This window comes from Clostridium puniceum, from assembly GCF_002006345.1.
In the GTDB taxonomy this organism is placed as follows: Bacteria; Bacillota; Clostridia; order Clostridiales; family Clostridiaceae; genus Clostridium; species Clostridium puniceum.
Genome location: NZ_LZZM01000173.1, coordinates 1 through 57671, shown reverse-complemented (window position 1 = coordinate 57671; position 57671 = coordinate 1). Strand labels below are relative to the sequence as shown.

Below are 57671 nucleotides of genomic sequence, written 5' to 3'. Positions count from 1 at the left end.
AATATATTTGTATTAGTTTTTAACTCATCTTCTATTTCAATTTTGAAAATAGGTAGATTAAATTTACTAAGGTAGTAATTTAAATTTCTAAATGTTAAACACTCTATATCTTCTAGTAATTTATAATAAAATAATATCTTATCTGTGAAATATCGAGTTTTTTCCTTTAAATCACCAGTTTCAACAAATATATTCTTAACATATTTTTTATTTATAATGTTCTTATTAATTTCATTTTGGGTATGCTTATATGATAACTCTTTCAATTTTTTTATATATATATTTTCAGTGATATATTTTAATGGAATCACTTCTTTTAATTCAGTTATGCTGATTGCACCTATTGATATAATTTTTCCAGCAGCTTCAGATTGCTCAATTATAACACCCAATAACATGTCGTTTATAACAAATGGAGCTCCAGACAACCCTGACAAATCATTTATATTTGAGGAGCTTATTTCTAAATCAATATTAGTATTTTCAGAATTTAATTTACTTAATAATCTAGACACTAAACCTTTTTCTATGTGCCCTTTTCTTCTTTTCACTTTTGGATATCCAAATGTTCTCCATTGATCTTTTTGAGGATTTATATTGTAATCTATAGTAAATTTTAATTCATTAATATCAAATTTTTCATTCAATTCCAAAATAGCTATTTGTGATTTTTCTTTCATATCTACGATTTTTGCCTCATAGAACTTATCATCACCTAAATTTATTGGATTGACAAATATCTTATCTCCTAAATCATCATAATTACTAACAACGTGATATGCAGTGATTACTATACTTCTATCAATGAAAAAACCTGTCCCTAATATTCCATTTTTATCTTTCTCATTATCTCCACATATAATTCTTACCACAAACTTTTCTAATTCCACTTATATCTCCCCCTAGATACAAATACTTATTTTTTCCTGCGCATCACTACAAACAATGTCATAGTTATATATTTCCTTCAACTCTTCAGACTCAAAATAAACTATACACTCTACTTTATAATTAAATACTAGATATACTTTTTCTTTATTTCCTTTATTCTTAGTAATAATTTTAGATATTACTTCAACACTTGGATGTCCCTCATGAGATTTACCATCTGTTGAAAAAATATAATACTTTGCTCTTACGAAATTAATCCAATTACTATTATTTCTTAGACTTCCATGATGCGGAAGTTTAATCACATCATAATATTTCTCTTGACCATCTTTGCATTCATTCAATAATCTATTAATTACTATATCTTCATGACAATCCCCTAAAAATAACATTTTCTTTTCTTTATAAGAAATCTCTACACCTATAGATGCTCCATTTGATTTAGAATTATCTTTTTCTTTTGCCTCAACTAATTTTAATTTTTCTATTTCAAATTTAATTGGGGCATATGAGATGTTATCACTTTCTTCCACTTCAAACTCATTTATATTTTTAATATAAAATTCATAAGCGTCATCAAAAATTACATCGTTTGTAATTTTGAAATCATATTTTTTACTTCTTAAAAATGATAGCCATATTCTTGATAAATTCTTCATTTTTTTAAAATTTGGTGAAATTATATTAATATTAATTTCATCAAGATTACAATTTGATTCTATTTCACTGCATATTGGTCCTCCACAAAATGATTCATTCCAATTGTAATTGTAAGCATAAAGATAACTTGCAAGGGTTGATCCTTGAAGCGCACTAATCCCTTTGTTTTCATTAAATTCATCTGTTTTTTCAATTGAATTAGAGTTTTTAATTTCATCTAAAATATCAAGTTCTTTATCATTTCCAATTAAATTATCATTTTTTTTTATTTGTAGATGCTTATAACTATTATGCCAAACTTCTTCTACTTCAATTATCTTTGTGTTCCTTGAATTCTCTTTAAAAAACTGAATTGCCCCTTCAATATGATCTTTATCAATATGAGATATTATCATTAAATTAATCTTTCCTCCAATAGCATTTAATTCTAGAAAATCCTTCTTCATATAAAGCTCATATGTTTCTTTGAATCCCATATCAATAACAATATTTTTTCCATTAGAAAATTTGATTAAAAATGCATCTCCACTTTTAGCTGGATATATATCAATTTGTATATATTTCAAACCATCACGCCCTCTATTCATTGAAATTTCACATACATTTTATATGTCATTATAAATAATATAAAATAGACACTTCATACTAATTAGTGAAGTGTAAAAAAATATGTCAATTATCTTTATTATACTTCAATTTTTACAAACTTTTCTATATTATCTATAATAATTTTTATTTTCCATATATTTAGTTTCTAAAGAGCTCAACTTTCTCTATCAATATATCATTTAACCTTGAAAATTTTATACTTCAAATATAAAAATACACTTATCTCCATATCTTTTTCTAAATTGACATTACAATCTTCTAATTCTTTATTATCTAACTTTAATTTTCATCTACAATTTTTAATTCAATGATTTATTTTACGTACAGTTGTGACATTTATGTCTGAATTATATTAATTACTCTTAGCTTACTAGCATATCAATATTAATTCATTAATCTTTTAAGACTTTATATGCATATTATGCTATAATTGAAAATATCCTAATACTAATGTAACACTTTATATAAAGTTTTTAGTTTAGGCTATTAGATTTTACTTGGAAAGAAAATGAACGCTATTTTTGCGATTAGATGGGGCGTTCTTTTCTTTTACACAAAAATTCATTCTTATATAATTTAAATCAATTTTATATAGTACATTGTTTTTATATAAAGAAAATACCTAACAAAGTTATTTTTTCTGGTGTAATACTAAAGGTAGAACAATCATTGTATTGTTCTACCTTTAGTATTTGTTATTTATTAAAATCTTTTAAAAGATCGGCAAATGGATTATTTAAGTCAGCTTCTGCCTCTTTTCTCATTTTCTTCATTATATTGTTAACTTCTTTTTTATTAGTTTTGGCAGATTTATCAAATCTCTTTTCAAAGACAGATGCTTTTTCTCTAAAATTACAATTACTCCCTGGACAAATATAGATTTTCCCTTCGCCTTGACCTCTAATTTCTAGTCGCTTTTTGCACTCTGGACATCTTGCATTTGTCACTCTTGAGATATTTTCTCTATAACCACATTCTCTATCCTGGCATACATTCATTATACCATTCTTTCCTTTTACTTCTAATAAATATTTTCCACAATTTGGACACTTCTTTCCAGTTTTATTATCATGAACAAATTTACTATTATCATCTTTAACATCTTCAATAAGAGCAACAGTATAATTTTTCATTTCTCTTATAAATTCATGTGCATTAGATTTTCCTTTTGAAATTTCGTCTAATCTTTTTTCCCATTTAGCCGTTAAAAGTGGAGATTTTAATTCATTTGGTACTAATTCAATCAATTGTTTTCCTTTTGATGTAGGTATAATTTCTTTTCCTCTCTTTTCTATAACAAAAGAATTAAAAAGTTTTTCAATAATATCAGCTCTCGTAGCCACGGTCCCAAGGCCTCCAGTTTCTCCTAACGTTTTAGCCGCCTCTGTTCCAACTTTCATATATTTATGTGGATTTTCCATAGCAGATAATAATGATGCTTCATTAAATCTTGCTGGTGGAGTAGTTTGTCTTTTTATTAGATTTATAGAATCAACTCTAATTATATCTCCTTCTTTAATCTCTGGTAACTCTTGAGTATTTTCTTCTTCATCGAATGAATCTTTTTCATAGAGCTTTTTCCATCCCTTAATCCTTGTAACATTGCCTCTAGCCACAAAAGTTTCCTCATCTATCTTGACTTTAACTGTGGTTTGCTCGTATTCATATGCTGGTAATAATACACTTAAAAATCTTTTTATTACTAAGTGATAAATATGACTTTCTTCAACACTTAAATTCGCCAAATTACCTTTCTCTTCTGTGGGAATTATAGCGTGGTGATCAGTAACTTTTGAATTATCAACATATCTATTATTTCCCCTGATTCCTTCTTTAACTAACTTTTCACAATAAGCTCTATATTCTCCAAATGTAATAGCTTTCAATCTCTCAGGTATCGTCGAAACTATATCTGTAGTTACATATCTTGAATCTGTTCTAGGATAAGTTAGTACCTTATGATTTTCATATAATCTTTGCATAATATTTAGAGTTTGTTTTGCTGAATATCCCCAAATCTTATTTGCATCTCTTTGAAGTTCAGTTAAATCATAAAGCGCAGGAGAATATTTCTTTTTATCAGATTTTATTACTTCAATCACTTCTCCATTTTTTCCTCTGCATTTAGCTTCAATCATTTTAGCAATATTTTCATCAAATATAGAGTTATTCCCATTCTTTACCCAATTCAACGTAAATTTATTATTTTTTATTTCTATATTATAATAGTCTGTTGGTTTAAAATTTTTAATTTCATCTTCTTTATTTACTATCATGGCTAAAGTTGGAGACTGTACTCTACCAGCTGATAGTTGGGCATTATATTTACAAGTTAAGGCTCTTGTTACATTTAATCCTACTATCCAATCTGCTTCTGCTCTACATTGCGCTGCTTTATACAAGTTATCATATTTTTCACCTGGTTGAAGATTATTAAATCCATTTACTATTGCTTTTTGTGTTTGAGATGATATCCATAATCTTTTTATAGGTTTTCTTACCCCTGACTTTTCCAAAATCCATCGTGCAACCAACTCACCTTCTCGACCACTATCAGTTGCAATCACAATCATCTCAACATCTTGCCGAAGCAACTGCTTTTTAACTTCAAAAAATTGTTTAGAAGATTTCTTAATAACGGCTAATTTCATGTGCTTAGGTAACATAGGCAAACTTCCCATATCCCATTTTTTATATTTTTCATCATAAGACTCTGGTGATTGAAGTTCAACTAAATGTCCTAGAGCCCATGTTACTATGTATTTTTCCCCTTCTATATAACTCCCCTTATTATTACACTTACCTTTAATTATTACTTTTGCTATTTCTCTCGCTACGCTTGGCTTTTCTGCCAGTACTAATATTTTATTCATTTATTATTCCTTTCTTTAATCATTACCAATCATATAACTGTGTAACATTATTTTTTTCTTCATTATCTTTATTAACTTCTTTAAGAATATTTTCATATTCTTTATAGAATTCAATCGGATTTGAAAAAGTATCATATATTGCTGATGCTAAAACATCATTTCTTTTATTTCCAAACTTCATCAAATCTTGCAATTTGCTTTCTGAACTAATATGTAAATAAAATAATGTATTAATCAAATCCAATTTTTTTGAATTTTCATCTTTTAAATTAATAATTGTCTCATCCTTTTGTAAAATTCTATCATTATCTTTTTCAATTTTCTCTTCCAACTTATTAATTCTTTCTACCAGTCTCTCAATAATCATATTATAATGTTTAAGATTTCCTATTAATTTTTCTTTATTATCATAATTCTTTTCCACTATTTCAATGATATCAATAACGTCCAATTGATCTTTTTCTGATATTTTTACAGTTTTAATCTTTAATAAGTTATAATTATCTACCAAATACTTTCCTGTTGTCTTCCACCATGTATAGGAAAGACAAAATTCCACTGCACCTTCTTCATATTTTCTTTTTACATAAGAATATATGTTTTTATATGATACTCTTAAATCAATATTTTCACTTTTGTCATACTCTAGAATTAATTTTTTTAGTTTTTGTTCATTACTTAATTCTTCTAAAATTCCTTTCCTTCCTCTTTTTGACTCCATTCACTCCATACCCCCTTTCGTAACTTTGCGATACATTTTAAGTTAGAATTAATTTCATTTCTAGTCGATGTTATTGTTTCTTGATACTCTTGATTTTTATCTTTTTTTCTAATTGCGTATAAAGACTTCAAAAATATCAATTTATCAACAGTTTCATTATAAAGATCATTTAAATCATTTTCTATTATTATTCGTTTCTCTAATAATTCCTCTGGGGAAATGCCCCAATATTCACAAAAATAATCACCTTTATGCTTCCAGTTATATGTAGGACATGGCATATCTTTATTTTTACAATATCCAATATCTAACTTAATATATTTTTCACTACTACCTTTCCCTATAAATGTATTCTCCATTAATTTTTCAATCATCTCTTGTGTTTCAAAAGTATTCATATGGCTAACGCATTCATTATCAGAAAGATCCCTAATACTTTTTTCAAGTTTTAGAACCTCAATATTCATCCATGTTTCTGCATGATTTATATAACTATATTGAGTTTCAGTATTATAATGTCCTGCTAAATACTCAATTTCTACTCTATTATAACCTTGCATCATCATATTAATTATAGCAATATGCCTCAAGTCTCCACTATAAATGTAATTTCTTCGTGATTCGTTTGTATTATGAATATTTTCCGTTTTATTTTTTTTAATTTCCAAGGTAAACTCTTTAATTATCTCATTGATAGTGTCATTAATTATATGAATTTCATTCTTTTCTATATCAATTTTATTCTGTACACTAATAGAAAATTCTTCTGATATTTGAATTAAATATTCTCTCGTTTCTGGCACTACATTACTTTTATAAAATTGTATAGCATCATATAATGTTGACGATATAGCGAATTTTTCTTCATAAATATTCTTTCGGAAGGCACCTTTTCTTTGATGTTTTAATCTAGGAAATTTAATATAATATTTACCATTTTCAAATCCAATACAATCATATTTAATTAAGCAAAACTCAGATGGACGCATCGGAATAATACAACCTAAATTAAACCATAAATATAAAATATAGAATTTATTATGTTTAGATTCATCAAAATTTTCGATGATTTCATTATACCAATTGATTAAATACATATTAAACTCAACAAACACACTAAATTTGGGTAACAACCTTGAACTACTCCTAACTTTGTCAGGAAATAATTCTATTATTTTCATTAATATATGACCATATTCTTCTTCATAAAGTTTTAAAAAAGATTTAATGCTTGTGATACATTTAAATAATGAATCATCACTTACATAATTAAGGCAATTAAATCTTATTATTAGATTTGCATTTAAGTCATCATAAAATTTATTAAGATTTTCATTTTTAAATCCATTAGTGTGCTTAACTGCAGATATAAAATATCTAAAATCAGTATGGCTCGTTATTATTGCTTTCCTTGTTATTATGTTAACAACCCAAAGCTTAGTTTTTAATATAAAATCTTCTATATCAATATCATTATTAAATTTTAAACATTCTCTTATCTCTTGAAAATCAAAAGTTTGAATTGAATAATCTATTTCATAAAGAAAAACCCATTTATCTTTTAAAAAATCAACATCAATTTTTTTCCCATACTTATCATCATAATTATTCAACATCTTAATTGCGTTATTAATCAAATATTTAATATCATATTTTCTTTCTTGAATCATATTTTCACTAATATCATTAACCGATGAGTTTAATATTATTTTTTTAGCCAAATTAGTCATCGCTCCTTAATAATACTCCACTTGTTCTATACTCAATTAAACCAAAAGAGTTTATTTCAGAACCAAGTTCCTTTATTCTATTAGTTCCTCCATTTACAAATCCATCTACAACGTTTCTTCCAAATATCTCTCTTGCTTCCATTACTTTATTATTTAATAAATATAAGTGATTTGCAATTTTTTTCTTTTCTCCATCATTTATTGAAAAATAATTATCTTTTATGAATTCTAGTAAATATATATAATTATCCATTATGTTAGATAATGCATATATATTTATAATTGCATAACTGCAAGCTTTACATCTATCATTAGTTTGCATCTCATCGATGTACTTGCATCGCTTAAGAATACATTGGTAATTCTTAAGATTTGAATTTAACAATCCAGCTATCGCTCTGCTATATAATTCTCTCAACTCATTTAATTCTAACTTTTTTATATATTCACGTGCTTCTTGCTGATCAAAAGATAATCTATTTATCACACCACAAGTTGCTTCCAATTTATCAATATCTCCAAACGTCTCTTTTATTTCTACTATTTTGTTAGTAAGTTTTTTATCACAATCAAAATCGCCATACAATGTCTCTGCAATAATTTTATATGCAAATCCAAAATTTCCTCTTTCAAACAATGTCAATATTAACTCATCAATTTCTTCATCAGTTAATATCACATAATGTTCTATTGTAGTTTCAATTCTTTTATGACCTCGCGCATATTTTGCTGTCTTTAAACCTTCTCCATTATCGGAATATATAGAATTATAAAATGACTCTAATGTCCGGTTCATTTTTCTATTTTCTAAAATAATATCTGAATTAAACATCTCAAAAAAAATCTTATAAGATTTTGATTCATGTGAAAAATCATTAGATAAGTTTAATAAAAAAGGTTCATCATTAACCAATCTTTGTTTGGTCAATTCACAAATACTTGCTGCAATTGCAAAAGGAATTTTTAATGGTTCTCCTATAACAAATATACTTTCTTGATTAACTTTATTTTTATTTATATAAGTTATATACCTTCCAATTTCATATATTATACTATTGGCTTCTTCTAAACTTGGTGTATTATTTTCAAGCCATTCCAAATTACATATTCTAGTTCCACTTAAGTCAATTCGTGGTATTTGTGTTAGAATAGTATTTCTTCTCCATGCATTTGTTAATAACACTATACAATATGCCCATGCACTCGCATATCTATAATACTTTGTATTATTTTTGTTAGTCAAAAGAGCTCCAATATCATTTAACGACTTACTTTTATGTAATTCTATATTAGCGCAATATTTATAAATTTCTTTATATTCATAATATGAATATATGTCTTTATTTTTTTCTTTTTTACATTTCTTACTTTCTGGATTTATCAATTTTAAACACCGGATATTTTTTCTTTAATAAAAAGCTTCTATATAGTGATTTTAAAAAGCTATAAAAATCTTGCTTATATGTAACTTTCACCAAACTCTTATCATCTAAATAAATCTTATTTATTTCCTGAGACGAATAATTAAAAATTTCATCAGAAAATTTACTAAAAATTTCTCTAGTGTTATATGCTAATTGATTTATTCTATGATTTTCTCTCCTTTTATCACAAAGATTCATTTTAATAAGTAAATGTTGAACATACTCATACCAAAGCTTTTTTGAACTTTGTTGCTTTTCAGTAAAATTTACTTTAAACACATTTTCAACTTTATTTTTGAAATTTTCAAAATGATCATTAATAGTTACTGAGTTTAATTCTTCATACTCATGTGATTTTTTCCATACTCTATAAACCTCATCCCTTCTATAGATATAATTGTTCTTCAAATATATATCCTTAGCTATTAATGGGATTTCCCTCTTATCTAAATTTATTCCTTTTGCACCATTATGTTTAGGAATTTTTTTTGCAAAAGATTTTCCATATAGCTTTTCAATACCAGTATAAGTTATATAGACATTTTCCATTTGATCAAGAAATAATTGTTTTTCTTCTATAAGTTCTTCTAAATTTTCTCTATTTATTAGGTATACACCGTTATATTTACAAATTATTTTTATTTTATTATTCTTAATTAATTGTGAAGATATTTTTTTACTGATTTTAAGTTTTTCTTCTACAGATGATAATGTTACACAATTATTTTTTTCAGCAAATTCAACATAAGTTAAAGGCTTTTTATTTGCTTCAACGAAAGTTTTAATAACTTTAACTAAGTCCTTATATATAAATTTATCAGTTGCATTTCCTAAAATAACAGGTTCTATTTTTAACTTTTTTAAATTCAATGTCAAATTAATAGCCTGAATTTGTAATTTATCAACTACATAATCAAAAGGAATTAGCTTATTAAAAAATTCTTCAAACTCACTTAAATTATACAAATATTCCACAACACAAGAATCCTTAATATCAAACATAGGTTTCTCGAGTTTCTTAAAACTTATAATGTTTTCCCCTACTTTTTTTATACTATTTGCTAAATTCAATTCAAATGAATTATTAACAAACGATTTTCCATAAAAACGTTTTGATATAACTTTTATGCTTACAAATTTTTCATCATCAGAAATAAACATTTTGCTATTGAATTCCTTAAAATTGTAAAGATTAGATATACATTCTTTTAAAAATCTATAGCATTTTACATCACATTTTTGTATTATTAGCTCAACATTTTCTGCACTTATATTAAATTCGCTACACAGATCTTCTTTTTTAACAAGTTCTTTAAAGAATTTAGTAACTTTCGCTTTAGAAAATACCTTAGGTAGTCTACATAATTTTTTGTGCCTAATATAATCGTAGCTGATTAAGCATTCTGGCATAATCAGCTTGCTTAATTGTTGTTGAAATCTACTTTTTCGAATTTTAGAAACATCAATTAAACTATTTACTTCCTTTAATTCAAGAACTTCATTTATATAAATATAATCATCATTTGATGCTTTTATTATATAATATAATTTCTTATATGCTTCCACATGAATGTAGTTCTTACTATTATAACTAATATATTTTATGTCCTTTTCATTAAATAAGCTAATGTTCTTTGCTATTAAATCATCCACTTGATCATCACTAAAATAATTATCAAAAAAAATTTCTTCTACTAGAGAACTATGAATATATAGTCCTAAATTTGTTTTTTTAACCTTATCATTAAATATTAGTATAGAATTATACTTGTCTATATAGCCAATATTAAATAAACTTTTGAAAACCTCAGACTTATCTAGTCTTAACTGATTACAAATTTCTTCAACACTTCTATACTTCTCTAATTCCATCATTCTAATAAAATCATTTCTACTAATAAATATCTTGTCAGCAATTGCATAGAAAGTAATTTCTAAATTTTTATTATATTTCTTTAACAACTCTTGACAAAATATAGTTTCCGCATTAACAAGCTTTGACAACACATCACTATAAATATTACTAGGATATTTATATCTAATTAATATATTATGTAAATAATAAAAAAAGAAATATGAATTTATAAATTCCTGCCCTAAAAAAACATTAATAATAACATTTAACTCTTCTTCAAATTTAGTTATCTTCTCTTGTGTCAAACTTATTCTGAGACTAGTTGCTTTCAAAATAAGAAACGAATCCGTAAACTTCGAGAAATTATAATGGCGACAAATCATTGAAAGATTATTACCTTTGAAATAAATTTGATTCAACCTTTCACCTAATTTAACACTTTTTACATTTAAACTATTCTCTATTATATAAATTTGTTCAGAACTTAACCCTATTTCGTTAGTTAATTTTTCTTTAGAAACATAATTTTCATAAAAAGTAAACAAACTTTCCATATAATATATTCTTCTTACTGGCGGTTCTCCACTAGAAATTCTAACTTCAAATTCTAAATCATGATAAATTATTTCTTCAATATTACTCAAACCATCATATAAGTCATTCATAATTCTTGTATTATTAATCTCAGTTTCTGAGTAACCTATAAACTTTGCCACTCTATAAATTGATCCAAATTTCTTATTATCAAAATTCATAAAAATTTTCCTTCTTAATACGTAATTATTTTTTTATAATCACTGCTAAATACTGAGAATTCATCATTTTCTATGTGTGGCATAATTATATTAATTGCCTTACTTATATTATATGTAGCAGACAAAACATCAAAATAACTACTCATAGAGTGTGTGTTAGAATCACCTCTAAGTATTGCTGTTTGCTCTACACTAAATCCAGCATCATGACAAAAATTTGTAAATATCCCCCTACATATGTGTGTTCCCCATCTAGTTTCAGAAAATTCTCGATAATCTTCATAACGTCCATTAGTTCCAAGTAAATATCCTTTGTAAATATCCTTCAATTCATTAAATCTATTTTCATATGTATCTCCTGACATTGCATTACCATCAATATCAAAAAATAGAATATCTGATTTGTTGCCTTTTTGTAATTTAGGTATTATATTATTAATATGATTTTTATAACAATAACTTAATAGTTTATTACTTAGACACGCTTGATCTCTTGGCTTTTTCACTGCTACAGTAGCTAAATTTTTCAACCTAGGGAAAAGAATGTCTTGATTGTCTCTTACTAATATAATTAATCCATCTTCTCCGTATTTTTTATTATTTTGTGATAATAACGAGCTCTTCATTAAGTTAACAACTTCACCCATTCTAAGTCCTGCAAAAATTTGTAATGCAACTGCAAAACTAATCTCAGGTTTTTCTTTAAGTGCAATAAGTAAAAATTCATAAATATATTTCAACCGTATTTCTTGTCTGTTATAATTATTCATATAGTTTTTAGGTACCATATCTTTTCTCTTAATTTTTCTATATAAAAATTTTTCGTCAGTTTTTCTATACATAAAATCTAACCTATAAGATGTTCTAGTATATCCTTTATACGTTGTAGTTATATTAGGAATAAATGTAGGTGATTCTTTTAAAATTTTCTCATCATCCAAGTACTTGTAAAATTCTGATAAATACATTTCTTTAATTTCTAATGTATTATTAAGATTTTTTTTCTCTTCCACACAGTACTCTAAATATGAATTTGCATGGTTAATATTTAAATCAGTTAATCCTTTAACATCATCAAACGCATTATCTGTTTCCTTCTTCATTAAAATATAATTTAAAAATTGGACTATATTTCTTGCAGGAGCTAATTCGGTATTAATTGAACCAGCATTTTTATGGTAAGTTTTATATAAAAAATGAGTTATTACATGTGGACTCTGATTTCCTGTCTTACTATCTTCAACTACGATTATAGCTGCTGGTATCCTTTCAACTCTATTTCCTATCCTTTTATGATATCTAATCTCTTTAACCTTAAATTCCATATATACCACTTCTTATCTAATCTTACTTTAATCTAATTATTGACTTTAATAGAAATAAAGTCAATAATTAATTACTTATAAAGTGTTACAATATCACATCTTATTTAAATAATAGATAATAATATTTATTTTTGACTATACTCTCCTAATAATAATACTAGAGTCTTACTCATTTTATTTATCTTCCTCTCTTAGGGCATAGTCAAAAAATAATAAATCCACATACTAGTCTATTTCTTATTATACTTCGCCACCATAATCACTTAATAGCCTCACTATAAGTTGATTACATTTACTTCTCTAATAGGAAATATACATCGTATCAATAGACTTGTTATTTTTTATATGTCTAATGCCTTTTTTAGTCAACTGTAAATCTTACATTACATTTATACATTATATCATATAATTCTATTTCCATTTTCATCTAGCTTAAAAATATTTCTAGAAATTTATATTATTTCTAAGACTTAATTTTATTAAGTTTTCTTCTAAAAATTTCTATACTTTTGGGGATAAAATATAAAGATTTACCTTCAAATGGTTAAAGGTAAATCTCTATATTTTATCAAAATTTTATTTTCTAGCATATTTTAATTCTCTTATTCCTAATAGGTATTTTTTAACTTCATCCTTATCTTTTTCGTTAAAAAGTAATCTTCTTACTCCTACATTGGTTTTATAAGAAAGTACATATTTATTCCTTTGTTCTTCTAAAGAATAAGTTTCAATCTTATTCCATGTAAGTACATAAGAATTAGTTAATATTCCTCTTTCTGTTATACCACATTTATTTCCAACAAACGCCAGCGGTAATATTCCTATTAATATTGCCATATCTTCAACTTTAAAATTTTTAGATATAGCTGTATAAATAACAAATCCAATTACTACAACCGGCATTATTACTTTATATTTATTTGTACCTGCAATTATTAATTTATTCTTTCGGTCTATTTTAATAAGAACTATATCTACTATCAGTATAAATATAAATGCTACTATACTTGATACACTCATTTTTCATCCTGCTTTCTATTTATTATGTAATAATAATTTTACTTATAATATTATTCGGTTATTTTTAATTATATGTTGAAAACAATCTTACATTATACTTATTTCCACTTAATTTTATTTAAGAATTAAGCTTAAAATATATATTTTAATTTTTAATATTGTTATTCCTCTTTATGCAGCTATGTATTTTTTTAATTGAATTTCTTCTTCTTTTTTTAAAATCAAACGCTTTTTTATATTTCTATTTGAATAAGTGAGAATACATTTTTCACCTTGAGCTTCTACATAAACTTCATCTATTTTACTCCACGCAGTAAACCAAGAACTTGTTATTATACCTTTTTTTACCTACAAAATCTAATTTATTATTTTTAATTGTAGTATAAAATAATATATCTGCCGCGAATATACATATTAATGGCATTACTAGTGTAAAATTCATTTTCTTTCCTCTTCTTTCTCTAATATATATGTTCTCATAAATATACCTAGTTCCCTTAAATAGTTTTAATTTAGGAAATTAATTAGAAATTATATATAAAAAACTATAATAACTTTTTAAGTACTTTATTATAACATATTTTTTATAAACCTGCTTATAATTTTAAAATCCCCATGTTAAATTTACCATATTAATTTTTATGAATATAGGCATACTATATATGTAAATGAAAAAGGAGATGATTTTATGGAAAATAACAACAAAAAGGACTATACAAAGAGTAATATTTTAAGAAATGGTAACAAATCACAAGGTCAATATAGTAAGAGTAGTTTTAATACAACAATTGAACAACCTGCATTAAATGAAAGTGGCGTAGAAGCTAAAAAAAGGGGCTTTTAAATCATTTACTTTATAAAACTCATTTTAAGTTGAAAAAAGATTTTTGCAAAAATAAAGGTCCGATTGCTCATTAATTTATTAATGTCAATTGAACCTTTAATACAAGATATTATTATAACATCTTGTATTAAATTTAATTTTTAGCCTAAGTATATGAAAAAAATATATTTTTCAATTTACCTTTTATAAAAGATTATAATCATTTAATAAATCTAACATTCCTTTAACTGCACGCTTGGCATCTCTAGGAAGCTTATCTATTACTTTTTGTCTTTCATTTTCATCACTAATTTGAGCTATTCTCATTACCTGTTGTTGAAGCCCTGGTATATTGCTTAATTCAGATACTACCCTATTAAACTTATTTGCAAAGCTTGGATCTTGCTGCATTTTTTGCTGAATTGTCATAATAAATTGAAAAGGATTCATTTTAGTCCTCCTGAAAACCTTCTTACTTCATATTTATAATATTCAAGAAGACTTTATAAGTTCACTGCTATTTTTCATATATTTAATAAAAAATACTCTCTATTAAAATAATATAACGATTTATTTTAGTTTAAAAATTAAAATATATAGTAATTCATAGTCTTTAAATAAAACAAAGTAACTAACTTGCTATAATTTCACTTAAAGATTTATCAGCCTTTCTGGCTTCAAAAATTTTATATTTTCCTCCATATAAAAAAGACCATTTCAAATATATAACTAATTTGAAATAGTCTTAAACTTACATATAATACACACCTAAAATTTTTAATTTTGTACTTAGTTTAATAAATTTTTCTGGATTAACTGTCCCTACACTATCACTTAAAATAGTAACTTTAAGGCCAATATCCATTGCCCCTTTAGCAGTTTTAAAAACACATCCAATTCCATCAACCCCAATAAGTTCTACCTCACTTATTTGATTTTCTTTTATAAATTTCACTAAATTATTATTTTTAAATGCATTTCCTACTTGCTTTTCAAAATAATTTTCTGATACAATTTTAATTCTTTTGTCAATTTTAGCTCCCTTGCTACCTGTAATTCCATATGGAAAAAATTTATTATAAAAGAAATTATTCGCCAATACATTTGCAATATAAATAACCTCATCTTTATTCTTTTTATAAATAGTAATTTTATCATTAATATTTTTAATAAGTTCATCTACATCTTCATAATTAAATTTATTCTTATTACGCTGTTCACCAATAAAATCTTCTTGAGCATCAATGACTAAAAGTGCTTTTTTCATTTACCTTCCCCATCTTCCATATAAAGTAGCTCTTAGCTTCAGATATAATATTCATAATATAAATCTTTTCTCAATACTGAAACTTAAAGAACTTATACCCCAAAGGATACCAAGTCCATACGTTGCAACCGTTATAGACCATTAATTTTACGGATACTAGCTATCTTACAAACTATATGAATCTCTCAATTTTTTCTATACTTTAATATGTATCTATAATATCATAATTTATTAAAAATTTCATTTAATTTCAAGTCACTTAAAATACTACTAGAATTATAAACTAAATTTAAAACTTTATCTTGGGTTTATATATTAATATTTCTAATAAATATATTGTTTTGTCTAATATTAAGAGGCTTCATTGTACTTAATGAAACCTCTCCATACATCCTTTTAATTATTATTTATATAATGGATATTTATCACATAATGTTTCTACTCTATCCTTAAGCCCTGATAAATCTCCCTCTCTGTTATCTATTGCTTCTCCAATAATTGTTGCAATTTCAGCCATATCTTCTTTTACAAAACCTCTTGTAGTAATTGCCGCCGTACCAATTCTAATTCCTGAAGTTACAAATGGACTTCTTGTTTCATTTGGCACTGTATTCTTGTTAACAGTTATCCCTACTGAATCTAATAATTTTTCTGCTTCTTTTCCTGTTACATTCTTGTTATTTAAATCAACTAAAAATACATGATTATCTGTTCCATTTGATACTATTTTAAATCCTTTAGAAATCAATTGATCTGCAAGTTCTTTGCAGTTTTCAACTATATTTTTACCATATTCCTTAAATGTTGGATCTAAAGCTTCTTTAAAGCATACAGCCTTTGCAGCAATAATATGTTCTAATGGACCACCTTGTATTCCTGGGAATATATTTTTATTTAAGATTTGAGCATATTTTTCTTTACAAAGAATTAATCCACCTCTTGGGCCTCTTAATGTCTTATGTGTTGTTGTTGTTACAAAATCAGAATATGGTACTGGTGATGGATGAACACCTGCAGCTACAAGACCTGCAATATGAGCCATATCTACCATAAGTAGTGCTCCAACTTCATCTGCTATTTCTTTAAACTTTGGAAAATCTAAAATTCTTCCATATGCACTTGCACCAGCTACAATAAGCTTTGGTTTGTTTTCTATTGCAAGTTTTCTCACATTTTCATAATTAATCACTTCAGTTTCTTTATCAACTCCATAAGATACAAAGTTAAATAATTTTCCTGAAAAATTAACTGGTGAACCATGAGTTAAATGACCACCATGACTTAAATCCATACCTAAAACAGTATCACCTGGTTCTAAAACTGCAAAATATACTGCCATATTGGCTTGTGAGCCTGAATGTGGTTGAACATTTGCATGTTCTGCACCAAATAATTGTTTAGCTCTATCAATTGCTATTTGTTCTATTTCATCAACTACGTGACATCCACCATAATATCTTTTACCCGGATATCCTTCAGCATATTTATTAGTTAGGTAAGAACCCATGGCTTCCATAACAGCTGGACTTACAATATTTTCTGAAGCTATTAATTCTATTCCTTTTTGTTGTCTTTCTAATTCTTTTTCCATTAAACTATAGATTTCTTTGTCTTCTCTTTGTATATTTTCAAAATTCATCTTTTTACCACCCCAACATATTTTTTGAACCCTCAAGGGTATAAGTTCAACTAAATTCAGCTAAAATATAAAGCCAAAAAGTTTCACTCGCTATTCAAATTATAAAATTTCTTACTAAATTAATCAACTATTTTCTATAATTATTTAATTTTTTCTATAATTATTTAATTTCAACTAATATTTTTAATTATTAGGCCTCAAAATGTATTTTTATTTATAATATCTCTTTATGTATTTCTACCTCTACTTTTAATCATCTATAATATCTCTTTATTTATTAATAATTTTATAATGAATATTAAAATTAGTTAGTTATATAAGAATTTTTTATTTTATGCTATAATTCATTTGACATATAAATTATTAATATGGAGAAAAATTATGGATTTAAATAAATTAATTACAATTTCTACTCTTGCTGGTAAAATTCTATTGGAAAGCGGTGCTGAAACTTATAGAGTTGAAGAAACCATTAGTAGAATATGTATTGCTTATGGCGCACATACCGCTGATAGTTTTGTAATTCCAACAGGTATAATTGTTACAGTTACTCATTATGATGAAGTTGCAACCATCGTTAAAAGGATTACTTCTCGAGGTGTTGATTTAAATAAAATAGATGCTGTTAATGATTTATCTAGGCGAATTCAAACTGAAGGTATAGAACTTTGTGATTTTAACAAAGAGCTTATAAAAATATCAAATGCATCTAGATATTCACATTTAATTACTTTGATATGTTCTGCTATGGCTGCTGGCTGCTTTTCAATAATGTTTGGTGGAGACCTTAAAGACTTTTTTGCAACAAGTTTAATAGGTTCTGTTATAAAAATAGTGTCTATTATATTTCAAAAATTAAATATAAATGAATTCTTTGTAAACTCCTTTTGTGGTGGATTATGTGCTATTTTAGCTACTATGTTTTTAAAACTAAATTTATGCTCTAATTTAGACAAAACTATTATTGGTTCTATCATGTTACTTGTACCTGGACTTATAATTACTAATGCTATTAGAGATACTATTGCTGGAGATTTTTTATCTGGAATAACAAAAGCCTCCGAAGCATTTTTAATTGCAGTTTCAATTGCAGTAGGTACCGGTGCTATCTTAAGCATATTTTATTTATAGATAATTTTACTCATATGCAGTTATTTAATATATGTTGGCTATATAAATTCTCAACTGTCAAATTTACTAATAAGTGATTATCTTTTAATTTACTTAAGAATCGTAGTTAAATTATTCAAACAAGTAATCTAAATAATTTCAAAGACATTTTGCTTTAATATGCAAGGGAGTGGTTTAATGCTAGAACAAATTATAGTTGCCTTTTGGGCATCTTTTGGTTTTGGAATAATTTTTAATATAAAAGGGAAAAAATTATTTTTTGCATCTATCGGTGGTGGCTTAAGCTGGTTTTTCTATTTATTCTTAACTAATTATGGAATAAGTAATATTTTATCGTTATTTATAGCATCTATAATTTTCAGCATCTATTCAGAGATTTGTGCAAGATATTTAAAAACACCTGTGACAACCCTAGTAATTTGTGCTCTTATCCCATTAGTTCCTGGCGCTGGCATGTATAATACTATGTATGAAACTATACTAGGAAATTTAAGTGGTGCATTAAAGCTTGGTATTGATACTGTAGCTAGTGCTGGTACCTTAGCCCTAGGTGTAATCTTTGTATCTACAATAACAAAACAAGTTACAAACCTAAAAAAAGTAAAAGAAAAACTATTTGAAAAATAAAATACAATAAAAAGGTTGCTTAAAATTCTGTTTTGAGCAACCTTTATATTACTGATTAAATGCTCAATTACATTCCCAATCTTCTTTCAAGTTCTGAAATTCCATCTTCAACTTCCCCTATTGGTAAATTTCCTAATGCTAATTTCTCATGGTCCTGCTCCTTAAGTCTATTGTAAAATCTCATTCCTTCTAAAATAATACTTCCATCATTATTTGTTTTTCTAAGCATGTAAAACAATGTATCTTCAGCTTTATCGAGCTTATTAGCTAACTCATAAATCTTTAGGATTTTTTTATCCATATCTAGTGAAAATTCATAATCACTTAATTCACCTGCCACATCTACTGCATCCTTCAAATATTTAGGATTTGTCTCATCATCTTCAGTATATGCCTTGAAAAAGCTTTCTAATGATTTTTCATAGTATTGAATTTTTGAATTTTCATCATTACTAATTTGACCTTGAAGATTCATAAGGCAAGCAAATGCAATAAATTTCTCAGCATTATATTGATCTTCTTTACTTATGAGCCCTTCTAAGCTATTAAATGAAAAAATATCTACAGTTCCTATATCAATTCCAACTAAAGCTTTAAGTTCTTTATTCACTCTTTCTTTAGCCTTTTTTATATCTCCATCTATTATACATTTATCAACTTCTTCTGTTACTAGAGTCAAAGTATTTTCTACTTCTTTCATATAATCATTTTTTAACATTTCAACCACACCTCATATTTTTGTTAATAAATTTCTATATATATTTAAATAATTTTTCTACATTTAATTATATATAAATTCTAATTAATTTACTATATTATGTTGCAATTTTAGTTCTTAAACAAAATTAAATCATTATAATTAATTTTAGAGAAAATTAATTTTTCAACATATACACACTAAAAACAGGTATAAAATCTAAATTAATACTATATACATCACATTTTTTTATATTTTTCATACAATGTACTATAAAAGAATCTCTTATAACAAATTTATATGGAGAAAACTTTGATAAACTTATGATGATATGGAGGTATTTTATGAATATTATTTCTGAAAACCAATTTGGCTTTGAAGATTCTATAGCTAATTGCAGACGTCGTGATTTTGAAGATGTGCTTGGCTCTGAAGTTTCTCTAACTAGTAGAATATGCCGTAATACTTCACCTGAACCAGGCAGATCATTATTAAGTTGTGGTTCTGGTGGAGTTGGACCTCTACCAATGATTTCAACACAATTATCTAGGCCTATACCTGTAGCTAGTGTATCTATAGACACTACTAATATGTGCAATCCAAAAATTCTTTTAACTTTTACTTGCTTAATTGTTTTGCCTGCAACTATCATGGTAAATTTAAATTTTGTAATTGTAAAAACAACAGATGGTGGTGCTCCTCAAGAAATAGGTGGAACTCATACTTTTTCAGAAATAGCTAGTGTACTAGAGTCTGAATCGTTTTGTTTCCAATATTGCGACTGTAGTCCTTGCCATAGTTGTACAACTTACACAATCAAACTTGAACCAAGTAGTTTAATTGCTGAAACAGCTGGCTTAACAATAACTAATGCAACATTAACTGCTTTGGCTGTTGAAACTCTTATATAGTAAAATAATTATATTACAGGGAGCTCTTTTTAGAGCTTCTCTAATTTTAATACGACAAAATGGAGAATTTTCATACTTCCTCCATTTTGCAATAATTTTTAATCTATTAATTTTTTAACTTATTTTTGCAATATTTTATTAAGCATACCCTAATACTTTTAATACCTCAAGCCCAATTTTCCTTTCAACACCTTTATATGGATAACAATGAATATGAATAGCTGGATTAAAGTTTAACTCAATTATTGCATAATTGGAATTTTCATCACTATACTCTTCTAACATCATATCTACACCACAAATTCTAGCATTAACTGCTTTAGCTGATGCAACTGCTATAGATTTAAACTTTTCTGAGATATCATCTGTATAATCTATACTGTCCCCACCTGTGCTTATATTGGAATTTTCTCTTAAGTAAACTACTTCATCTTTACTCGGAATATAATTGAAATCTTTATTTTGTTGTTTTAAAAATAATTCTGCATTTTCATCTAAATTTATTTTTTCAAGTGGTGTTACATAATGATGCCCTCGAAGTGGATCTTGATTTTTCTCTTCAACAAGCTCATCTATAGATTTTATACCATCACCTTTAACATTAGCTGGTACTCTATGCAGTATTCCAACCACCTTATCATCAATAACTAAAAAACGATATTCTTTTCCTTTTATAAATTCTTCTAGAAGTACTGTATTATCATGATTAAATGCAATTTCAAAAGCTTTCTTAATACTTTCTTTATCTGTTCCATTTTTAAATATATTTATTCCTATTCCAAAATTAGTTGACTTTGGTTTTATTACTATTGGTTTATTAACATAATCCTTTATTACACTCATAGCTTCTTCCATAGAATTAACTTCTATACCATCTGGAACTTTAATGTTACTATTTAAGAGTACTTTTTTAGTAACACTTTTATTTTCCATAATTAAAACAGTCACATAATTATCCTTTGAAGTTTTAGTTGCCTGCTTAACATATTCTATTTTATCATTCTTTTTAAGGGAAATGAAATTCTCAGACTTATCTAAAATTTCAACCTTTATTCCCCTTTTAATAGCTTCCTTCATTAAAATTTGAGTAGATAATTCTAATTCTTCGTATCCTTCTAATTTGAATCTATTATTGTAAGCACTGTTCTTATATCCTTTTGCTATATTTAAATGAGCATTAATGTACCCCTCTTCTTTTACTTTTTTTTCAATCCTATAAGCATATGTTAATTTATGATTTTTTACTTTTTCAATCATTAAATCAATAATTTCTTCTTTACCTAATTTAAGTTCATTGTTTATATTTTTAATAGTTTCTAATATTTCTACTCCCCATTGTTCTTTTGAAATAAACTTTCCATCTTTCTTTAACATAATATCATTTTGCCCAAACTTTGAAATTATGTTTTGGTTTTCCACTCCTTCTTCCTGCCACTTATCATAATCACTTTCTTTTTGAAGAAGCAGAAATATATTAAACACCTGAAGGAAATATAAATCCTCTAAGCTTATCCCACCTTTTTCAAAAGGATTAATATCAATACTTCTATATTCTAAATATTGAATTCCATCTTCCTTTAGAGAATCCATAAAGTTACTAACATCAGCAGGTTTAAGCCTTATAGAACTATAAAGCTCTTTATGACTATCTATAAGCTTATCCTTTATAAATCCTTTTAAACTTTCTATATACTCCTCGATTGAATTATAGTTTGGAAATAAATCAACTTTATTTTTATAACCACATTCACTATTTCTATAAGATAAAGCACCTATATTTGAAAATCCATCTTTGGTAATTTGCTTAGATGAATTTATACAATTACCTACATAACTTTTGTCAACTACTCCACTTGCGCCTAAAAGATATATAATAAGCCATCTATATCGAAGATAATTTCTTGTAAGTTTCAAGTAAATATTATTTTTAAATTCCTTGTAATCTAATTTCTCATTTTTGTGATTTACATCCTTAAAAAGCTCATTACTTATTTCGCTATTATACAATTTATTAATAAAATCATAGTTAAAAGAAAAATTATAATGTATTCCACATATAAGCTGCTTTTTTCCACCATATTTTTCTATTAACTTTTCTCTATATAATCTTGCCTCTCTACCTTTATCATTTTCACTATATTCTGAAACTTTAATTTTATTATCTTCTGGTACAATACCTGGCATAGATTGTGGCCATAAATATTCTTCTCCTATTTCCATTGCTACAATATCATAAAGTGAATTTGTGAAATTATAAGTTTCTTCTACACTTTTAAACGGTGGTGTTATTACCTCTATTTGACTTTCTGCAAAATCTGTAGTTATATAACTATTGTCAACCTTATCACCAAACACTCTTGGATGTTCCGTTTCTGATAATTCTCCTTTATCATTAACCCTTAAGCTTTCTCTTTCTATTCCATAATTCCCCTTTAATAACTCTTGTGGCGTAAATATTTCTTTAAATTTATTTAACATTTCTTACCTCCCTCTAGTAGCACCTATCTTTTACCTTATTTAAAATTTCTTTTAACTTTAATTATATATAATAGATACGCTATGCTTCCCTTTAAAATACTAGATACTTCAATACTATAATACAAATATCTGTTAAACCAAAAGGTTTTATTAAAACTAAGGCCATTAAAATTCTTAAACTTGTAATGCAACGCTTATCATAGCTGATACCTCTGGCTTTCCAATCCCTCTAAATAATACATTTGATACTATTTCTATAGCAATAAATACCTGTGAAAAGGCTATAGCTTGTAAATAAGCCTTTGCAATATATACTATCTTTATCACTAACAAATAATTTAATAAATAATACACAAAAAAAATAAAAAGGCGAAGGTCATAAGTAATGAACAAATTATTCCAATTTTTAAAGTTGTATATCATTCTCCCTTTATTATTCCACAATTTCCATTTTAAAGATTTTGTACAGTAAAGACTGCTATTGTTCCATGCAAACCTCCAATAACCATATATGTAATTTGTTCAATTTGTAATCCTGTTTTTTGAGGCGCTATAGCATCTGCACCAAATATAGCTATAGTTCTTGCAAGGAATATTTTAATTACAGTAAATAAAATTCTTTGGACATCCATAGGAATTCCTAATCTCCCAATTCATAACATGTTAACTGAGTTATATGTAAATTGTAAAAGTAAGCTTTCCATTATTGGTACAGATAATGTTGTTAGTACTTTTATAGCCCTGTCCCAGTCAAATCTATTTTTTCATTTTATCTCCATTCATATTTACTAAATCATTGAGGTTCTAAATTTTTATAATATGATACATCTATAAAAGTCAGTATATTTTATTAAACTTCATTATCTGGATTTTTACAAATAAAAATATTATCTTCAGTGTAAGTCTTCGCTTCATCTTTTATGCTATTATCTCTGCATACATATTTTTCACTATTACATATACAATTTTCTTTTTCTGTGATTAAATTTAATAAAAATAATACTAGTCTATTAGTATTATTTACTTTTAATTTATATTGATTCCATATGCCATCTTTTCTAGCCTCAATTAAGCCACAATCTATTAAAACTTTCATATGATGAGATAAGGTAGGTTGAGTAAAATTAAAACTTTCTAATACTTCACATGCACATTTTTCACCACAAGATAATAAATCAATTATTTTAAGTCTATTGGGATCACTTAAAGCTTTTAATATTTTTGCATTTTTTTCATATTCTGAATTCATATTTTACTCCTTTCAAAGATTATCCATATTAATAATCCACGTATATAGTATAGACACCCATCTATGTGTAGTCAATATTTTTCTATTATTAACGGGTTATTTTATACATATATATATGCTTGTCTATTTTGTATTTAATTTTCCTTATTAAACACACCAGCTTAATAATACAGTTATATTTCGAATTATTAGTGACACATATATGCAGTAAATAAATACAAGTAATTTATTTGATAGAACATATATAATAAAAAGCAGTATACTGTAATTCTGCTTTTTTATTAATTACGTAATAGAATTGTAAATAAAATAATTATATAGTAATTAAAATATCAATTTATATTTTTGTCAAAGCTACACAAAATTAACTAAAACAATGTCATACCCTCTTAGTTTGCTTGGAATACAGTTCTGCCCATGCTGGAAAAAATCCAGAACTAACTGCAATATTTTGTGAGTAAAAATGTGATTCCACTGTTCCATAGAAAGGAATTTTTCCTCTATTCAAAATCTCATTTTTTAATTGTGTAACTAAATTTGTTCCAATACCTCTACCACGATATTGAGGTAAAATATCAATTCCAATTTGCCACATGTTTTTGCTATCTGCACTGGCACCTGCCATACCCATTATGTTATCACCATCAAAGGCAGCAACCGCAAGTACATCAGGATGGTTTTTATCAAAAGCTAGAGCTTCTTTAAATCGATTATCATCTTCAAACTGCAAAAGTTCTTCTTTCTCATACCATTTTACATTTGTAATAGGTTGTATTGACAATAAATTATCATTAGGTAAATAATAATGATGAATATCTGCTATTTCATGTCCAAATTCCTGTAATTTATTATCAATTTCTCTCAAATTTCCATATTCAAAAAACCATGCACCATTTATGTTTATTAGTTTTTCCCCACACCAAAGCATAATTAAAGGTGATGTGCATACAATCGCTCTACCACCAAAACAAAGTATTTTTAGAAAACATCCATCACTATTGTAAATACGTCTACCCTCAATAGGCTTGTTTTTAACTACTGTATTTTTTACTTTTTCAAAATCAGATAGTCGGCAATTATAGTCTAGTGCCAACTGTTCTTTGGCAATTTTTAAAATATCAGTTTTTGTGTACATATTATCACCATCCATTATATATTTATATTTAGCTTCTCTAACTATACAGTGTTTATCAATGTTTTTATCAGCGCTAAAAGAGATTTATAGGAAGACTTAAAACTTATTATTAATTAACTAATATATAAGTTAATAATATAGATTCCGCTTTCTTATATTTTTCAACTCTTTTTCTGTCCTTCTCAGTAACTTCTTTTAACCTATCTAAATTCATATTGTCTTTTAAATCAGACAATTTTACATTAATAGTTGATTTATCAGCCTTTATTCTGTCTATATAATCAAAATAATCTTCATTCTTTCCTTTGCATAAAATCTCTAACTTTGCTACTAAATCTTCTGGTATATCCTCTTTAATTAATTGACCTCTAGACACATCACAGTCTTCTAACACATCATGTAATACAGCTAAAACTTTTTCTTCTATGGTTTCAACACATTCCATCACTCTTAAAGGATGTCCTATATATGGAGATCCACCTTTGTCAAATTGACCTTCATGATATTTTTTTGCCAATTTAATAGATTTTTCTAATAATTCCTCCATCATTCTCAACTCCTAACTAATTTCATAATATGATACTACTATTCTTTAATAAACAATATATGATTCTAGTAAAAATAGCAAAATTAAGCTTCATATTCTAATATGGTAAACCATATATATTCTTCAGAACATGCTAATATAATCTGGCTTAAGATTATATTAAATTAAAGTTAATCATTATTTCCAATTAAAATCGAGATGTCAAAGTTCCTTGATGAAAAATTATTTTCCATGTTCCATTAAACAATTTCCAAATTGAACTTCGAAGTGAATATTTCATAGCTTCATTGAGTTCACTATGCTTTATTACCTTATATGTTGCTAATATACAATCATTTGATAGTTGCTTTATTGTAAAATCTTTTATTTCCCACTTTATTTCATGTGAGTTGCTATCTTCATCAATAATATGATTTTTATTATAATGATATATGTTTCCAGAACTACAAAATTCAACAAAATCATCTGACAATAATTCACTCATTTTTTCTACTGATTTTCTTATTTCAGGTTTTAATAAATCATTTTCCATTTTAAATATATGCTTCTCCAGTAATTCAATTTGCTGATTCATTTCTTAACCTCCTACAGTATTAAATTAACTAATAAATTTGACCTATTTCTTCTAATTTATACATCCACCACTTCTTATTAAAATATATAGGTGTAATAGGAGCCATAATAATGTATTCATGTCTTAAAATCTAGATATAAAAATCAAATTATTAAAACTTATTTTTTATCGCCCCATAAGTATGTCTAACATTCCTTGCGTATTATTAATAAAATTCTTCATAACCTGATAGTGCTCAGTTTCTTCATATTTAGCAGATTTTATTTCATTATTAATTTCATAAATTACTGCATCAGTATACGACATTATGATTGGGGAATGAGTTGCTATGATAAATTGAGAACCTGCTTCAATTAAATCATGCATTCTTGTAATCATAGTCATTTGACGTGAAGGAGATAATGCAGCTTCTGGTTCATCTAATATATACAATCCCTTACCAACAAATCTATTCATAAAAACTGCAAAAAAAGATTCTCCATGAGATTGTTTATGTAATGATGCTCCACCATAAGATCTTAAAAGTCCTGGTCTTTCTCTATCAAGATCATCTACATTGCTTGCAAAATTATAAAAACTTTCTGCCCTTAAAAAAAATCCGTCTTTAGGCATTACGATTCCTTTGATTAATCTAATATACTCCTGCAACTCTGAATGAGTATCTCTTGAGGAAAAATTAAAATTTTTAGTTCCACCTTCTGGATTAAAACCATAAGCTGTTGCAATTGCTTCTAAAATAGTTGCTTTTCAAGTACCATTTTCACCAACAATAAACGTTACTTTTGGATGAAATTCTAAATTTGTCAAATTTTTAATAGCTGGTAAACAAAATGGATATTTTGAAAAAGACTGAATCTTATCTTTTTTTAATTCTATACTTCTTAAATATTGCTTATTTTTTAATAAATCCATAATATTTACTATCCTTTAATTGTTCATTGTTTATTTACTACCACAATCTTACCTTGCAGTCTTATTGTTAAAAATAATAATTTCTGATTCAAAAAATCTCTCTTGAAATTCTGTTAATGCTCTAATTTGATCTTTATTATAAATGTCAAAATTCTTACTAACTACTAATTTATCTTCATCATCATTTTTTCTACAGATTACTGCAACAACATAGCCTTCATAAGATTCTAAAGGTTCAAATTCACCAATAACATAGGCATCTATTTCTTCTCCATGTCCAAAAATAGTATTTTCAATATATTCATAGTTTATAGGATACACAAATTCATGATTAGGATGTTTTGAACCTAAAGGTCTCTCCATAATTACTTTTACTTGTTTTGCTAAATATATATTTCTACTCCTATATTTTATCACTATATTATGTAAATATGGCTGAATTTCCGGATAAGTCAAATTTTCTGGTAAAGCATCAAACAATTCTACCTTATCTATTTCTGAATTAGGCAACTCTCCAAGCTCATTTATTTCAGCATAAAATAACCTGACATAGTATGATTTTTTATCTTCAGTGAGAGGATAATCACATAAATAATCGCATATAGGCGTTATGTCAAAATCAATAGCACCACTTTCTTCAAATAATTCTCTTTTAGCCGTATCATTAATATCTTCACCCAATTCCCTATGACCTCATGGAATCTCCCATGTATCACGCTTTTTATGCTTTACAAATATCCACTTTCCTTGAAAGAAAGCACTAATAACTGCAAATTCTAATTTCATATATTCCTCCAATATTTATACATTTTTCTATTATTTTTTAACTATCTATTTTCATTTAATTGTTTTAACTATTTCTAAATTTTAATATGTAATTTATATTTATTTTCTTAAAACACTTTTTAAATTTCATATGATTCTAAATTCCCTACTGATTCTTTTAAACCAACAATTGTTTTTGTTTCAAGAACACATGTACAATTATGTTCTTTTGCAAGTTTAAGCTTTTCTTGAATATTTATCTCTCCATTTCCTAAAGCAAGATGATTTTTATTTCCATAAGCATCATGAATATGAATATGATGTAATTTGTATATATGCTTTTTAATAAAAGGCTGATCTATTCCATTAATACTATGGTCATGACCCAATATCAAAAGTTAGTCCAAATATATGACTTTTTAGTAAAACTTCTATTCCTTCCATTGTAAAATCTCTATATCCATTAGAATTTTCAATGCATATTTTAATGTTACTATCACCCACGGCTTTTTCACACAACGTTCTAAAACTCTTTAATTTTAATAAATAATACTCTTTATATTGCTTGAACAAATACACTTTTTCTGTTGGAAGAGTGAAATAAACTCCATTACCCATATGCATATTTAATATAGGAACTTTAAGTTCCTTTGCAATTTCAATAGTTGATAAAATCGTTTTTATATAAGCATTACAAACTTCTTTATTAAAATCACAAATATTAATATTTTCATCTAGATGGATTGTAAAAAATATTCCTTCATTTTCACAAATTGATTTAAATTTTGAAATATCCATTTTATCAGTTTGATAATCGGGAAGATTCATATTTAATTCAATAAAATCTAAATTAAGTTCCTTTCATAATGCAACTCAATTTTCTATATTTTCAATTAAAGTTGCATACCATATTTCATATTTAACCTACTGAAAATCTCGACTTTACTTTTCTACTATTCCACTTTTACTTTCAAACTTTAAGAAACGGGTACCTTGAAACGTCAATGTTCCCCATTCATTTTCCGGAATAGTTCTATAAACTCGTCCTCCAACAAAAAATTTAATTTCACTGCCTGTATCCAATTCAAAAATTAAAATTAACGTTTCAGTTGTTGTCATTATTCCATTAGCATCTGTTTGCGTATCAGTATTTCTTCTTTTCATAATTAATTGTGCTTTTGTAGATATAACAGGAGAATTTTCATTTTTTACATATGTGCTAATTACCTTAAAAATCATTAAAGCTAACATAACAAAGAATATTAATTGAATTCCAACCATATTAACACCTCCATATTTACACTTCTAAAGTCATTCCATCATAAGCAAAAGTAATTCCCTCATATTCATTTTCTAGTTTTAAATAATCATCATAAGATTTACCCCAATCTTCTTCTAAGTGAGTAATTACAATTTTTTTAATATTATATTTATCTTTTAAATTTTCAATTTCTTTCATGTTAAAGAATTCCAAAAAAATACTATTTCCTTCCTTTAAAATATATCCATCTTTTAGGACTTCACCAACAACTGTGTTTCCTATAATCATAATATCTGCATTTTTAAAAATGTCCTTTTCTGGAAATGGTTTTACATCACATGGTGCATAAATAACTTTTTTATCATTTTTTTCAAATATAAATACTGTTGCTGAGCCAGCCTTAACAAATGTTAATTTGATATCTTCTAAATAAATATGATCTTCTACTACCTTTCTTTTTATTAAATTTCTAATGTTTTCATAATAATCTAAATATGAACCCAGCTTTGATCCTATAGAATTTATATCTGCCATAACATGTTCCATTGCAAAAACATTTATTGGACTTGTACATTCTTTTCCTTCTGAAATTTCAAACCAATTAAGACGTATATGTTCAAAAACTCTCATTCCTAGCACATGATCTGGATCCATATGACTAAATAACACTGAGTCAACTTGCTTTATATCAGCTTCATTTAAGGCATGTACTATATCTTCTGGTGTATCTACTAATAAATTTAAATCTTCTAAAAACAAACTACATCCAAATCTAGAATATGGTTTTCCTTTTGCTCTTGCTTCTTTGCAGATCTTGCATTTGCATAATGGTTTAGGTAATGCAACACATCCACCACTTCCTATTACTGTGAATTTCATAATTTCTTCTCCTTCAATTAAAATTCCAAATTTCTATTACAATAAATGCTTATTCATATCTCTTAATTAATGCTTTTGTTTCATAACTTATTTTATAAATAAATTATATACCATATACTATAACTTTCCAAATAAGTTAAAAAATTTTGAATATTTATTTTACATAGCAAAAGGGATGTTGCACAACCAAAAATCAGTTGTGTAACATCCCTTTATTAGTTATCTACTTTTTATAGTCCTTGTTCATAGCTTTGTATCATTCTTTTTACCATTTCTCCACCAACGCTTCCGTTTTGTCTTGAAGAAAGGTTTCCTTTATCTGTGGCTTCATAGTTTTGTAATCCGATTTCTGATGCCACCTCAGTTTTTAATCTGTTTAAACCTGCCTTTGCTTCTGGTACTAAAGTTCTGTTACTTCCACTATTACTTGATGCCATGTGTATCTCCTCCTTAATTAATATAATTTTGCTTCGCAATTTTTTTCAAATTTGCTTTGCAATAATATATTAACCAGCCTCATAAATAATACTCTATAAAATTATTAGCAAATGTAGCATTCACAAGCGTTATTAGCTGTGTTTTGATAATTTACCTTGTGTATTATATTATTGCCTTACTTTTACAAATTTTCAGCTTATAAATCAATATACACAAATTCGAATCATTAGTAAATTTAATTTTTTATCTACTATTTTGAAAATGCTTCCTTTACTGCCTTCAATAAATTAGAAAACATTTCTTCTAATTTAGCAAAAAAACCTTTAGCTTCTGCACTGCTTAATTTATCTTTTAATTGATTGGTTACATCATCTAATTGATCTTTTAAATTGCTGTAATTAAGATCTAAGTCATTTATCTTTTTCATTACAGCTTTTATGTTAGCTATATCCTCCTCAGATAAATTAGCTTTATATTCTTCTGTAGCTTTATCTACTATTTTGTTTATTTCTTTTTCTGTTCCAGGTTTTTCTTTTATTATTTCCTTTTTTATATTATTCATTAAGTTGGTAGCATCATTTGCTCCGATCTTTTCGCCAATATCTCCAGTGGTAACTAACTCTTCATTTGCAGCTTCTTTCTTATTTTCATCAATCTTTTTTCCTGTACTGCTATTTTCAAAACCTTTTAATATTCCAGTAAGTGCAGCAGTTCCAGATACTTTAAAAGGTGCTGATGCCTTAACTTTTGCATTTTGAATTCCTGCTGTAATCAATGCATTTTTTATCATTCCATCATTAACCCATGTAAGATTTTCAGTAGTTACAACTAATCCACCCTTTTCTGTTGGCTCAACATAAGAACATGATATTGACTTATTCCCAAGTTGAGATTCTGATGCAACTTTACCTAAATATTTATGTTCTTCCTCAGACGTGACTTCCAATATATTTGCATCATTTTTATTTACTCCAAAGTATTTTAACATTTCATTCTTTTGAGAATCACTTAAGTCAGCTCCTAAAGTCACAGATTTAAATGAATCTGCAAACACTGGAACACCAGAAAATGGTGTTAAAAAAATACTTAAACATAAAGATGATATTATTGCTTTTGATATAAATGATTTAAATTTCATGATTTCTATACTCCTTTATTATGCTGTAAATTTAATGCTAAAAATCTAATTTCATTATTTCTCGTACATTATAGCATAAAAATAATTAATTTTTATTTATGATTATATTACTTTTCTATTAATATTTATTACGAATAAGATAATCTAACTGACCTTAAAGAATTTACTATTGGAAGTTTTGTTGAATTTTTTATTAAAAATAAAGATCTATCACTAAAATAAAAGACTATTTAGAACTAAGATTTACTCCTTTAAAATCTTTAGTTTAGATAGTCTATTGTAAATTATAAATATTTATCTCCTTGCTAAAATTCGTATCTCTTAAAATCTCTAAATATCAATTTATTTTGGAATGAGCCGGATAATTTTATCATCACCTATATTAGGAGTTCCCCTGCCATCCTTATTGCTTGTTGTTAGGTAAATTGATCCATCTTTGCCCTGAATAACCTCACGCAAACGTCCATACTCATTTCTAAGCCATGCTTCAACCTTATTCACTACAGTTCCATTTTTGTTAAGCGTAATAGAAAGTAATTGCTGTCCTCGCAAACAAGCAACAAGTAATTTTCCTTGCCATGCTCCTTGATTTACAAATGCAATTCCAGATGGTGCCCAAGTCTCTTCTTCACTGTGTATCAAAGGCTTTTTTATCATAACCCCTTTGGCATCTTCATTTCCGTAAGCAATAGGCCAGCCATAATTGACTCCTGGATTAATTATGTTTATCTCATCATGCGCTGCCTGTCCATGCTCTGATTCATATAAGACATTTTTCCAATTCCATGCTAAACCTTGTGGATTTCGATGACCTAAGCTATAAATAGATGAATTAGTAATTGGATTATCTTTAGGAATGCTGCCATCTAACTCAATTCGAAGTATTTTTCCAGCTGTACTTGTAAGATCTTGTGCTAATGCAGAATTCCCTGCATCTCCAGTTGTTATATATAATTTTTGATCTGGACCTATCTTTAGCCTTCCTCCATTGTGAATTCTTCCTCCAGGGATTTTGTCTAAAAGAACGCGGTCAATAGATGCCTTATTATTGTTTTCAAACAATCTGACAACACGGTTAAATATTTCATTACCTTCTACATATGAATACATAACATATATATAATGATTTTGTGCATAATTTAGGTCTATGGCAATCCCCATTAGGCCACCTTCTCCCTGACTTACAAACGGTGGACGAAATGTAATAAGTGGCTGTGGCTGTAATTTACCATCTTTAATAATTCTGATTGTTCCAGAACGCTCAGTAAAATATAGATTGCCTTCATTGCTTATATCAATACCCCAAGGTACATATAAATTTTCAGCTATAACTTCAATCTCGTAAGGAAATTGCCTTGATATGATTGATTTTCTTTTGACCTTAACTTCATTATGACTACGAAATATCATGTTAGATAAAATATTTAAAGTTATTTTTTTCATGTTTTATCCTCCAAACTTAAATAAATACATTTTTAAATTCAAACCCTAAAAAATAATAAGTTTAAATTATAAAATTTCACACTTTTATCTTTATTAATTACCATGTTATTCATTTATCAGCCTAGCTGTACCATTTTTATACATACACACTAATGAAAAATTTTATTTGAAATTTATTTATATATGTTGTAATAAATAAAATGCACATATTTTGTTAATGTACATGATTCTAATGTAATAAATTAGTTACAATTTATATATTTTATTTAAAATAATTTCTAAAATTACTATGTATTCTATAAAAAAATAATATTACTATTACTTCATCTAAAATCTAAATTTTTCACGTATTAATAAACCTGTTTTTTCAAATAATAATTATGTAATTAAATTTTACTTATATTAATTTAGTTATATTCTAGTTTAGGATATTAGATACTATCTATAAATTTAAAAATTATTATGTTAGGAGGATTACTATGAGTAAAGAAAAAGCACCTTATAATCCAACCCCAGGAGATTATGATGTGGAAAAATTAACTGATATTCATTCATCAGAGTCAGAACCCTCTTCTTATACTAGAAACATACATAAGATAACCAATTTTAAAGGACCAGAAAATATTTATAATTCAAGTGAAAGTATTAAAAGTAGAAATAACGTAGATATTACTGAAAGAATACCGACATTATCAAAATATTCCGATATGAATAAGGATGATGATGAATTCGAATATAAAGGTGAAATATAGAATCATATTCTAATTAGAAAAAATCAAATTAAACTAGGAGTGATATTATGAGTAAAGAAAAACTTCCATCTCCCCCAATCTCAAAAGGTTATTCTTCTTATAAATCAACTGATATCCGTTCTTCAGAATCAGAAGCTTCTGACACTGAAGATGTATGTCAAAGTAATAATTTAAGTGCAGATAACTCAAATTCTTCCAGATCATCTCTATTAAGAAAGTCTATCGATTTGAACGATGACGATGATGATGACGATAATGCGATAAATACTACACAATTAGATTAAAATTGAAAATAATTTATTAGGAGTGATTATTATGGATAAAGAAAAAATGACTAAAATTTCAAATGTAAGAGATGATGATAAAGATGCTTTTGTTAATCCTTATTTGCCAAAAATGAGGACTAATTATCATCCAAGTACTGAAAATGTAGAAAGTGCTACTGGCGTAGACTTTCCAGTGAATATGCCTAATCCAGCTGTTGATTCAATTGTTGTAAATAATATATCTAATCAAGAATTTGATTATACACAAGATATGCTTTCACCTGATAATTATGATTTAGATAAAGATTAAAAACTTTCTTATTTATTCTAAAAATTTAATAACAACACTATCTATATTTCATTGCAAATGTGGCTTTTAATCAATATTATAGGTAGGAAAATACTCCTACCTATAATATTTAGAAATTAACCTAAATACTATCTTATTTCAAGCTATATATGTTCGAATAAATGAACTACATAAACTTATTTAATGTATTTAGTCTTAATTTAGTGAATTAATTGTAACCTATATGTTTCTTAATTAAGTTATCCCTTTATTCTGCTATAAATTTAACTGCATCTTCATAGGATTTAAATTTTTTAACAATAAATACTTCATAAATTCATTACATAAAAATACACTAAACATTTTTCATACAAATGTTTAGTGTTAGATAAAATATTTCCTATACCACTACTATTTCACTACTTCTAGTATTCTATTAGCAATAGCTTTATAACCTTTTGAATTAGGATGAAATTCATCTTGTGCAAGATAGTTATCTAAATTATATTTAAAAAGATCATATGTTGGAATAAAAACACAACTCGGATATGCTGATAAAAGCATCTCTGTTTTATAATTCCAGTCATAAAATATTTTCAAATTATCTTGGTTAATATCGTCTCCAAAAGGATTATATAATCCAATAAATACTACTCTGGAATTTTTATTTTTACTCCATATTAAATCCATAATTTCTTTTAAATTATTTAAGTAATTATCTTGAACCTTTTTTGCGTCAGTTAATGCAGCTCCATTTTTATTATTCTGAAAGACCTTAACTTCATTTCCACCAATGGATATAAAAATAAGATTAGATAATTCTATTGATTTTAAAGTTTCTTGTTTTTGTACAATTGTTAATAATCCAGAAGAGATATCACCATTAACTCCAATATTACTAACTTCCACTTTTTTATTAGTTTTAGCCCCCCATAAGTTTGCAAATTCCTGTGCAAACCCTATTCCTGTTTCATCACCAGTACCCTTGGCTAAGGAATCTCCAAGGATCAAAATATTATATGAATCACCATTGCCACTAAACGTTGATTCATTTTCATTATTAGCTTCAGTATTTTTTGCTGTTATTTCTTCATTTTTTATATTGGGACCATTAGTTATTTTAGCCGATATTATTAAGCTAACAGAAAAAACTATGGCACTTATTATTGATACTGATAAGATAATATTCCAAATAATTTTCTTATACATTTCTTCCTCCATCATATACTTTTATAAATATATATTTTAAACTAATACATCCTGCTTAACAAATCTTCTAAAACTTACAATTAAGGATAAGCATATCCAAACAAATAATACCATTATAGAAAAATTAAAATTCATTCCTGGAATTACTTCATAAGAACCTCTTAAATATTTAGATAAGTTAAGATTTATAGCAAAATAGTATTTAACCAAAGGCCAATCAGATAAAAAGTATTGTAAAAAGCTTCCTGTTATTAAAGATGCCATCATTATTCCAATAGAAGTTGCAGTGCTTCTAACTAAGACTGAAACCATAAAAGATATACTTGCAACTGCTATCATAGATATCCAGCCTAAAGAATAAATTAATATAGCATTTTGCCATTGATATATTCGTATAACATTAGATGAATCAAGTTTCTCTCCTACAACTTTAAAACCTGTAGCTACTGGTTCAAACCATCCGCCTGTATGAAAAGTAACAGTAGATACTATTATGCATATAACTGCTGTTTCTATAATCATTAAAGTTGCCATAATTATAACTGCTATATATTTGCTCAAAAGTATTTTCCATCTTGGAATTGCTCTTGTTAAAAGAAACTTTATAGTCTTTGTTGAAAATTCTCCTGAAACAATATCACCAGCTAGAATTATAACTAATAGCGGTAAAAATAAAAATATAGATTGATTCATAAAATTAATTGTAAACTTTGCTGCATTCGGCGTTATTGGATTTATATTATTATCTAAATAATATTGAAGTCTTTCAATTTCTATATTGGTTGAATTTTTATTTGAATCCCTGTTAAATCTATTCTTTAAATCAGATATTTGCTGCTTAACCAATTCGTGCCAATCATAATTTTGTGTTTGTGTATTTGATTGTGTAAATCTAGTTATAGTATTGTTATATTTATAATTTTCACCATAAGCAAATAATGAAATTAATACTAATAAAATTCCACTTATAAGCAAAAGTTTCTTTTTAAATAATATTTTGTTTACTTCATTTTCTATTAATTTCAACAAATTTATTACCTCTCTTTAAATAAATTTAGACGTATGAAAGAAAATAGACTAGCATGCTGACTTGTTATTTCTTTGAATATGCCTTATTTCTAAATAATTTCATTTCCTTCTGTTAATCTTAAAAATAGATCTTCTAGAGTTTTATTTTTATTAGTTACAAATTTTATCATAAGCCCTTCCTTAAAAAAAGAATTATTTATTTCGCTAAGTTTAGCTAAATCAAGTTCAGCCTCCAGCTTTTCACCTACTATTTTTGAATCTATTTTCCAAAGATTATTTAATATTTCTCTGCCCTTTTCATTATGGTCAAGAATCCAAAATACTTCTTTAGTATTTAAAAGTTCCTTTACATTTCCATTTTTTAAAATAGCACCATTTTTTATTATGGATACTTTATCACACATAAGCTCTATTTCAGACATAAGATGGCTTGAAATGAGAACTGATATTTTTTTTTCTTTTGCTAAAGTCTTTACAATATTTCTAAATTCATTTATTCCAGAAGGATCTAATCCATTAGTAGGTTCATCTAAAATAAGAAGTTTAGGGTCATTTATAAGCGCTTGTGCTAATCCCAATCTTTGCTTCATTCCTAAGGAATAAGTATTAACCTTATCTTTTATTCTGTTTTGTAATCCTACAAGCTCTACAATATCATATATGTCTTTTTCACTAATACCTTTATTCATTGATGCAAGCATTTTAAGATTATCCCATCCACTCATGTAGTTATATAAATCTGGGCCTTCAATAATACAGCCTATATTTGACATAGCTTTAATATAATTTTCTGTTATTGAATGACCGCAAATTTCTATTTTACCTGACGTAGGTTTCGAAAGCCCAACTATCATTCTTAAAGTAGTTGATTTCCCTGCACCATTTGGTCCTAAAAAACCTAAAATTTCACCTTCATTTATAGAAAAGCTTATATCTTTAACAATACTCTTTTTATTTATAATTTTTGTAACGTTTTCTACAAGAAGAATATTTTTTCCCATAATCTTAATTCTCTCCTTTTTCTTCATTTGGCAATACCATGAATAAATTTAATAGTTTATTATCTTTCATAATATTTATTATTCAAATATTTGTCAATGTAAAAATTTAATCTTTTATAAATAAAAAACAAGTTTAATGGGAAATATATTTTAGGAGGTGGATTGTATGTTAGTAAAAGATATAATGTCAAATAATATAGTAAGTTTAAGTTCTGAAGATTCCATTGAAAGAGCTGCTCAAATGATGAAGCAGTTTGATATAGGTTCAATACCTGTATGCAGTCAAGAAAGATTAGTTGGAATGGTTACAGACAGGGATATTACCTTAAGAGCTGTAGCTACTGGAGCAAATGGAAGTAATCAAAAAATAAGTCAGTTCATGACTTCAAATCCTGTTACCGGAACCCCTGATATGGATGTTCATGATGCAGCAAAGATAATGAGCGAACAACAAATAAGAAGATTACCTATTGTTCAAAATAATAACCTTGTTGGCATGGTCTCTTTGGGAGATATTTCAGTAGAACCTACATTGCAGGATAATGCTGAAGAAGCTCTAAAAAACATTTCAGAACCAGCAAAGAGCCATATATAATTTAACTTGTCAGTATATTAAAATAGGATGTTGTAAAATAATTTTTTTAAAATTCCATTTTACAACATCCTCATCTAAGTTACATGTCTACATTATATTTTCTATTGATAAATTTATTGATCTACCTTAATAAACATCTAAATCTATTAAAATCAAATTTACTTCTTTTACTAATCTAATATCTTTAGATTAATAGCTATATTATTGATTGACTTCATAAATGCAATTAAACATATCCCTCCATTTTTTCAACTCTCTTAAATGCATTTTTTATAATTTCTTTTGGATATCCTACATATTCCAAAAGTTTAATAGCATTTCTTGTTTTAGATAAACCTTTCTTAAGTTTATAATCAAATTTCAGACCATTTTCACTATCTACATCTTCACTAAAATAATAGAAATCATAATTTTCCTTAAGCATATCTGAAAGCTCTCTATCATGAGTAGCTACAATACAAATTCCATTTCTCTTATTAATGTAGCTAAGAATTTCAGCTGAAGAAGATATTCTTTCAAGTGGATTTGTTCCTCTGAATATTTCATCAATTGGACAGAATACTGGAACTTCACTTTCTGATGCTTTTATTATTCTTAAAATAGATTCTGCCTCAGCCATGTAATAACTTTTTCCATTTACAATATCATCCTTTGGACTTATTGATGATACAACATTTAAGAAGCATGCTTCATATTCAGTTGCTAAAACTAAATTAAAAGTTTGTGCTAAAAGTATATTAGTACTTATCATTCTTAAAAAAGTAGATTTTCCAGACATATTAGTTCCAGTTAAAACAATTCCTTTTTTAGAAATATTAATTGAATTTGCAACTGGTTTTTTAAGAAGAGGATGTATTCCTTCTATTATCTTTAAAGAAGTTTCTTTAATAAATTTGGGAGTGCTGCATTTCTCCTTGTTATTACTTTCATAAATTGCAATTGAAGTTAAAGCATCTAGCTCTCCAACTAAATAATACAATTCTAATATTTTATCTTTTTCTTTAGCTAATTTTCCACTTATTCTATAATATGTACTTTCCTCAATTAAAAATGGAATTGAAAGTACTTCGAAAAAACCACCAAAAGAATTAATTGTTTTAAGAACATATGTAGATCTATCTATATTACTTAAATACTTTAATAAATTCCTAATTTTTTCTGTATGTGCTTTAATCTCTTGATTTTTAATGGCTGATAATTTATTAGCTGCATTTATTAAATCTCTTAAATAAACAAGTCCAACTGCAGATATTGTATCACTTTCCTTATTGTGTATATACATATGAAAAAAGATATCTACCATTAATACTATCATTAACTTAGGTTCTTTAAATATAATAGCTGCTGCTATTATAAGTACTGGTATAAGCCCTAATATAGAGTAAAAATAATATTTAAACTTACTTATTGAAAGAAATTCATTTATCATTTCTATTAATCTATTTTTACTATCAAAAATCATATTATAAAATATTTGTCTTAACTCTACTGTCAAATTAATATCTTCCTTAAATAAATTTATTAATTTTCCTCTTTCTTTTAATTCTTCCTCATCCATAATAGGGTTTCTAAGCATTTTATATAAAGCCGCTTCTCCTTCTGTGGAATAAGTTCTATCTAATTCATTAAACACTTCATCCATTATTAAATCATTCCAAGTTTGATCATCAATAGTAAATTCATTTTTCTCACTTAAATCAAATACTGTTCTTATTTGTTCAAAATTTCTGTGCTTATCTTTTGCTCTGTTAAGATCTCTTTTTATAAAACTTTTGCTAACATTAATATTCATCTAATTGTTCATATCCTTTCGTCTAAAGCACTATTTTATCTAGCAGTCCAAATATTCCTTTATTATAGTATTGCTGAAAAAACATGTCAAACTTAAGTTTTACTTTAATGAAAATTAAGCTGCTATAAATATAGATATAAAAGTTGATTGTTGCTATATGTTGATAATCCTATTTTTCTTAGGATTATCAACATATAGCAACAAAACTCGGTGCACATCACACACCGAAGTTTTTATTTATAATCCATATGCATCGTCTAAGATAATCTTAAGAATTTCTTCCTTCTCTCTTATATCTTCTCGAATAACCCTATTAGCTTGTTTCATTTTTATGTTTTCAAAATACTTTCTAACTAATCTTCCATTTCCAAAGTTTTTATCTTTATTTTCATATTTTTCTTTAAATCTAAGCTTTAATTCTTCCTTGGCTTCCTCTGAAATTTCATAGCTTTCTTTTTTGCATAACCCTTCAAAAATTTTCATTAATTCCTCAGGATTATAATCCGAAAACTCTATTGTAAATTTAACTCTGCTATCTATACCTGGATTTAAATTTAATAAATCTTTCATTTCCTTTGTATATCCAGCCATTATAACTACCAGCTTATCTCTATTATCTTCCATTTCCTTTATTAAGGTTGATATAGCTTCTTTTCCAAAATCATTTGAACCACTTCCATTTAAGCTATAAGCTTCATCAATAAATAATACCCCTCCATAAGCTTCCTTTATTTTATTTAAGGTTTTAGGGGCAGTTTGTCCAACATATTCTCCAACTAAATCAGAACGTGTAACTTCAACCATATGTCCCTTTTTTAATACGCCAATAGCTCTTAAAATTTTTCCTATAATTCTTGCAACTGTAGTTTTTCCTGTTCCTGGATTTCCTGAAAAAATCATATTTAAAGAAATATCTTCTGATTCTATGCCCATTTCTTTTTTTCTATGTTGAAGTTCTAAGGTATTCATTACTCCTTTTACAATATTTTTAACATCTTCTAGTCCAACTAAACCATCTAATTCTTCTTGTAATTCTTTCATCTTATCACGAGCATTAAACTCAAGATGCACTCCAAAATCTTCAGGCATAAGAGTTACTAATTCTTCCTTAGATACTTCACTATCTCCAATTCTAAATGCTTTCTCTCTTATTGCGGATTCTAATATATTTCTTGCCACTCTTGCATTCGCAAAGTTTTCATCTACTTGTTCTATTTTAATTTTTTCTAAAAATGCTTTTTCGCCGTCTTCATTAAACTCATAATAATCAACATTTGCCATACTTTTTGCAATTTCAAGTAATTCATAATCTTTATAATCTTCAAATTCAATATCTAAATTAATTCGACTCTTAAGTCCAGGATTCACTTTTAATAAATTCATCATTTCCTTTGTATATCCTGCCAAAATAACAGTGAATTTATCTCTATTATCTTCCATTGCCTTAATTAAAGTTTCTATGGCTTCTGCTCCATAATCATTGCTTCCTTCTCCACCTTTAGCTAGAGAATATGCTTCATCTATAAAAAGAATTCCACCCATAGCATTATCAATAGCTTTTTTAGTAAGCTTTGCAGTTTCACCTATAAAGCGACCAACAATTGCACTTCTATCAACTTCTACTAATTGTCCTTTTTCTAAAATCCCCAGATAGTAAAATATATCACCAATTAATCTAGCAACTGTAGTCTTTCCAGTACCTGGATTTCCTAAAAAGGCAAAATGATATGATTGATTGCTATTTTTTTCAATTCCAAGTACATTGGCTCTATTATTTTCATATTTTATAAGCTGAACAATTCTTGTTATTTCAGATTTAACATTATCTAGTCCAATTAAGGATTCTAATTTTTCTAAAGCTTCTTCTAAGGATGCTGAATTTCTATTTTCGTCCTTATCATCATTTTCTACTGCTTTTCTACTTGCAATTTCTTTTCTATTATTTATGTCTTTTTTTAATCCATCAGTTGATTTTTCTAATATCTCTTTATTATTTGGCTCTTTATCTATATTCTCATTATCTCCATTTTTATTTAAATCCTCATTTTTAAACCCCATATCTATAATATGATCTATTGAAGATTTTACTTTACTTTCATTTATATGAAATTCTTCTTTTGTATTTAATTCACTGTTTTCATCTGTCTTACATCCAACCTCTACTTCTTGACTCATTCTAGTTTTGTTCCGCATTATTTTTTCATATATTTTAGAAACATATTTTGTTGATTTTTGTGCAATATAAGAATTGGCATTTTCCATTATACTTTTTTTACATTCTTGTAAGCACTGATAATATTCCCCATTAATATATAAAAATTTAATTATATCAAAATCAAGATCCTCATCATTACCTAGTCTTCTAGCTTTATTTAATACCATTAGAATTTCACTTTCATCTTCACCCTGTGCTATGTAACATTTACTTAACAAACGTATTACTTTAAAATTTTCCTCATCAATTTCTAGAGCTAACGTTGTATATTGAAGTGCTTCATCGTAATTATGTCTAAATAACTCTATTTTTCCCAAAGTTATTATTGCATCTAAGTTACAATTATCTAATTCATATGCTTTTTTTGAATAATTATATGCACTTTCAAAATCATTTATTTGAAAAAAACAGCATCCTATAAGTCCTAAATACTTATCATTATTTTGATCATAATATATTGCTGTTTTTAGACATTCCGTAGCTTTTAAATACTCTTTACAGTTATAATAAGTAAGCGCTAAAAGATAGTGCAATCCTGGATGGTTTTCAAAACATTTTATGGACTCTAATAATATTGTTATAGATTTATTGTAATTGCAATTATTATTAAACTGCTGCATCTCACTTTGAAATTTATCAAATTGTTTTTTATCATGTAAATTAGTATAGTCCATGTTTTTCTCCCTCCAAAGCACAATAATTATGTCTATACGCTTTAATATATATTCTAATTAAATTATAAAATTTATTGCAAACATTTAGAGATCTTGAAATAATCTCTTCTTCAATTGTTGATTTTCAACTATGATATTTGTGATTGAAATATATTCCAAATTTAAATTCTTTCATCTTCAAAATTATATCATAACTCAATATTTTTTCATATTATAACCTTTACATTTAATTATGCCTTGTATTTATAAAAAGTGCTTTTTTGCATTTCTTGTGTGCTCATTTTATAAAAATTTATTATAAAAAAATGCTGCAAATTCTCTTCTAAATATTACAGCATTTTCAGCTTAATTATTATATTTTGTTAACTTATTTATAAATTAATAATCATTAAATCAAATTTTCATTTTATTCATTAAGAATTAATTTAATATACTTTTTTAATTTATCTACTACTATTTAATACCTGCTCCAAATTATATCTTATCATACCATTAAAATCTTCCTTTGTTAGTTTCACTGCTCCTGACAAACACCCTATATGATAAGATAATTTATAAATCTTCATTCTATCTAAATCAAGATTTTCTTCTTTCAAATATTTATAATAATCTCCAAATCTAAATTCTAAAAAACTATTTTCATATTCCTTATCAAAATATTTAACACATTCAATATCTATAAGACAAATATCTTTATTTTCATCTACAAGTACATGATTTGACCCTAACTCTCCATATATTAGCACATATTCTTTTCTTGGTTTTATATTTTTATACAATCTTATATATGCTTGCCTTAATTTATTTTCCTTATTTGCAACTTCACTGCAATTTTTTATTGAATAATTCATATCATTTTCCATATTGGAAAGAATATAATTTTCACATTTAAATTCTTCCTTTTGAGGTTCCTCTATTATACCTGCGAAATCTCTTTTTATTATATGAAGTTTTCTTATACTATCATCTAATGCCATAAATAATTGTTTTACTTCTGCTTCACTTTGATTCATATAAGTTTCTATTTTCTTACCTGAAATATACTTAACAAATGCACAATCAAACTCATATTCTTCCTTACTCATATCAATATAGTATAACTTTTATACATGTATCTTATTATTTTTTTAAACTTTATGATTCGATAAAAATAAATCTACACCTCTAGATCTAAAGATCTCTCTTTTGTTTTCATATTTAAAAAAATAACTTGTCCTTTCGCCCCAAATATATAAAACAAATTCAAACCCATTTATACATTTAACTTTATAAGTACCCTTTTGTGCTTCCCAATATAATCTTTCAATTTTTTCTACTATATTTTTCTCCAAATATCCTTTTAGCATTTAAATATATATGTTGAAAATTCATTAAACATTTATCCATATTTATCAGCCTCCATGTATTTTATTAATACGCTCTTTTAAATATTTTAATGTAAATTCGAATTTATCTTAATACTATTTTTCACAGCTGCTTCTTCATATAATAATGGAAATTTTTTTAAATTACTAGACTTATAATTGTCCTTGTGTTATTCTATAGCTAGAAGTCTTGATACAATTAGAAATCTTGATTAAAGCCACTAAAATTAATTAGTGGCTTTTTTAATATTCTAGTATAATCTTAAAATTTAGTAGAATTTAAATTGATTTCAGACCACCTTAAGTTTAATTACATAACTAAAACATAGCGACTTTACTCTGATGTTTCTTCTCCCCAGTATACTTTTATAGAATAAATATATTCCCCCCTCTCTTTAGCTGCCTGTATACAATTACCAACTATTTCGTGAATATATCTTCATTTAGATTATCATTCCAAACATATTCTATATTATCTGCTATTTCTTTTGCTTTTTCCTTACTAAATTTATCGGCTACAAATCCTAATATTATATCTATACCAGCTGAAGCTCCAGACGAGGTATAAAATTTATTATTAAAATTCTACTAAAATCTATTTCAGTATATAATTTAGTAACTATTTCTGTTTTTTTGCCTAATAGTTACCACGCCACCTTTTAAAGAGAAAAAATTCATTTTATACACCATTTAATTTTCCAATTATCTTAACAGGCCCAAATACATATAAAGTTTCAAAATAATAAAATATTAAAATCTATCATACATATCCTATCTTTTCTATATATAAATAAGTTATACAACTTCGAACATTTTACATTAAATTATATTTCTTATTATACCCTTTTTATAATCCTACAATATATTTAGAAATAATTAACATTTTTTTGAAAATATCACTAAAATATCTGTTCTATATTTAGTATAAAATTTATTTTTAGTCAAATAATAACTGTATATTAATAAGGAGGTATAAAAAATTGAATGAAGGATTAGTAGTTTTTGTGCGTGGTATTATTGGATTTTTTTCATTACTTATTTTTGCTAAAATATTAGGTAAACAGCAAATAAGTCAATTAAGTTTTTTCGATTATGTGCTAGGAATAACAATTGGATCTATTGCAGCAAGTCTTACTACAGACTTATCTAGTAGAGCTTGGCCTCATTTTGTAGGTCTTTTTACTTGGGCCGTACTAGGATATCTAATGGAATGTATTACTTTAAAATGGAGATATGCTTCAAAATATATAGATGGAGAACCTACAATTATTATTATGAATGGTAAAATAATGGAGAATGCATTGAGAAAAATGAAGTACAAAGTATCTGATATTATGGGATTATTAAGAAATAAAGATGTTTTTGATTTATCACAAGTGGATTTCGCTATCATTGAAACAAACGGGCAGTTATCTGTGCTTAAAAAACCAGAATATGAGCCGTTAACTCCTAAGGATATGAGTATTCTTAAAGCATCAACTGGTATAAGTACAGAACTTATTTATGATGGAATAATTATGCATCAAAATTTAAAACAACTTAATAAAACAGAAAAATGGCTTATGGATCAACTAAAAATGCAAGAAATTAAAGATGCTTCAGAAGTATTTCTTGCAACATTAACTCCTTCTGGTTCTTTGTATGTAGATAAATATAAGGATCACATACAACAAATAACTGATATTGGAGATTATAAAGGACCATATTAATGAAAAAATTTATAGTTCTAACTATATTAGTTTTTTGCTTCATTCCCTTAACTTCATAATTCAATAATTTCAAAAGATCTTAAATTTCTATTATACATTAATATGCTCCCATATCCGTGACAATAAATTTAATTAGATATGGGAGCATATTATTTATTTGTTATATTGTGGTTCTTCTTGTTTTACAAAATCAAATCTTGATTGAAGTGTTTGAGCCACATTTTCCATTGTGTTTGAAAGTTGATTAAACATTTGTTTTGCTTCTTGATTATCTGTATCTAAAGAAAATGTCTTCATATCAGAAGCTAATCCTTTAACACTAGCTAATGCTGTTTCAAGTTTTGTTCCTGTTGGCATAAAAATTCCTCCTTTACTTTTTTATTGCTAATATATTTTGTTCATAATCAATTTAAATATTCACTTTATTGATAATGAAATATATTCCTTTTTTGATCTCGCCTATATTTATTAAACCTTAGTAATTTGTCCTAAATTTAAGTCTATTATCAATTCCTCCTTAAAAATTTAATAATATATAGTAAAAATGAATTAAAATTGAGCTTATTGGTTAAAGTATGTTAGTAAACAATTAAATTAATATAAAGGAGAGTTTTATATGACTGTTAGCTCAAAGGTAAAAGAAACACTATCAACTCTGAAAAACTCTGAAGCTACTTTAAGAATATATTCGCTGCAAGAGCGCGATAAAGAAGCCAAGGATATTTATGCTGAGGCATTTAAAGAAATAAATAAAATTAAAATTGATTTAGAAAAAAGAGTTGGCAATATAGAATTTGAAGAGCCTGAATACAAAGGCAACTAAGTGAGGTGAAATATGGATACTTGGTTAATACTGTTATTCAATTCAGTAATTTTATTTTTTTTAACATTAGTTATAATAAAATATATGAAGAAAAAAAGTTTATCTAGAGCTACCCCTTTTGATTTTATTTCTTATACAGTTATTGCTATTGTTATTACTTTAAGTTCCTTAAATATTCTTAGTAATATTTACTTTGGACTAATTACCTTAGCTGTTTGGGCACTTATGCCTATTATTTTAGATTACGCTGCTATGAAAAGTAAGTGGATATACAATTTATTACACGGTAAGGAAAGAGTCTTTATTAAAAATGGTAAAATAATGGAAGATAACTTATCTAAAGAAAGAATTACAGGACAGGAATTTCTACAAGAAATGCGTTCAAAAAAAGTATTCAATTTAGCTGATGTTGAATTTGCCGTAATGGAAACAACTGGAGACATAAATATTAGTTTAAAAGCTGATAAAGAGCCCGTTACTTCCCATGATTTAGGTAAAAATGTTGCAACCAAAGCTGAACCACAAGCAGTTATTTTAGATGGGAATATATTAAATGAAGGTCTTACTAATATAGGCTTAAATGAAGGCTGGCTTAAAACTGAACTAGAAAAAAAAGGCATTGCACTTGAAAATGTTTTTATTGGTCAGGTAGATTCTTCAGGAGATTTATATGTTGATCTTTTTGATGATATGATCCAAGTCCCTAAAACACAAGTTAAGGAAATGTTATATGCTAGTATTCAAAAAAGTCAAGCAGACCTGATGTCTTTTTCTTTAGATACAGACAATGAAGCAGCAAAAGCCATGTACTTAAAAGATGCAGAAAAATTACAAAAAGTCATAGAAAAATTAGAACCCTATTTATTACGTTAGAAGGTGAATATAAATGTCTAATATGAAAAAGAAAAAATTAACTGTAACACAAATGCAATATAATGAATTGGAAAAAGCTTTAGAACCTAAAAGACCTATTTTAAAAAATTGTATTAAAGCCTTCCTTGTGGGTGGTATTATATGTACCATTGGTCAAACATTACAGTGGTTATTTATTACCTATTTACATTTTAGCGAAAAAGATGCCGTTGGTCCCACCACAATAATCTTGATATTTGCCTCTGCTCTACTTACTGGACTTGGAATCTACGATCACCTTGGACAATGGGCTGGAGCTGGATCTGCTGTACCAATCACAGGTTTTGCTAATTCTATAGCTTCTGCTTCAATTGAGCATAAAAGCGAAGGTTTTGTACTTGGGGTGGCTGGAAATATGTTTCAACTTGCAGGAGCAATTATTGTTTATGGAGTTTTTTCTGCTTTCGTAGTTGCTACAATAAAATTAATAATAAACTGGTTGGGGGCGATGTAAATGCTTAAAGGGCATCAATCATGGATTTTCAATTCTAAACCTACAATATTAGCCTCTGCGGCAGTTGGCGGTCCTTTCGAGGCTGAAGGCGCTTTAGCAGATGACTTTGATATACTTCATGAAGATTTATGGCTTGGACAGGATAGCTATGAAAAAGCTGAAAAAGCTCTTCTTGAACATGCTTGTGAAAGAGCAATTCTAAAATCAAAGATTAAAAAAGAGGATATTAACTTTTTTTTAAGTGGAGATTTAATGAATCAGATAATTTCCAGCAGTTTTACCGCTAGAACTTTGGGCATACCTTATTTAGGAATTTTCGGTGCTTGTTCTAGCTCCATGGAGAGTTTATCACTTGCTGCTCAATTAATTGATAGCAAATGTGCTAAATATGTTATAGCATCTGCAAGCAGCCATAATGCATCTTCTGAAAAACAATTTAGATATCCTACAGAATATGGAGGACAAAAACCCCCTACTTCTCAATGGACAGTAACAGGCGCCGGAGCTGTTGTACTTGGAGAAGAAGGAAATGGACCTAAAATAACTTCTGCAACCATAGGAAAGGTAATCGATATGGGAATTTCAGATCCCTTTAATATGGGAGCTGCAATGGCACCCGCTGCTGTAGATACAATTGAAGCTCACTTTAGAGACTTAAATATTGATGCCTCTTATTATGATCTTATTGCTACTGGAGATTTAGGAAAATTAGGACATGAGCTTGCTAATACTTTATTAAAAAAACATGGTATAAAAATGCCACGTAATATATTTACAGATTGTGGACTTTTAATATATAAAAAAGAACAACCAGTTTTTTGTGGTGGTAGTGGCTGTGGTTGTTCTGCAACAGTAACTTATGGGCATTTTCTTAACCGTATGCGAAAAGGGGAATTAAAGAAAATATTAATTGTTGCAACAGGTGCTTTAATGTCTCCAATATCATATCAACAAAAGGAAAGTATACCTTGTATAGCCCATGCTGTTTCTATAGAAATGTAAAAAAGAGGTGTGAGTTAAGTTATGGAAAAATTTATTTTTGCATTCATAATAGGTGGTTTAATTTGTGTTATTGGTCAACTTATACTAGATATTTTAAAGATTACTCCTGCACATACTACATGTACATTAGTTGTAATTGGAGCAATTTTAGGTGGATTTGGCTTATATGATCCTTTGGTAAAGCTTGCAGGTGCAGGTGCATTTGTTCCTATAAGTAGCTTTGGCAATACTCTTGTAACAGGTGCCTTAACTGATGCTGAACAAACAGGCTTTATAGGCATTTTTACTGGCATTTTAAAAACAGTAAGTTCTGGAGTTTCTGCAGCAATCATCTTTGGATTCATTGCTGCACTTATATTTAAACCTAAAGGTTAAGAGTGTATCCAATAATATAATTAAATCCATTATTACCAAACTAGGATACCGCAATTTCATTTTATTACAAATTGCGGTATCTTGATTCATTTGTATTTAAATTTTATTATTTCTGTCTTTTAATAATGACTTATGAAACTCAAAGAATTCAATAAAGATAAATTAGAAATTCTTATTATTTATTTGTTTTACTGGTCTTGCCTCTATATACCCCCTATATCCCATTGGAGCAAGCTGGAACCTTGGTGCTTCATCATCTGCCCATTCGAATCCATATATTTCAGGATTATAATCATCGATTAGTTTCATTAAACTTGAAACTTCTGTTGTAAAATTAACATCATCATATGGTTCTCCTTGAAACACCATCATCTTACAAAGTGGAAGCTCTATAATTTCAAATCCATCTGGAACTGGCTTATCAAAATCTAATGGTAATTCTACGCCTTGAACATACTTTGAAGTGCCTTCTTTTATTAATTTTTTTGGCAGCCACATTCCAATCGGTTCATAGAGTGATTCTTTCACGCTAGTAAGTACACCCCAAATATCACATCCAACTTCTTCGCAATAACCAAAATATTCAGTTGCTTTATTCCCTCTCTTTAATAATACCTTTCTCCTTGGACGTTCAACTACTTCAACAAAAATAGTATTTTTCTCTTTATTTTGTTCCATAACACATTCTCCTTTTTTTAATGTAAGGTAATAATCACGGATACTATTAGGAATAAAAAGACCTATTGGTGGCGCATTTTCAATATATTTTCTTGGAGAAATACCAAATTGTTTTGAAAATGCCTTTGTAAATCCTTCATGAGAACTAAACACAAAATCAAAGGCTACATCAATTACTCGTGGATGTTCATCACGTAACACACAAGCAGCTCTGCTGAGTCTAAGCACTCTAATATATTCAAATGGTGTTTTATTCAAAAGCTTTTTAAAAAGTCTTGCACTATGCCACTGTGAATATCCTGCAACTTTTGAAAGCTGGTTAAGAGTTATTTCTTCCATAATATGATTGTCTATATAATCCTGCATTCTCTGTACTGCATTTACCATTTCCCAATTTTCCATGTCATCACCTCCTATAAGAATAATATTCTATTTCCAAGATTATTTCTTGAACTGTATTGCTATAAATATTTTTCATTTACTTTCTACAATATAAAATAAAGTTATGAACAAAAACTATTCTATATAAAATGAATTTAATCTACATCTTCATTCATGCTAATATTGTTTCTTTTTAATTCTCATTATTCTTTGAAAAACGTACAGCTGCTACTATAGGCAACAATTTTAAAATATCTTCTTTAACTAACTACTTGTTTCTAAATACACTCTGCTAATTCTTGAGAATAAAATAAATACAACATATACGTACAGCTATCTTTTTAATTGTAACACATAACATCAATTATGTATTATTTCAAATAATACATAAGGCTTGTACATACCATGCAAAATAAACTAGTTACTAAAATCTCTGCAACTAGTCTATCTTTCTTGTAATTTTCATTTATATACGTAAATTAATTCCATTAGCCTTCAGCCACTCATGCTTTTCTTTAAAATCAGGTATTATTTCTGCTACTCTATTCCAAAAAAATTTCGAATGATTTCTATGATCCATATGACACATTTCGTGAACCACAATATAATCTATAACATCGGCTCTTGCCATACTTATTCTCCAATTAAATAAAATTGCATTCTTTCCAGTACAGCTTGCCCATCTTCTTTTTTGTTCCTTAACTCTTATGTCTGTCACCTTATCCTTAAAATTACCTGAATAATAATTTATTCTTTTCGTAACTATTTTAAGAGTTTCTGCCCTATACCATTTTTCCAATGCCATTTTTAATTTTTCCTCATTCGTTGTATTTGTATGTATTATAAATCCTTGCTTCTTCAAAAATTCATGATTAACATCTGAATTTATACCTTTATTTAAAGAAACATATTTATTTAATTCATTATCACTACTAGGTTCATTGCTAAATTCAACAGTTATATTCTTTCTATTTTCTTGAAAAATTAAATACAAAGCATATTCTTCGCCTAAATACATAAAAGTGCTTCCCTCAGCAATTTCTCTTGAAATCTTCTTTAAATCTCTTTTTTCTATTTCAATTTGCTTTTCTATAATCCAATCAGCTTTATTTTGAACAACATCTAAAATAAATTGTTTACTCACTCTTAAAGGAGCACTTACAATAACAAGACCATTTTCTTCTATTCTTATACAAATAGTTTTCCTTTTTCTTCGTATTATATTAAATTCTATTTCTTTATTTTTGTGTGCAAAATTTAATTTCATATTATCTCCTAATTACTATAAATGCTATATTTTTAATTAACAATATATTATCTTATCAATACTAAATCAAAGAAGATATGCATATATATTGATGATAACTAATTTCTATTTAAAATACATCACTCTTATTCTACTATCTCACAATGCATTGCAGCATCAGCGTCCTCCCAAATCACTAAATATCCTTGACCATGTGAACAAAATACTGAAGTTGATGTGTATTCTATATCTGCATTCTTATTATATTGCTTATTTTCTATTATTTCTTCACTATTATGACAAATATCATATCCATCATATACTAAACTTATACTTCCTTTTCCTCTAGTAAAAGCTATAATCTCCATACTATAATCCATAAATGTAGCAACAGGACCTCTTCCATTTATAATAACTTTATCTTTTTTAGTCTGTACTGGTTCAAACGTTCCATATAGCCTTTGAATATCTGATAAAACTCTTCCTATATAATCGGCAGAAACTTCTACTGTAAATTTATAATATGGTTCCAATAATAAATTTTCAACCTTTTCAAGCCCTTGTCTTAAAGCTCTAAACGTTGCTTCTCTAAAATCACCGCCACAAGTGTGCTTATTATGGGCTCTTCCAGTTAAAAGTGTAATTTTTATATCTGTTATACTAGAGCCTGTTAAAAGCCCATGATGTTCTCTTTCAAAAATATGAGTTCTAACTAAATTTTGATATCCAACAGTTAAATTATCTGCATGACATTCATTCTCGAAAAGAATTCCAGCATTTCTTACCATTGGTTCAAGTTTTAAATGTACTTCTGCATAATGTCTTAACGGCTCAAAATGACCACAACCTATAGTTTTTTCAGCTATTGTTTCTTTATAAAGTATTTGACATGGTCCAAATTCAATTTTTAAATTAAACCTTTCTGATACAAGTTCTTTTAAAACTTCTAATTGAATTTTCCCCATAATATGCACATGTATTTCTTGGAGAGCTTCATTCCAAATTATATTTAAAGCTGGATCTTCTGATTCTAAAATTTTAAAATATCCTAAAATTTCTCTTACATTAGAAGTCTTATCAAAAACAACCTTAGACATTAAGGTTGGAACCATTTTATAATGAGTTTTTTCTTTTAAAGTTCCAACTCCATCGCCAGCTATAGCACTTGAAATTCCTGAAACAACAAATAGCTCTCCAGCCGATGCTGAATCTGCCGACTTAAATTTACTTCCATTATATATTCTTATCCTGCTTATTTTTTCTCTAATTTCATCTAATTTTGTTCCTCGACTATTAATTTCAATATCTTCATTTGATGAATCTTGCATTTCACTGCCATAACAAAGTTCATCTCTAACCTTTAACGTGCCTGTTAATGCTTTAATAAAAGTTAACCTATTTCCATTTTCATCATGACGGACCTTATAAACTCTCCCTGAAAACTCCTCATTTTCATCATAGTCAGTATAAGTTAGTGCATCCATAGCACCTAAAAATTCGACTATTCCTCTATCTTGTAGAGCTGACCCTCCAAAACACGGAAATATTTTATTTTCTTTAATAAGCTTTTTAAAAGCATTAAGCCAAAGTTTACAATCATAACTTCCTTGAATATACTTTTCTAAAAGCTCATCATCATATTCACTTATAAATTCTATAAGTTCTTCCTTTAATATTATTTGTTCAGAATTAATAAAAGCCTTCATTTCATTAAAAGTACCATTTATAGACTCCTCATCTATATAACATACATCTTTAGTTAAATCCCTTTTTATCTCCTTAATAACCCTTTCTTTATCTGCTCCAATTCTATCAAGTTTATTAATAAAGAACATGCTCGGCACATTATATTTTCTAAGCAAATTCCAAACTGTCTTAGTATGTCCTTGAACACCTTCAACACTGCTTATTATAACTACTGCATAGTCCATAATTTGAATTGATCTTTCCACTTCTGTACTAAAATCAATATGTCCTGGCGTATCAACTAAAAAATAGGTAGAATCATTAAGTTCAAATATTCCTTGGTCAGAAAATACAGTAATTCCTCTTTCCCGCTCAATATTATGGCTATCTAAAAATGCATCCTTATGATCCACTCTTCCTCTATTTCTTATACTATTTGTATGATATAAAATCTGCTCTGAAAATGTAGTTTTACCCGCATCTACATGGGCTAGAACTCCTATTGTTGTCTTCATAAAATCATCCTTATATTTTTTATTCTAAATTAGATACAATAATATTTCTTATATTGTCTGCTAAATTCATTTCTTCCTCTTTAGATAAATTTTGGGTATCTATAGTTTTCCCAAATACTACCTTTATCTTTGCAGGCTTAAATTGTCTGTTATCCTCAAAAGATCTAGATGCTCTATCTATTGAAACTGGTACTATTTTAACTTGAGACTTAGTCGCAAGCTTTAAACTGCCTTTTTTAAAGCTTCCTACTTTGCCCTCTTTATTTCTAGTTCCTTCTGGGAATATAACCATTGAGCTTCCTTCTTTAATATTTTTTACCGCTTCATTTATTGCAAGCATTGCGGTTCTTGGATTTTCTCTATCCAAAGGTACACATTTACTCTTTTTTAGCCAATAACCTATTATTGGAGTTTTAAGTATTTCCTTTTTAGCTATAAAGCCCATTTTTTTATCTATAGTATAAAGTAATATTATTATATCTAATATACTAGAATGATTTCCTATAAACACACATTGTTCCTTAGGTATATTCTCTGTTCCTCTTACATCTAACTCTATTCCTATAATTTTCAACGTGAACTCACTCCAAAGATAGCCTGTTTTCTTTAAATATTCTTCTGCTAAAGCATCACCTTTAGTTTTTAGAATATAAGTATGTTTAAACCCTTTTATTCTTACCCACAACATGTAAAAGCCGTAAATTATTTTTTTTAAAAACATTTTCTATTTTCTCCTTCTTGTCATATGATTATGCTTTAAATTTTACTACATTGAAATTAGATAAATTGATTTGTTATTGTAATACTTTTGTTAAAACTTAATTTATATATTGCTTATTTTTTACCATATAACTTAAATTTTCTATTTCCTAACCTATTCTATATAATTTCTAAAATATTATACTCTTTTTTTTATATATTGGCTAATTATATTATGGTTATCTTGTAGAAAAACTTACAAAAAACTTTTATTATACCAAAATATCTCCTATTAAGTAGATTTTCAATCCAATTAATAGGAGATATTTTGATTAAACAATTTTATAATATTTATTAATCCTTAACGAAAATACCCCATCTAAGTTAAACAGAGTATTTTTTATTTTTATTCTTCTTCATTCATTATTCCAAGTTTATCAAACAACATAAAGCAAATGCTCATTATCATAGCCACAACTGTAGCTAATCCCATTCCTTTTAGCTCCATATTCCCAAGCGTTAATTTTATTCCACTTATTCCCACTATGAATATTACTGAAGTTAGTATCAAATTTCTAGATTTAGAAAAATCAACTTTTTCTTCAATAAAGGTTCTAAGCCCTCCTGTTGCTATTGAGCCAAATAATAGGAAACTGATGCCACCTACAACCGGTGTTGGAATTGTGCTGATAAGTGCTGATATTTTTCCTGAAAAGCCCAAAAATATTGATATAAGTCCTGCACCACAAATTACATATACACTATATACTTTAGTGATTGCTAAAACTCCTATATTTTCACCATAAGTCGTCGTTGGCACTGATCCAAACATTCCTGAAATCATAGTTGATACTCCATCTCCAAGTAAAGATCTATGAAGACCTGGATCTTTTGTTAAATCTTCTCCTACAATACTACTAGTAACCTTCAAATGGCCCACATGTTCAGCAATTACTACAAATGTTGCTGGTAATATAGTGAGTATTGCATTTATGTCGAAGCGAGCCATATGCACATTTGGTAGTATAAAGAAACTTGCTTCATTTACTTTGCTAAAATCTACTATTCCCATGCAGTATGCTGTAATATATCCAACTACTACTCCAATTAATATAGGTATAATTTTTAAAAATCCTTTTAATAAGACATTACATAAAATTACTGTAATTAAAGTTATCATAGAAACAATTACCCAGGTAGTATTTAAAGTAGCATTACTTCCTCCTACTGCAAATCCTGCATTATCTGCTGCATTACTTGCGAGTTCCAAACCTATAATTGTTATTATAGAGCCCATTGCTGCTGGTGGAAATAATTTATTAATCCATCCAATACCAGTGTAACCTATAATAATTGCTATTATTGCAAAAGCTATGCCTGCAAATACAAAACCACCTTGTATAGTTTGAAAATCATAACCTTGACTATATAAAGATAATACTGGCGCTATAAAAGCAAAACTTGAACCTAAATATGCTGGAATTCTTTTTCTGGTAATAAATGCATATAATAATGTACCTATACCGTTAAAAAATAGAACTGTGGTTGGATCAACCTTGAAAATAAGTGGAACTAGAACTGATGCTCCAAACATTGCAAATAAGTGTTGAAAACTAAGTGGAATTGCCTTCCCAAAAGAAACCTTTTCTGTTACTCCTATAAAATCATGTTTGTTGTCTAATAATTCATTTTTCATTTTTTATTCTCCTTTGTTAGTTTCTCTGAACTAAATTAAAAGTATGCTTTACAAAAGGTAACATAAATATACATCGTTTGTCAATAACTCTTAATGATAATTTAATATTTAGTTAAAATTTCAAAAAGATAGGGTAATAAAGATTTTTCTCTACTACCCTATCTTTTAGATGTTAAATTAAAGTTGTTTGGTAATCCGCTTAGTATTATGTCTAATTGCATTATAACATTTTTCTCCAAATTGCGCCACACTTTTTTTGTACTAACAGTATAATTTTTTCTACATTTTATATTTATTTTAATTCAATACAATTAGTTTAATTTGTATGTTTTTCCTTTTGATTTTTTATTATAATTAGATTATTATTGAGTATAAATTCTTAACAAATATCATTTTTTTATTTTAGGCAAATTGCAATAACAAATTGAACTAATTTCTATTTATGACTTAAACACTTGTATTTTCTTAAACTGCATAAATTTTATCTAAGTGTGCTTCAAATAACTCTTCAGGAGTCTTATAGTTAAGTATT

Annotated in this window: 55 protein-coding genes and 1 pseudogene (1 of these 56 running past the window's edge); 14 read left to right on the top strand and 42 right to left on the bottom strand. The window is 26.9% G+C overall.

The genetic code is table 11. The annotated features are described in order from the left end of the window. The 9 genes from CLPUN_RS13595 to CLPUN_RS13555 all read right to left on the bottom strand — a co-directional run. Positions 1 to 890: the 5' end (the start) of a S1 family peptidase gene (locus tag CLPUN_RS13595; protein ID WP_077847804.1), read on the bottom strand. Its footprint begins 1969 nt before the window's first position; only the first 890 of its 2859 coding nucleotides appear in the window; its start codon is at positions 888 to 890; its stop codon lies off the left edge, out of view. A 12-nt stretch (positions 891 to 902) separates the two neighbouring features. Continuing rightward, on the bottom strand, positions 903 to 2138 hold the full coding sequence (locus tag CLPUN_RS13590) for an MBL fold metallo-hydrolase (RefSeq protein ID WP_077847803.1): 1236 nt from the start codon (positions 2136 to 2138) through the stop codon (positions 903 to 905). A gap of 717 nt (positions 2139 to 2855) precedes the next feature. After that, the gene (locus CLPUN_RS13585; RefSeq protein WP_077847802.1) at positions 2856 to 5033 is read right to left on the bottom strand and encodes a DNA topoisomerase III; all 2178 of its coding nucleotides are present in this window, start codon (positions 5031 to 5033) and stop codon (positions 2856 to 2858) included. Positions 5034 to 5055: 22 nt separating this feature from the next. Next, on the bottom strand, positions 5056 to 5754 hold the full coding sequence (locus tag CLPUN_RS13580) for a hypothetical protein (RefSeq protein WP_077847801.1): 699 nt from the start codon (positions 5752 to 5754) through the stop codon (positions 5056 to 5058). Beyond that, positions 5721 to 7475: a site-specific integrase gene (locus tag CLPUN_RS13575; protein WP_158078768.1), complete on the bottom strand. Its 1755-nt coding sequence runs from the start codon at positions 7473 to 7475 to the stop codon at positions 5721 to 5723. The genes CLPUN_RS13580 and CLPUN_RS13575 overlap by 34 nt, the downstream gene beginning before the upstream one ends. A 1-nt stretch (position 7476) precedes the next feature. Then, complete coding sequence (locus CLPUN_RS13570) at positions 7477 to 8868, bottom strand: hypothetical protein (protein ID WP_077847799.1); 1392 nt, start codon at positions 8866 to 8868, stop codon at positions 7477 to 7479. Then, positions 8849 to 11518, bottom strand: a complete 2670-nt coding sequence (locus CLPUN_RS13565; RefSeq protein ID WP_077847798.1) for a hypothetical protein — start codon at positions 11516 to 11518, stop codon at positions 8849 to 8851. The genes CLPUN_RS13570 and CLPUN_RS13565 overlap by 20 nt, the downstream gene beginning before the upstream one ends. Before the next feature lie 14 nt (positions 11519 to 11532). Further along, complete coding sequence (locus CLPUN_RS13560) at positions 11533 to 12843, bottom strand: hypothetical protein (protein WP_077847797.1); 1311 nt, start codon at positions 12841 to 12843, stop codon at positions 11533 to 11535. A 576-nt stretch (positions 12844 to 13419) separates the two neighbouring features. Next, positions 13420 to 13863 (bottom strand): DUF5673 domain-containing protein, encoded by a 444-nt coding sequence (locus CLPUN_RS13555; RefSeq protein ID WP_077847796.1) that lies wholly within the window; start codon positions 13861 to 13863, stop codon positions 13420 to 13422. 688 nt (positions 13864 to 14551) lie between these two features. Between CLPUN_RS13555 and CLPUN_RS28100 the strand changes: the two genes are divergently transcribed. Next, complete coding sequence (locus tag CLPUN_RS28100) at positions 14552 to 14707, top strand: hypothetical protein (protein ID WP_198944340.1); 156 nt, start codon at positions 14552 to 14554, stop codon at positions 14705 to 14707. Between the two features lie 183 nt (positions 14708 to 14890). Here the strand turns inward: CLPUN_RS28100 and CLPUN_RS13550 are convergent, their stop codons facing one another. From CLPUN_RS13550 to glyA, 3 genes are all read right to left on the bottom strand, one after another. Then, positions 14891 to 15136: a hypothetical protein gene (locus CLPUN_RS13550; protein ID WP_077847795.1), complete on the bottom strand. Its 246-nt coding sequence runs from the start codon at positions 15134 to 15136 to the stop codon at positions 14891 to 14893. A gap of 301 nt (positions 15137 to 15437) precedes the next feature. Continuing rightward, positions 15438 to 15953 (bottom strand): cysteine hydrolase family protein, encoded by a 516-nt coding sequence (locus CLPUN_RS13545; protein ID WP_077847794.1) that lies wholly within the window; start codon positions 15951 to 15953, stop codon positions 15438 to 15440. Positions 15954 to 16356: 403 nt separating this feature from the next. Then, positions 16357 to 17592, bottom strand: coding sequence for a serine hydroxymethyltransferase (gene glyA, locus CLPUN_RS13540; RefSeq protein ID WP_077847793.1), 1236 nt, complete (start codon positions 17590 to 17592; stop codon positions 16357 to 16359). Positions 17593 to 17973: 381 nt separating this feature from the next. Between glyA and CLPUN_RS13535 the strand changes: the two genes are divergently transcribed. Further along, positions 17974 to 18723 carry a threonine/serine exporter family protein gene (locus tag CLPUN_RS13535; protein WP_077847792.1) on the top strand — a complete coding sequence of 250 codons (750 nt, stop codon included), beginning with the start codon at positions 17974 to 17976 and terminating at the stop codon, positions 18721 to 18723. A 177-nt stretch (positions 18724 to 18900) separates the two neighbouring features. Continuing rightward, the gene (locus CLPUN_RS13530) at positions 18901 to 19350 is read left to right on the top strand and encodes a threonine/serine exporter family protein (RefSeq protein ID WP_077847791.1); all 450 of its coding nucleotides are present in this window, start codon (positions 18901 to 18903) and stop codon (positions 19348 to 19350) included. Positions 19351 to 19417: 67 nt separating this feature from the next. Here CLPUN_RS13530 and CLPUN_RS13525 read toward each other — a convergent pair whose 3' ends face one another. After that, positions 19418 to 20068 carry a DUF6483 family protein gene (locus CLPUN_RS13525; protein ID WP_077847790.1) on the bottom strand — a complete coding sequence of 217 codons (651 nt, stop codon included), beginning with the start codon at positions 20066 to 20068 and terminating at the stop codon, positions 19418 to 19420. Between the two features lie 323 nt (positions 20069 to 20391). Here CLPUN_RS13525 and CLPUN_RS13520 point away from each other — a divergent pair, with 323 nt between their 5' ends. Further along, positions 20392 to 20958 carry a DUF4489 domain-containing protein gene (locus tag CLPUN_RS13520; protein ID WP_077847789.1) on the top strand — a complete coding sequence of 189 codons (567 nt, stop codon included), beginning with the start codon at positions 20392 to 20394 and terminating at the stop codon, positions 20956 to 20958. 138 nt (positions 20959 to 21096) lie between these two features. On the opposite strand, the gene gshAB is transcribed toward CLPUN_RS13520, so the two are convergent. The 16 genes and pseudogenes from gshAB to CLPUN_RS13440 form a co-directional block, all read right to left on the bottom strand. Further along, positions 21097 to 23436, bottom strand: coding sequence for a bifunctional glutamate--cysteine ligase GshA/glutathione synthetase GshB (gene gshAB / locus CLPUN_RS13515; RefSeq protein ID WP_077847788.1), 2340 nt, complete (start codon positions 23434 to 23436; stop codon positions 21097 to 21099). A 174-nt stretch (positions 23437 to 23610) separates the two neighbouring features. Beyond that, entirely contained in the window at positions 23611 to 23763 is a 153-nt protein-coding gene (locus CLPUN_RS28755) for an MATE family efflux transporter (RefSeq protein WP_242954130.1), read from the bottom strand. 125 nt (positions 23764 to 23888) lie between these two features. After that, on the bottom strand, positions 23889 to 24068 hold the full coding sequence (locus CLPUN_RS28750) for a hypothetical protein (RefSeq protein ID WP_077847786.1): 180 nt from the start codon (positions 24066 to 24068) through the stop codon (positions 23889 to 23891). Between the two features lie 218 nt (positions 24069 to 24286). Then, complete coding sequence (locus CLPUN_RS13500; protein ID WP_077847785.1) at positions 24287 to 24685, bottom strand: ArsR/SmtB family transcription factor; 399 nt, start codon at positions 24683 to 24685, stop codon at positions 24287 to 24289. A gap of 379 nt (positions 24686 to 25064) precedes the next feature. After that, positions 25065 to 25835, bottom strand: a complete 771-nt coding sequence (locus CLPUN_RS13495; protein WP_242954129.1) for a GNAT family N-acetyltransferase — start codon at positions 25833 to 25835, stop codon at positions 25065 to 25067. Between the two features lie 94 nt (positions 25836 to 25929). Next, positions 25930 to 26367: a hypothetical protein gene (locus CLPUN_RS13490; protein WP_077847783.1), complete on the bottom strand. Its 438-nt coding sequence runs from the start codon at positions 26365 to 26367 to the stop codon at positions 25930 to 25932. A 187-nt stretch (positions 26368 to 26554) separates the two neighbouring features. Then, complete coding sequence (locus tag CLPUN_RS13485; RefSeq protein WP_077847810.1) at positions 26555 to 26929, bottom strand: nuclear transport factor 2 family protein; 375 nt, start codon at positions 26927 to 26929, stop codon at positions 26555 to 26557. A gap of 177 nt (positions 26930 to 27106) precedes the next feature. Continuing rightward, a pseudogene (locus CLPUN_RS13480) lies at positions 27107 to 27853 on the bottom strand (AAA family ATPase). Positions 27854 to 27901: 48 nt separating this feature from the next. Continuing rightward, a complete protein-coding gene (locus CLPUN_RS28745; RefSeq protein WP_242954128.1) occupies positions 27902 to 28534 on the bottom strand; it encodes an NUDIX hydrolase in 633 nt (210 codons plus the stop codon). 224 nt (positions 28535 to 28758) lie between these two features. Further along, complete coding sequence (locus CLPUN_RS28095) at positions 28759 to 29013, bottom strand: hypothetical protein (RefSeq protein ID WP_198944339.1); 255 nt, start codon at positions 29011 to 29013, stop codon at positions 28759 to 28761. Next, positions 28997 to 29446, bottom strand: coding sequence for a TIM barrel protein (locus tag CLPUN_RS28090; RefSeq protein ID WP_198944338.1), 450 nt, complete (start codon positions 29444 to 29446; stop codon positions 28997 to 28999). The genes CLPUN_RS28095 and CLPUN_RS28090 overlap by 17 nt, the downstream gene beginning before the upstream one ends. 114 nt (positions 29447 to 29560) lie before the next feature. Continuing rightward, positions 29561 to 29899 (bottom strand): DUF2500 domain-containing protein, encoded by a 339-nt coding sequence (locus CLPUN_RS13460; protein ID WP_077847782.1) that lies wholly within the window; start codon positions 29897 to 29899, stop codon positions 29561 to 29563. 16 nt (positions 29900 to 29915) lie between these two features. Then, positions 29916 to 30758: an MBL fold metallo-hydrolase gene (locus tag CLPUN_RS13455; protein ID WP_077847781.1), complete on the bottom strand. Its 843-nt coding sequence runs from the start codon at positions 30756 to 30758 to the stop codon at positions 29916 to 29918. A gap of 230 nt (positions 30759 to 30988) precedes the next feature. Further along, positions 30989 to 31195, bottom strand: a complete 207-nt coding sequence (locus CLPUN_RS13450) for an alpha/beta-type small acid-soluble spore protein (protein WP_077847780.1) — start codon at positions 31193 to 31195, stop codon at positions 30989 to 30991. A 251-nt stretch (positions 31196 to 31446) separates the two neighbouring features. Then, positions 31447 to 32334, bottom strand: coding sequence for a DUF1002 domain-containing protein (locus CLPUN_RS13445; RefSeq protein WP_077847779.1), 888 nt, complete (start codon positions 32332 to 32334; stop codon positions 31447 to 31449). A gap of 342 nt (positions 32335 to 32676) precedes the next feature. Then, positions 32677 to 33777, bottom strand: coding sequence for a PQQ-dependent sugar dehydrogenase (locus CLPUN_RS13440; RefSeq protein WP_077847778.1), 1101 nt, complete (start codon positions 33775 to 33777; stop codon positions 32677 to 32679). Positions 33778 to 34256: 479 nt separating this feature from the next. On the opposite strand from CLPUN_RS13440, the gene CLPUN_RS13435 reads away from it, so the two are divergent. The 3 genes from CLPUN_RS13435 to CLPUN_RS13425 are packed head-to-tail and all read left to right on the top strand — an operon-like array spanning position 34257 to position 35105. Further along, positions 34257 to 34529 (top strand): hypothetical protein, encoded by a 273-nt coding sequence (locus tag CLPUN_RS13435; RefSeq protein ID WP_077847777.1) that lies wholly within the window; start codon positions 34257 to 34259, stop codon positions 34527 to 34529. A gap of 47 nt (positions 34530 to 34576) precedes the next feature. Beyond that, on the top strand, positions 34577 to 34813 hold the full coding sequence (locus CLPUN_RS13430) for a hypothetical protein (RefSeq protein ID WP_077847776.1): 237 nt from the start codon (positions 34577 to 34579) through the stop codon (positions 34811 to 34813). 31 nt (positions 34814 to 34844) lie between these two features. Further along, positions 34845 to 35105 (top strand): hypothetical protein, encoded by a 261-nt coding sequence (locus CLPUN_RS13425; RefSeq protein WP_077847775.1) that lies wholly within the window; start codon positions 34845 to 34847, stop codon positions 35103 to 35105. 390 nt (positions 35106 to 35495) lie between these two features. Here CLPUN_RS13425 and CLPUN_RS13420 read toward each other — a convergent pair whose 3' ends face one another. The 3 genes from CLPUN_RS13420 to CLPUN_RS13410 all read right to left on the bottom strand — a co-directional run bounded on the left by CLPUN_RS13420 (position 35496) and on the right by CLPUN_RS13410 (position 38323). Next, positions 35496 to 36293 carry a GDSL-type esterase/lipase family protein gene (locus CLPUN_RS13420; RefSeq protein WP_077847774.1) on the bottom strand — a complete coding sequence of 266 codons (798 nt, stop codon included), beginning with the start codon at positions 36291 to 36293 and terminating at the stop codon, positions 35496 to 35498. Between the two features lie 36 nt (positions 36294 to 36329). Continuing rightward, positions 36330 to 37322 (bottom strand): ABC transporter permease, encoded by a 993-nt coding sequence (locus CLPUN_RS13415; protein WP_077847773.1) that lies wholly within the window; start codon positions 37320 to 37322, stop codon positions 36330 to 36332. A gap of 89 nt (positions 37323 to 37411) precedes the next feature. Next, positions 37412 to 38323, bottom strand: coding sequence for an ABC transporter ATP-binding protein (locus tag CLPUN_RS13410; protein WP_077847772.1), 912 nt, complete (start codon positions 38321 to 38323; stop codon positions 37412 to 37414). Positions 38324 to 38489: 166 nt separating this feature from the next. Here CLPUN_RS13410 and CLPUN_RS13405 point away from each other — a divergent pair, with 166 nt between their 5' ends. Further along, complete coding sequence (locus CLPUN_RS13405; RefSeq protein ID WP_077847771.1) at positions 38490 to 38918, top strand: CBS domain-containing protein; 429 nt, start codon at positions 38490 to 38492, stop codon at positions 38916 to 38918. A 226-nt stretch (positions 38919 to 39144) separates the two neighbouring features. On the opposite strand, the gene CLPUN_RS13400 is transcribed toward CLPUN_RS13405, so the two are convergent. From CLPUN_RS13400 to CLPUN_RS27685, 4 genes are all read right to left on the bottom strand, one after another. After that, positions 39145 to 40710 carry a MutS-related protein gene (locus CLPUN_RS13400; protein WP_077847770.1) on the bottom strand — a complete coding sequence of 522 codons (1566 nt, stop codon included), beginning with the start codon at positions 40708 to 40710 and terminating at the stop codon, positions 39145 to 39147. A gap of 237 nt (positions 40711 to 40947) precedes the next feature. Continuing rightward, entirely contained in the window at positions 40948 to 43599 is a 2652-nt protein-coding gene (locus CLPUN_RS13395; protein ID WP_077847769.1) for an AAA family ATPase, read from the bottom strand. A 443-nt stretch (positions 43600 to 44042) separates the two neighbouring features. Then, positions 44043 to 44684, bottom strand: coding sequence for a protein kinase family protein (locus CLPUN_RS13390; RefSeq protein WP_077847768.1), 642 nt, complete (start codon positions 44682 to 44684; stop codon positions 44043 to 44045). Between the two features lie 42 nt (positions 44685 to 44726). Further along, positions 44727 to 44930, bottom strand: coding sequence for a hypothetical protein (locus tag CLPUN_RS27685; RefSeq protein ID WP_077847767.1), 204 nt, complete (start codon positions 44928 to 44930; stop codon positions 44727 to 44729). Positions 44931 to 45943: 1013 nt separating this feature from the next. Here CLPUN_RS27685 and CLPUN_RS13380 point away from each other — a divergent pair. Further along, positions 45944 to 46672 carry a DUF421 domain-containing protein gene (locus tag CLPUN_RS13380; RefSeq protein WP_077847766.1) on the top strand — a complete coding sequence of 243 codons (729 nt, stop codon included), beginning with the start codon at positions 45944 to 45946 and terminating at the stop codon, positions 46670 to 46672. Positions 46673 to 46825: 153 nt separating this feature from the next. Here the strand turns inward: CLPUN_RS13380 and CLPUN_RS13375 are convergent, their stop codons facing one another. Then, on the bottom strand, positions 46826 to 47029 hold the full coding sequence (locus CLPUN_RS13375; RefSeq protein ID WP_077847765.1) for a DUF1657 domain-containing protein: 204 nt from the start codon (positions 47027 to 47029) through the stop codon (positions 46826 to 46828). Between the two features lie 259 nt (positions 47030 to 47288). Here CLPUN_RS13375 and CLPUN_RS13370 point away from each other — a divergent pair, with 259 nt between their 5' ends. The 5 genes from CLPUN_RS13370 to spoVAE are packed head-to-tail and all read left to right on the top strand — an operon-like array spanning position 47289 to position 50238. Then, positions 47289 to 47495: a DUF1657 domain-containing protein gene (locus CLPUN_RS13370; RefSeq protein WP_077847764.1), complete on the top strand. Its 207-nt coding sequence runs from the start codon at positions 47289 to 47291 to the stop codon at positions 47493 to 47495. A gap of 12 nt (positions 47496 to 47507) precedes the next feature. Further along, on the top strand, positions 47508 to 48368 hold the full coding sequence (locus CLPUN_RS13365) for a DUF421 domain-containing protein (RefSeq protein WP_077847763.1): 861 nt from the start codon (positions 47508 to 47510) through the stop codon (positions 48366 to 48368). Between the two features lie 13 nt (positions 48369 to 48381). Continuing rightward, the gene (spoVAC, locus tag CLPUN_RS13360; protein ID WP_077847762.1) at positions 48382 to 48861 is read left to right on the top strand and encodes a stage V sporulation protein AC; all 480 of its coding nucleotides are present in this window, start codon (positions 48382 to 48384) and stop codon (positions 48859 to 48861) included. Continuing rightward, the gene (gene spoVAD, locus CLPUN_RS13355; protein ID WP_077847761.1) at positions 48862 to 49863 is read left to right on the top strand and encodes a stage V sporulation protein AD; all 1002 of its coding nucleotides are present in this window, start codon (positions 48862 to 48864) and stop codon (positions 49861 to 49863) included. A 21-nt stretch (positions 49864 to 49884) separates the two neighbouring features. Further along, positions 49885 to 50238 (top strand): stage V sporulation protein AE, encoded by a 354-nt coding sequence (gene spoVAE, locus CLPUN_RS13350; protein WP_077847760.1) that lies wholly within the window; start codon positions 49885 to 49887, stop codon positions 50236 to 50238. Between the two features lie 162 nt (positions 50239 to 50400). On the opposite strand, the gene CLPUN_RS13345 is transcribed toward spoVAE, so the two are convergent. The 5 genes from CLPUN_RS13345 to uraA all read right to left on the bottom strand — a co-directional run bounded on the left by CLPUN_RS13345 (position 50401) and on the right by uraA (position 57139). After that, positions 50401 to 51318 carry a helix-turn-helix transcriptional regulator gene (locus CLPUN_RS13345; RefSeq protein WP_077847759.1) on the bottom strand — a complete coding sequence of 306 codons (918 nt, stop codon included), beginning with the start codon at positions 51316 to 51318 and terminating at the stop codon, positions 50401 to 50403. Positions 51319 to 51763: 445 nt separating this feature from the next. Further along, the gene (locus tag CLPUN_RS13340; protein WP_077847758.1) at positions 51764 to 52564 is read right to left on the bottom strand and encodes a M48 family metallopeptidase; all 801 of its coding nucleotides are present in this window, start codon (positions 52562 to 52564) and stop codon (positions 51764 to 51766) included. Positions 52565 to 52689: 125 nt separating this feature from the next. Then, positions 52690 to 54744 carry a GTP-binding protein gene (locus CLPUN_RS13335; RefSeq protein WP_077847757.1) on the bottom strand — a complete coding sequence of 685 codons (2055 nt, stop codon included), beginning with the start codon at positions 54742 to 54744 and terminating at the stop codon, positions 52690 to 52692. 19 nt (positions 54745 to 54763) lie between these two features. Next, positions 54764 to 55465 carry a lysophospholipid acyltransferase family protein gene (locus tag CLPUN_RS13330; RefSeq protein WP_077847756.1) on the bottom strand — a complete coding sequence of 234 codons (702 nt, stop codon included), beginning with the start codon at positions 55463 to 55465 and terminating at the stop codon, positions 54764 to 54766. A 384-nt stretch (positions 55466 to 55849) separates the two neighbouring features. After that, positions 55850 to 57139: a uracil permease gene (gene uraA, locus CLPUN_RS13325; protein ID WP_077847755.1), complete on the bottom strand. Its 1290-nt coding sequence runs from the start codon at positions 57137 to 57139 to the stop codon at positions 55850 to 55852. Positions 57140 to 57671: the final 532 nt, after the last annotated feature.

Excerpts from the sequence above, each read along its gene's own strand:
- CLPUN_RS13590 (WP_077847803.1), bottom strand. The coding sequence starts at position 2,138 with ATGAATAGAGGGCGTGATGGTTTGAAATATATACAAATTGATATATAT.
- CLPUN_RS13585 (WP_077847802.1), bottom strand. The coding sequence starts at position 5,033 with ATGAATAAAATATTAGTACTGGCAGAAAAGCCAAGCGTAGCGAGAGAA.
- CLPUN_RS13580 (WP_077847801.1), bottom strand. The coding sequence starts at position 5,754 with ATGGAGTCAAAAAGAGGAAGGAAAGGAATTTTAGAAGAATTAAGTAAT.
- CLPUN_RS13565 (WP_077847798.1), bottom strand. The coding sequence starts at position 11,518 with ATGAATTTTGATAATAAGAAATTTGGATCAATTTATAGAGTGGCAAAG.
- CLPUN_RS13560 (WP_077847797.1), bottom strand. The coding sequence starts at position 12,843 with ATGGAATTTAAGGTTAAAGAGATTAGATATCATAAAAGGATAGGAAAT.
- CLPUN_RS13555 (WP_077847796.1), bottom strand. The coding sequence starts at position 13,863 with ATGAGTGTATCAAGTATAGTAGCATTTATATTTATACTGATAGTAGAT.
- CLPUN_RS28100 (WP_198944340.1), top strand. The coding sequence starts at position 14,552 with ATGGAAAATAACAACAAAAAGGACTATACAAAGAGTAATATTTTAAGA.
- CLPUN_RS13550 (WP_077847795.1), bottom strand. The coding sequence starts at position 15,136 with ATGAATCCTTTTCAATTTATTATGACAATTCAGCAAAAAATGCAGCAA.
- CLPUN_RS13545 (WP_077847794.1), bottom strand. The coding sequence starts at position 15,953 with ATGAAAAAAGCACTTTTAGTCATTGATGCTCAAGAAGATTTTATTGGT.
- glyA (WP_077847793.1), bottom strand. The coding sequence starts at position 17,592 with ATGAATTTTGAAAATATACAAAGAGAAGACAAAGAAATCTATAGTTTA.
- CLPUN_RS13535 (WP_077847792.1), top strand. The coding sequence starts at position 17,974 with ATGGATTTAAATAAATTAATTACAATTTCTACTCTTGCTGGTAAAATT.
- CLPUN_RS13530 (WP_077847791.1), top strand. The coding sequence starts at position 18,901 with ATGCTAGAACAAATTATAGTTGCCTTTTGGGCATCTTTTGGTTTTGGA.
- CLPUN_RS13525 (WP_077847790.1), bottom strand. The coding sequence starts at position 20,068 with ATGTTAAAAAATGATTATATGAAAGAAGTAGAAAATACTTTGACTCTA.
- CLPUN_RS13520 (WP_077847789.1), top strand. The coding sequence starts at position 20,392 with ATGAATATTATTTCTGAAAACCAATTTGGCTTTGAAGATTCTATAGCT.
- gshAB (WP_077847788.1), bottom strand. The coding sequence starts at position 23,436 with ATGTTAAATAAATTTAAAGAAATATTTACGCCACAAGAGTTATTAAAG.
- CLPUN_RS28750 (WP_077847786.1), bottom strand. The coding sequence starts at position 24,068 with ATGGATGTCCAAAGAATTTTATTTACTGTAATTAAAATATTCCTTGCA.
- CLPUN_RS13500 (WP_077847785.1), bottom strand. The coding sequence starts at position 24,685 with ATGAATTCAGAATATGAAAAAAATGCAAAAATATTAAAAGCTTTAAGT.
- CLPUN_RS13495 (WP_242954129.1), bottom strand. The coding sequence starts at position 25,835 with ATGGATGGTGATAATATGTACACAAAAACTGATATTTTAAAAATTGCC.
- CLPUN_RS13490 (WP_077847783.1), bottom strand. The coding sequence starts at position 26,367 with ATGGAGGAATTATTAGAAAAATCTATTAAATTGGCAAAAAAATATCAT.
- CLPUN_RS28090 (WP_198944338.1), bottom strand. The coding sequence starts at position 29,446 with ATGAATCTTCCCGATTATCAAACTGATAAAATGGATATTTCAAAATTT.
- CLPUN_RS13460 (WP_077847782.1), bottom strand. The coding sequence starts at position 29,899 with ATGGTTGGAATTCAATTAATATTCTTTGTTATGTTAGCTTTAATGATT.
- CLPUN_RS13455 (WP_077847781.1), bottom strand. The coding sequence starts at position 30,758 with ATGAAATTCACAGTAATAGGAAGTGGTGGATGTGTTGCATTACCTAAA.
- CLPUN_RS13450 (WP_077847780.1), bottom strand. The coding sequence starts at position 31,195 with ATGGCATCAAGTAATAGTGGAAGTAACAGAACTTTAGTACCAGAAGCA.
- CLPUN_RS13445 (WP_077847779.1), bottom strand. The coding sequence starts at position 32,334 with ATGAAATTTAAATCATTTATATCAAAAGCAATAATATCATCTTTATGT.
- CLPUN_RS13440 (WP_077847778.1), bottom strand. The coding sequence starts at position 33,777 with ATGAAAAAAATAACTTTAAATATTTTATCTAACATGATATTTCGTAGT.
- CLPUN_RS13435 (WP_077847777.1), top strand. The coding sequence starts at position 34,257 with ATGAGTAAAGAAAAAGCACCTTATAATCCAACCCCAGGAGATTATGAT.
- CLPUN_RS13430 (WP_077847776.1), top strand. The coding sequence starts at position 34,577 with ATGAGTAAAGAAAAACTTCCATCTCCCCCAATCTCAAAAGGTTATTCT.
- CLPUN_RS13425 (WP_077847775.1), top strand. The coding sequence starts at position 34,845 with ATGGATAAAGAAAAAATGACTAAAATTTCAAATGTAAGAGATGATGAT.
- CLPUN_RS13420 (WP_077847774.1), bottom strand. The coding sequence starts at position 36,293 with ATGTATAAGAAAATTATTTGGAATATTATCTTATCAGTATCAATAATA.
- CLPUN_RS13410 (WP_077847772.1), bottom strand. The coding sequence starts at position 38,323 with ATGGGAAAAAATATTCTTCTTGTAGAAAACGTTACAAAAATTATAAAT.
- CLPUN_RS13405 (WP_077847771.1), top strand. The coding sequence starts at position 38,490 with ATGTTAGTAAAAGATATAATGTCAAATAATATAGTAAGTTTAAGTTCT.
- CLPUN_RS13400 (WP_077847770.1), bottom strand. The coding sequence starts at position 40,710 with ATGAATATTAATGTTAGCAAAAGTTTTATAAAAAGAGATCTTAACAGA.
- CLPUN_RS13395 (WP_077847769.1), bottom strand. The coding sequence starts at position 43,599 with ATGGACTATACTAATTTACATGATAAAAAACAATTTGATAAATTTCAA.
- CLPUN_RS13390 (WP_077847768.1), bottom strand. The coding sequence starts at position 44,684 with ATGAGTAAGGAAGAATATGAGTTTGATTGTGCATTTGTTAAGTATATT.
- CLPUN_RS13375 (WP_077847765.1), bottom strand. The coding sequence starts at position 47,029 with ATGCCAACAGGAACAAAACTTGAAACAGCATTAGCTAGTGTTAAAGGA.
- CLPUN_RS13370 (WP_077847764.1), top strand. The coding sequence starts at position 47,289 with ATGACTGTTAGCTCAAAGGTAAAAGAAACACTATCAACTCTGAAAAAC.
- CLPUN_RS13365 (WP_077847763.1), top strand. The coding sequence starts at position 47,508 with ATGGATACTTGGTTAATACTGTTATTCAATTCAGTAATTTTATTTTTT.
- spoVAC (WP_077847762.1), top strand. The coding sequence starts at position 48,382 with ATGTCTAATATGAAAAAGAAAAAATTAACTGTAACACAAATGCAATAT.
- spoVAD (WP_077847761.1), top strand. The coding sequence starts at position 48,862 with ATGCTTAAAGGGCATCAATCATGGATTTTCAATTCTAAACCTACAATA.
- spoVAE (WP_077847760.1), top strand. The coding sequence starts at position 49,885 with ATGGAAAAATTTATTTTTGCATTCATAATAGGTGGTTTAATTTGTGTT.
- CLPUN_RS13345 (WP_077847759.1), bottom strand. The coding sequence starts at position 51,318 with ATGGAAAATTGGGAAATGGTAAATGCAGTACAGAGAATGCAGGATTAT.
- CLPUN_RS13340 (WP_077847758.1), bottom strand. The coding sequence starts at position 52,564 with ATGAAATTAAATTTTGCACACAAAAATAAAGAAATAGAATTTAATATA.
- CLPUN_RS13335 (WP_077847757.1), bottom strand. The coding sequence starts at position 54,744 with ATGAAGACAACAATAGGAGTTCTAGCCCATGTAGATGCGGGTAAAACT.
- CLPUN_RS13330 (WP_077847756.1), bottom strand. The coding sequence starts at position 55,465 with ATGTTTTTAAAAAAAATAATTTACGGCTTTTACATGTTGTGGGTAAGA.
- uraA (WP_077847755.1), bottom strand. The coding sequence starts at position 57,139 with ATGAAAAATGAATTATTAGACAACAAACATGATTTTATAGGAGTAACA.